The 57,671-nt window shown below is 72.6% G+C and carries 40 protein-coding genes (1 of these 40 running past the window's edge); 24 read left to right on the top strand and 16 right to left on the bottom strand.

Going from position 1 to position 57,671, the window contains the following annotated elements; genetic code table 11:
• Positions 1-602 carry the 5' portion of a hypothetical protein gene (locus ACFYVL_RS42240; protein WP_389255034.1) on the bottom strand. 19 nt of this gene lie to the left of the window's left edge, so only the first 602 of its 621 coding nucleotides appear in the window; the start codon lies at positions 600-602; its stop codon lies off the left edge, out of view.
• Positions 603-716: 114 nt separating this feature from the next.
• A complete protein-coding gene (locus tag ACFYVL_RS42235) occupies positions 717-1,352 on the bottom strand; it encodes a DsbA family protein (RefSeq protein WP_389255032.1) in 636 nt (211 codons plus the stop codon).
• A 163-nt stretch (positions 1,353-1,515) separates the two neighbouring features.
• Between ACFYVL_RS42235 and pepN (ACFYVL_RS42230) the strand changes: the two genes are divergently transcribed.
• Both pepN (ACFYVL_RS42230) and ACFYVL_RS42225 read left to right on the top strand, forming a co-directional pair.
• Positions 1,516-4,089, top strand: a complete 2,574-nt coding sequence (gene pepN, locus ACFYVL_RS42230) for an aminopeptidase N (protein WP_389255030.1) — start codon at positions 1,516-1,518, stop codon at positions 4,087-4,089.
• A 158-nt stretch (positions 4,090-4,247) separates the two neighbouring features.
• Entirely contained in the window at positions 4,248-5,414 is a 1,167-nt protein-coding gene (locus ACFYVL_RS42225; RefSeq protein ID WP_389255053.1) for a hypothetical protein, read from the top strand.
• Between the two features lie 46 nt (positions 5,415-5,460).
• Here ACFYVL_RS42225 and ACFYVL_RS42220 read toward each other — a convergent pair whose 3' ends face one another.
• Positions 5,461-5,943, bottom strand: coding sequence for an NUDIX hydrolase (locus ACFYVL_RS42220; protein ID WP_389255028.1), 483 nt, complete (start codon positions 5,941-5,943; stop codon positions 5,461-5,463).
• A gap of 218 nt (positions 5,944-6,161) precedes the next feature.
• Here ACFYVL_RS42220 and ACFYVL_RS42215 point away from each other — a divergent pair, with 218 nt between their 5' ends.
• Positions 6,162-9,464: a S8 family serine peptidase gene (locus ACFYVL_RS42215; RefSeq protein WP_389255026.1), complete on the top strand. Its 3,303-nt coding sequence runs from the start codon at positions 6,162-6,164 to the stop codon at positions 9,462-9,464.
• Positions 9,465-9,587: 123 nt separating this feature from the next.
• On the opposite strand, the gene ACFYVL_RS42210 is transcribed toward ACFYVL_RS42215, so the two are convergent.
• Positions 9,588-10,289 carry a nitroreductase family protein gene (locus ACFYVL_RS42210; protein ID WP_389255024.1) on the bottom strand — a complete coding sequence of 234 codons (702 nt, stop codon included), beginning with the start codon at positions 10,287-10,289 and terminating at the stop codon, positions 9,588-9,590.
• 168 nt (positions 10,290-10,457) lie between these two features.
• Here ACFYVL_RS42210 and ACFYVL_RS42205 point away from each other — a divergent pair, with 168 nt between their 5' ends.
• Complete coding sequence (locus ACFYVL_RS42205) at positions 10,458-11,486, top strand: aspartate-semialdehyde dehydrogenase (RefSeq protein ID WP_389255022.1); 1,029 nt, start codon at positions 10,458-10,460, stop codon at positions 11,484-11,486.
• 165 nt (positions 11,487-11,651) lie between these two features.
• On the top strand, positions 11,652-14,225 hold the full coding sequence (gene pepN, locus ACFYVL_RS42200; protein ID WP_389255020.1) for an aminopeptidase N: 2,574 nt from the start codon (positions 11,652-11,654) through the stop codon (positions 14,223-14,225).
• A 166-nt stretch (positions 14,226-14,391) separates the two neighbouring features.
• Here the strand turns inward: pepN (ACFYVL_RS42200) and alc are convergent, their stop codons facing one another.
• The 6 genes from alc to ACFYVL_RS42170 form a co-directional block, all read right to left on the bottom strand.
• Positions 14,392-15,534 (bottom strand): allantoicase, encoded by a 1,143-nt coding sequence (gene alc / locus ACFYVL_RS42195; protein ID WP_389255018.1) that lies wholly within the window; start codon positions 15,532-15,534, stop codon positions 14,392-14,394.
• 99 nt (positions 15,535-15,633) lie between these two features.
• Positions 15,634-16,539 (bottom strand): LysR family transcriptional regulator, encoded by a 906-nt coding sequence (locus ACFYVL_RS42190; RefSeq protein ID WP_389255016.1) that lies wholly within the window; start codon positions 16,537-16,539, stop codon positions 15,634-15,636.
• A 61-nt stretch (positions 16,540-16,600) separates the two neighbouring features.
• Positions 16,601-17,581: a DMT family transporter gene (locus tag ACFYVL_RS42185; protein WP_389255014.1), complete on the bottom strand. Its 981-nt coding sequence runs from the start codon at positions 17,579-17,581 to the stop codon at positions 16,601-16,603.
• Between the two features lie 214 nt (positions 17,582-17,795).
• On the bottom strand, positions 17,796-18,026 hold the full coding sequence (locus ACFYVL_RS42180) for a hypothetical protein (RefSeq protein ID WP_389255012.1): 231 nt from the start codon (positions 18,024-18,026) through the stop codon (positions 17,796-17,798).
• A gap of 20 nt (positions 18,027-18,046) precedes the next feature.
• A complete protein-coding gene (gene malQ / locus ACFYVL_RS42175) occupies positions 18,047-20,245 on the bottom strand; it encodes a 4-alpha-glucanotransferase (protein ID WP_389255010.1) in 2,199 nt (732 codons plus the stop codon).
• Positions 20,245-20,481: a hypothetical protein gene (locus ACFYVL_RS42170; RefSeq protein WP_389255008.1), complete on the bottom strand. Its 237-nt coding sequence runs from the start codon at positions 20,479-20,481 to the stop codon at positions 20,245-20,247. Before ACFYVL_RS42170 ends, malQ begins: the two co-directional genes overlap by 1 nt.
• 293 nt (positions 20,482-20,774) lie before the next feature.
• Here ACFYVL_RS42170 and ACFYVL_RS42165 point away from each other — a divergent pair, with 293 nt between their 5' ends.
• Positions 20,775-23,783 (top strand): beta-N-acetylglucosaminidase domain-containing protein, encoded by a 3,009-nt coding sequence (locus ACFYVL_RS42165; RefSeq protein ID WP_389255006.1) that lies wholly within the window; start codon positions 20,775-20,777, stop codon positions 23,781-23,783.
• A gap of 119 nt (positions 23,784-23,902) precedes the next feature.
• Here the strand turns inward: ACFYVL_RS42165 and ACFYVL_RS42160 are convergent, their stop codons facing one another.
• Entirely contained in the window at positions 23,903-24,439 is a 537-nt protein-coding gene (locus ACFYVL_RS42160) for an HNH endonuclease (protein ID WP_389255004.1), read from the bottom strand.
• Between the two features lie 229 nt (positions 24,440-24,668).
• On the opposite strand from ACFYVL_RS42160, the gene ACFYVL_RS42155 reads away from it, so the two are divergent.
• From ACFYVL_RS42155 to ACFYVL_RS42090, 14 genes are all read left to right on the top strand, one after another.
• The gene (locus ACFYVL_RS42155) at positions 24,669-25,751 is read left to right on the top strand and encodes a mechanosensitive ion channel family protein (RefSeq protein ID WP_389255002.1); all 1,083 of its coding nucleotides are present in this window, start codon (positions 24,669-24,671) and stop codon (positions 25,749-25,751) included.
• Positions 25,752-26,004: 253 nt separating this feature from the next.
• Positions 26,005-27,210, top strand: a complete 1,206-nt coding sequence (locus ACFYVL_RS42150; protein ID WP_389255000.1) for an ROK family transcriptional regulator — start codon at positions 26,005-26,007, stop codon at positions 27,208-27,210.
• A gap of 66 nt (positions 27,211-27,276) precedes the next feature.
• Positions 27,277-28,611 carry an ABC transporter substrate-binding protein gene (locus ACFYVL_RS42145; RefSeq protein WP_389254998.1) on the top strand — a complete coding sequence of 445 codons (1,335 nt, stop codon included), beginning with the start codon at positions 27,277-27,279 and terminating at the stop codon, positions 28,609-28,611.
• Positions 28,612-28,618: 7 nt separating this feature from the next.
• Positions 28,619-29,560 carry a carbohydrate ABC transporter permease gene (locus ACFYVL_RS42140; protein WP_389254996.1) on the top strand — a complete coding sequence of 314 codons (942 nt, stop codon included), beginning with the start codon at positions 28,619-28,621 and terminating at the stop codon, positions 29,558-29,560.
• A 5-nt stretch (positions 29,561-29,565) separates the two neighbouring features.
• Complete coding sequence (locus ACFYVL_RS42135) at positions 29,566-30,465, top strand: carbohydrate ABC transporter permease (RefSeq protein ID WP_389254994.1); 900 nt, start codon at positions 29,566-29,568, stop codon at positions 30,463-30,465.
• A 10-nt stretch (positions 30,466-30,475) separates the two neighbouring features.
• On the top strand, positions 30,476-31,741 hold the full coding sequence (locus tag ACFYVL_RS42130) for a 6-phospho-beta-glucosidase (protein ID WP_389254992.1): 1,266 nt from the start codon (positions 30,476-30,478) through the stop codon (positions 31,739-31,741).
• Complete coding sequence (locus ACFYVL_RS42125) at positions 31,738-32,724, top strand: N-acetylglucosamine kinase (protein ID WP_389254990.1); 987 nt, start codon at positions 31,738-31,740, stop codon at positions 32,722-32,724. The genes ACFYVL_RS42130 and ACFYVL_RS42125 overlap by 4 nt, the downstream gene beginning before the upstream one ends.
• Positions 32,725-33,082: 358 nt before the next feature.
• Positions 33,083-34,507 (top strand): hypothetical protein, encoded by a 1,425-nt coding sequence (locus ACFYVL_RS42120; RefSeq protein WP_389254988.1) that lies wholly within the window; start codon positions 33,083-33,085, stop codon positions 34,505-34,507.
• A gap of 80 nt (positions 34,508-34,587) precedes the next feature.
• Positions 34,588-35,619 (top strand): glutamate ABC transporter substrate-binding protein, encoded by a 1,032-nt coding sequence (locus ACFYVL_RS42115; RefSeq protein ID WP_389254986.1) that lies wholly within the window; start codon positions 34,588-34,590, stop codon positions 35,617-35,619.
• A gap of 110 nt (positions 35,620-35,729) precedes the next feature.
• Positions 35,730-37,073 (top strand): hypothetical protein, encoded by a 1,344-nt coding sequence (locus ACFYVL_RS42110; RefSeq protein WP_389254984.1) that lies wholly within the window; start codon positions 35,730-35,732, stop codon positions 37,071-37,073.
• Positions 37,070-39,823: a tetratricopeptide repeat protein gene (locus ACFYVL_RS42105; RefSeq protein ID WP_389254982.1), complete on the top strand. Its 2,754-nt coding sequence runs from the start codon at positions 37,070-37,072 to the stop codon at positions 39,821-39,823. Before ACFYVL_RS42110 ends, ACFYVL_RS42105 begins: the two co-directional genes overlap by 4 nt.
• The gene (locus ACFYVL_RS42100; RefSeq protein ID WP_389254980.1) at positions 39,823-41,151 is read left to right on the top strand and encodes a PP2C family protein-serine/threonine phosphatase; all 1,329 of its coding nucleotides are present in this window, start codon (positions 39,823-39,825) and stop codon (positions 41,149-41,151) included. Before ACFYVL_RS42105 ends, ACFYVL_RS42100 begins: the two co-directional genes overlap by 1 nt.
• Before the next feature lie 81 nt (positions 41,152-41,232).
• The gene (locus ACFYVL_RS42095) at positions 41,233-42,588 is read left to right on the top strand and encodes a VWA domain-containing protein (RefSeq protein ID WP_389254978.1); all 1,356 of its coding nucleotides are present in this window, start codon (positions 41,233-41,235) and stop codon (positions 42,586-42,588) included.
• 81 nt (positions 42,589-42,669) lie between these two features.
• On the top strand, positions 42,670-43,680 hold the full coding sequence (locus tag ACFYVL_RS42090) for an FHA domain-containing protein (protein WP_389254976.1): 1,011 nt from the start codon (positions 42,670-42,672) through the stop codon (positions 43,678-43,680).
• 96 nt (positions 43,681-43,776) lie between these two features.
• On the opposite strand, the gene ACFYVL_RS42085 is transcribed toward ACFYVL_RS42090, so the two are convergent.
• Entirely contained in the window at positions 43,777-44,745 is a 969-nt protein-coding gene (locus ACFYVL_RS42085) for a methyltransferase domain-containing protein (protein WP_389254974.1), read from the bottom strand.
• Positions 44,746-44,842: 97 nt separating this feature from the next.
• Between ACFYVL_RS42085 and ACFYVL_RS42080 the strand changes: the two genes are divergently transcribed.
• The 4 genes from ACFYVL_RS42080 (at position 44,843) to ACFYVL_RS42065 (ending at position 52,687) form a co-directional block, all read left to right on the top strand.
• Entirely contained in the window at positions 44,843-45,247 is a 405-nt protein-coding gene (locus tag ACFYVL_RS42080; RefSeq protein ID WP_389254972.1) for a globin, read from the top strand.
• Between the two features lie 308 nt (positions 45,248-45,555).
• A complete protein-coding gene (locus ACFYVL_RS42075; RefSeq protein ID WP_389254970.1) occupies positions 45,556-48,873 on the top strand; it encodes an FtsX-like permease family protein in 3,318 nt (1,105 codons plus the stop codon).
• Positions 48,873-51,695, top strand: a complete 2,823-nt coding sequence (locus ACFYVL_RS42070) for an FtsX-like permease family protein (RefSeq protein WP_389254968.1) — start codon at positions 48,873-48,875, stop codon at positions 51,693-51,695. Before ACFYVL_RS42075 ends, ACFYVL_RS42070 begins: the two co-directional genes overlap by 1 nt.
• A complete protein-coding gene (locus tag ACFYVL_RS42065; RefSeq protein ID WP_389254966.1) occupies positions 51,692-52,687 on the top strand; it encodes an ABC transporter ATP-binding protein in 996 nt (331 codons plus the stop codon). The genes ACFYVL_RS42070 and ACFYVL_RS42065 overlap by 4 nt, the downstream gene beginning before the upstream one ends.
• Positions 52,688-52,852: 165 nt before the next feature.
• Here ACFYVL_RS42065 and ACFYVL_RS42060 read toward each other — a convergent pair whose 3' ends face one another.
• From ACFYVL_RS42060 to ACFYVL_RS42045, 4 genes are all read right to left on the bottom strand, one after another.
• On the bottom strand, positions 52,853-53,533 hold the full coding sequence (locus tag ACFYVL_RS42060) for a hypothetical protein (RefSeq protein ID WP_389254964.1): 681 nt from the start codon (positions 53,531-53,533) through the stop codon (positions 52,853-52,855).
• A gap of 13 nt (positions 53,534-53,546) precedes the next feature.
• On the bottom strand, positions 53,547-54,053 hold the full coding sequence (locus tag ACFYVL_RS42055) for an acyl-CoA thioesterase (protein WP_389254962.1): 507 nt from the start codon (positions 54,051-54,053) through the stop codon (positions 53,547-53,549).
• A 6-nt stretch (positions 54,054-54,059) separates the two neighbouring features.
• Positions 54,060-55,724, bottom strand: coding sequence for an energy-dependent translational throttle protein EttA (gene ettA / locus ACFYVL_RS42050; RefSeq protein ID WP_389254960.1), 1,665 nt, complete (start codon positions 55,722-55,724; stop codon positions 54,060-54,062).
• 298 nt (positions 55,725-56,022) lie between these two features.
• Complete coding sequence (locus tag ACFYVL_RS42045; RefSeq protein WP_389254958.1) at positions 56,023-57,363, bottom strand: restriction endonuclease; 1,341 nt, start codon at positions 57,361-57,363, stop codon at positions 56,023-56,025.
• Positions 57,364-57,671: the final 308 nt, after the last annotated feature.

Here is a 57,671-nt window from a genome sequence, read left to right as displayed (position 1 = left end):
GTGCGGCCGGCCGCCACGTACGCGTGGGCGAGTCCCGTGGCGTGGAGACGGGCGAAGGGGGTGAAGGGGATGCCGCACCCGGAGCCGGCCGGGTCGAAGTTCCAGCTCTTGCGGAACTCCACCCGGTAGTAGCGCGGGTTGGGGCGCACCACCCGGTACTGGACGCCGCGGACCGCCAGCCACCAGTCCACCGAGGTGGACGGGGTGATCCGGACGCCGCGCCAGTCGTCGGTGCCCGTCCAGCGGCCGGCCTCGGCCTCCATCAGGCGGGCGTTGACCGCCGCCCTGACCGGTGGCAGGGCCGCCAGGGTGGCGGCGTCGAGCGGGAAGGGGGCGCCGGTTCCCGCGAGGTAGTGGCGCAGCGCGGCGGAGGCGCGGCGCAGGCCGGTCAGCCGCCAGAGGCCGGCCAGCAGTTGGCACCCTGCCCGCACCACCCGGTCGGTCGGGCGTACGGGCAGGGCGGTCCGGGGGGTGGTGCCGTGCGGCGCGGGCGGGTCCTCGCGTGCTCCCGGGGCGCCCGGCAGTTCTGCTTCCTGCGCGGGGCCGGGGACGCGGGGGAACCCGCCCCCGGCTATGTCACCGCGTGTCTCACCTGTCTCCATACGGGGACGCTAAACGGGTTTGCCCGCACCTGCCCGCCGGGAGCGGCCGGACGGTGACGGCGCGCGGCACCCGGGTGCCCCTGTCGAGGACCGGCACCCGGATGCGGGAGCGCCTCAGTCGAAGACCGGCTCCTGGGTACGGGTGCGCTTCAGCTCGAAGAAGCCCGGGGTGGAGGCCACCAGCAGGGTGCCGTCCCACAGCCGGGCCGCCGCCTCGCCCTTGGGGGCGGGGGTGACGACCGGACCGAAGAAGGCGACCTGTCCGCCGTCCGCGCCCGGCACCGCGATGACCGGGGTGCCGACCTCCTGGCCGACCAGCGAGATGCCTGACTCGTGCGAGGCGCGCAGTTCCTTGTCGTACGTGCCCTGGGTGGCGAAGTCCGCGAGGGAGGCGGGCAGGCCGACCTCGGCGAGCGCCTCCGGGATCACCTCGGGGTCGGTGACGCCGCGGCCCGCCACGTGGATGCGGTTGCCGAGCGCGGTGTAGAGCTTGCCGACGACCTCGTCGCCGTGCTGCTGCTGGGCGGCGATGACGACCCGGACCGGGCCCCAGGCCGCCTTCATCGCCTCCGCGTACTCCTCGGGCACGTCGCGGCCCTCGTTGAGCACGGCCAGGCTCATCACGTGCCAGCGGACCTCCACGTCACGGACCTTCTCGACCTCCAGCATCCAGCGGGAGGTCATCCAGGCCCACGGGCAGAGCGGGTCGAACCAGAAATCTGCGGGAGTCTTGGCAGCCGTGTCGGACATGTCGGTATCTCCTCGGTGCGCATCGCCATAAGGGTGTGCCGGGACAACCCACCGCGTCCCGCACCCATTCCCGTGTTCGATTCGACAGGTGCACATGCGAGGATCGGTCCTGTTTCGAGTGTGTCGATCCGAGTGTGTCGATACGTGTCACGAAGGAGTGCCCGTGCCCGGTGAGAACCTGTCCCGCGACGAAGCCCAGTCGCGGGCGGAGCTGCTGTCCGTCGACGGTTACGAGGTCGCGCTCGACCTGCGTTCGGCGGTCGGCGACCACGAGGGGGACGGGCCGCGCACGTTCCGCTCGGTGACGACGATCCGCTTCCGGTCCGCCACGCCCGGCGCCTCCGCCTTCGCCGACCTGGTGGCCCCCTCGGTGAACGCGGTGACCCTCAACGGCACTTCGCTCGACCCGTCGGCCGTCTTCGACGGGGCACGCGTCGCCCTGGACGGCCTGGCCGCCGAGAACGTCCTGGTCGTGGACGCCCAGTGCGCCTACAGCCGCACCGGCGAGGGCATGCACCGCTTCGTCGACCCGGAGGACGGCGAGGTCTACCTCTACACCCAGTACGAGCCGGCCGACGCCCGCAGGGTGTACGCCAACTTCGAGCAGCCCGACCTCAAGGCGCCGTACCGCTTCTCCGTCACAGCGCCCGAGGGCTGGACGGCGTGGAGCAACGGCGCGGGCGAGCTCGACGCCGACGGGGTCTGGCAGTTCGCCGAGACGAAGCCGATCTCCACGTACATCACGGCCGTGCTGGCGGGCCCGTACCACTACGTGAGCGACACCTACACGCGCGCGCTGCCCGACGGCTCCACGCTGGAGATCCCGCTGGGCGCGATGTGCCGCAAGGGGCTGGCCAAGCACTTCGACGCGGACGACGTCTTCCTGATCACCAAGCAGGGCCTGGACTTCTTCCACGACAACTTCGACTACCCCTACCCCTTCGGGAAGTACGACCAGGCGTTCGTGCCGGAGTACAACCTGGGCGCGATGGAGAACCCGGGCCTGGTCACCTTCCGCGAGGAGTACATCTTCCGCGGGCGGACCACGAACGCGGCGTACGAGGGCCGGGCCAACGTCATCCTGCACGAGATGGCGCACATGTGGTTCGGCGACCTGGTCACCATGCAGTGGTGGGACGACCTGTGGCTGAAGGAGTCCTTCGCGGACTTCATGGGCTCCTTCTCGATGGTGGAGGCGACCCGCTTCACCGACGGCTGGATCACCTTCACCAACCGCCGCAAGGCGTGGGCCTACCGCGCCGACCAGCTGCCCTCCACGCACCCGATCACGGCCGACATCCGTGACCTGGAGGACGCCAAGCTGAACTTCGACGGCATCACCTACGCCAAGGGCGCCTCGGTCCTCAAGCAGCTCGTCGCCTACGTCGGCCGGGACGCCTTCCTGGAGGGCGCCCGCCGCTACTTCAAGGCGCACGCCTACGGCAACACACAGCTGGGCGACCTGCTGTCCGCGCTGGAGGAGACCAGCGGCCGGGACCTCACCGGCTGGTCGCGCTCCTGGCTGCAGACGGCCGGCGTCAACTCCCTCACCCCGGAGGTCACCTGCGACACCGAGGGCCGCGTCACCGAGCTGGCCGTGGTGCAGGAGGCCGCCGCGTCCCACCCGGAGCTGCGCCCGCACCGCGTCGCAGTGGGCCTGTACCGCCTGGAGGGCGGCGAGCTGGTCCGCTACGCGCGGGCGGAGACCGACGTGGCGGGTCCGCGCACGGTCGTCGGCGAGCTGGCCGGCGCCGAGCGTCCCGCGCTGGTCCTGGTCAACGACGACGACCTGACGTACTGCAAGATCCGCTTCGACGCGGGTTCGCTGGACACGCTCCGCAACCACCTGGGCGACCTCGTCGACCCGCTGGCCCGCGCGCTGTGCTGGTCGGCACTGTGGAACCTGACCCGTGACGCACTGATGCCCGCCCGCGACTTCGTCGACCTGGTGCTGCGGTTCGCGGGCCGGGAGAGCGACATCGGCGTGCTGCAGATGCTGCACGCCTGGACGCAGTCGGCGCTCGGCCACTACGCGGCACCCGAGTGGCGCGAGGAGGGCGGGCGGCTGCTCGCCGAGGGGGCGCTGCGCGAGCTGCGCAACGCCGAGCCGGGCAGCCAGCACCAGCTGACCTGGGCCCGCTTCCTCGCCGCCGTGGCCTCCTCGGACGCCGACTTCCAGCTGCTGGAGGGCCTGCTGGCCGGTACGGCGAAGATCGACGGCCTGGACGTGGACCAGGAGCTGCGCTGGGCGCTGCTGTCGCCGCTGGCCGCGCACGGCCGGGCGGACGAGGGCGTGATCGGCGCCGAACTGGCCCGTGACGACACGGCGTCGGGCAAGCGGCACCAGGTGCGCTGCCTGGCGGCACGGCCCTCCGAGGCGGTCAAGGCGCAGGCCTGGGCCGCGGTGGTGGAGTCGGACGCGCTGTCCAACGCGCTGGTCGAGGCGACGATCGCGGGCTTCGAGCAGGGGAGCCAGCGGGAACTGCTGGCGCCGTACGCGGCGAAGTACTTCGAGGCGATCGAGCGGGTGTGGAGCGAGCGCTCGATCCAGATCGGGGTGCTGATCGTGAAGGGCCTGTACCCGGCCCTCCAGGACCCGGCCGGCACCCTCGCCGCGACCGACGCGTGGCTGGCCGCGCACGCGGACGCGGCGCCGGCGCTGCGCAGGCTGGTGCTGGAGGCGCGGGACGACCTGGCGCGGGCGGGCCGCGCACAGGAGTGCGACGGCCGGGCGTAGTTCCGCCCCCCCTACGGGGCCGGTCGGCCGGCCGCGCGGTGCCCCGCACCCCTTCCCGGGGGTGCGGGGCACCGCGCGTGTGCGGTCTGTGCAGGAAGGTTTCCGGCCGGCCGCGCCAGGGCACCTCGGCAGTCGAACAGCCGTACTTTAGGGCGGTGTTGTCCCGAATTGTCGACGGGACTGTAACAGCGGTTAGAGGCCCGTCCCGGGGTGGGCAAGTCCTCGGCATGAACAACAACACGCACCCCGAGACCCCCTTCGCGCACACCACGAACGCCGCGCCCACCTCCCCCACCGCGCCCACCGCGACCCCGGAGCACACCGCTCCCGCCATCCCCTCCCCCACCCGCGCGGTCCCGCTCGGCCACCTCTCCTCCGTCCAGCGCCGCGTCCTGACCACCGCTCAGCTGCGCGAGCACGGGGTGTCCGCCGCGAAGGCGGCCTCGCAGTGCCGGGCCGGGGGGCCGTGGCAGCAGCTGCTGCCGGGGGTGTTCGTACTGCACCAGGGGCCGCCGACCAGCGAGGAGCGGCTGCACGCGGCGCTGCTGTACGCGGGCCGGGTGGGGCGGCAGGACAAGGAGAGCGAGGCGGTGGTCACCGGGCTCGCCGCCCTGGCCCTGCACCGGTTCTCCTCCGCGCCGCCACTGCTGGCGCTGGAGCACATCGACGTGATGGTGCCGCGGACCAGGCGGCTGCGGTCGACGGGCTGCGTACGGATCGTCCGGGCGCACGCCCTGCCCGGCACCCGGACGATCACCGGGCTGCCGGTGGCCCCGGTCGCGCGGGCGGTGGCCGACGCGGTGGCGCACCTGACGGACGCCGACACGGTGCGGCGGATCCTCGCGGAGGCGGTGCGCGGCGGGCACTGCGAGCCCTCGGCGCTGGTGCGGGAGCTGGGCTTCGCACGGCTGCTGGCCCGGCCGCACGTGGCGGACGCCGTGGAGGCGGTCACCGCGGAGGGGCGGGCCGCCGGGGAGGAGCGGCTGTACGAGATGGTGCGGTGCTTCGGGCTGCCCGACCCGGTGTGGAACGTGGACCTGCGGCTGCCGGGCGGCCCGCACCTGGGCGGGGTGGACGCGTTCTGGCCGGACCAGTCGGTGGCGGTCGAGCTGGACACCCGGGCGCCCCGGCAGGACGAGGACGAGCTCTGGTCGCAGTACGCGCGCAAGCGGGAGCACCTGGAGCGGCTCGGCATCACGGTCGTCCACCTGACCCCGAAGAAGCTGCGGGAGGCGATGGACCAGCAGGCGGCCGTGGTGCGGACGGCGCTGATGGCCTCCGCCGACCGCGACCCGGCCGCCTACGTGGTGGTGCTGCCGCGATGAGGACGTTCCGCACGCCCCGGCGCACCGGTCCCCGCCTCCCGGGGCGTCAGTCCTCGCTCTGGCCGCGCCGACCGGATCCCGGCTGCGCGACGCGGCCGGTCGCGGGGCGGGTGCGCCACAGCTCCAGCCCGGTGTCGACCAGCTCGACCCGGTCCAGGCCGCTCACGCTCTCCAGCGGGTGCCAGGCGGCGAGGTCGGTGGAGCCGCCCGTCTCGTGGCGCAGTTCGCCGCCGGTGACCTTCGCCTCGTAGACGATGCGCAGGCCCTGGAAGTCCGCGAAGGTCCCCAGGCGGCGGGGGTAGCGGCGCCGGATGGAGTCGAGGCCGAGGAGCTGCACCGGCTCGACGGTGTAGCCGGTCTCCTCGTCGACCTCGCGCACGACGGTTTCGAGGGGGTCCTCACCGTGTTCGAGCCCGCCGCCGGGAAGGGTCCACCGCTTGGCCCCGTCCCGCGCCACCCAGCGGGCCAGCAGCACCTTCTCTTCCCGTACGCACACCGCGTAGGCGGCCACTCTCAGCTCAGCGTTCATCTGCAGAGGCTAGTCAGGTCCGCTGTGGATTGCTCTTCGGACGGGGGAAGTGGCGGGGGTGGCGGGGGGCGGCCAGTGGCGGATGTGTGCCACGGGCGCATTTCGGCTCAGCCAACTCTCCCCAAACAACTGTCACTTAGGACATGCTGACCGGTCATTGGGCACCGAAATCCGGACTCTTTCTGTCCGGAGTTCTTCCAGATCCTTCACATTCAAGGATGCACATGACCGCCACCCTCCCGCCCTCCGCGCCTCGCGCGGGCGGTGTCAGACGTACCGCGCGAATAACCTTCGCCGCCTCGCTCGTCGCCGCGCTGTGTGCGACAGCGCCGCTGCCCGCGTTCGCCGCCGCCGGCCCCGAGCCCACTCCCCCGGCTCCCAAGTCCACCGAGGCCAAGCTCGGCAGCACCGACGAGGCGCTGCTCACCAAGGCGCAGAGCGACGGCGCCAAGGACGTCACCGTGATGGTGGCGACCGCGCCGGGCGCGACCGAGCAGGTCAAGGCCCAGTTCGACGGCGTACCGGGTGCGGTCGTCGGCAAGCTGGACGACCAGCTCGGCTACGTACGGGCGACGCTGCCCACGGCGAAGGCCGAGGCCGCGCTGAAGTCGGCCGCCAAGCTCTCCAGCGTCCACGCCATCGACCTCAAGCAGGAGATCAAGCTCGACGACCCGACGCCGTCGGGCGACCGGGCCGAGGGCGCGGCGAAGGCGGCCAAGGGCACGTACCCCGCGCCCGGCAAGGACACCCCCGCCGAGAACCCGTACAACCCGTCCTTCGAGACGGGCGCCGTCGACTTCGTGAAGAAGAACCCGAAGGCGGACGGCCGCGGGGTGACCATCGGCATCCTGGACTCGGGCGTCGACCTCGGCCACCCGGCCCTCCAGAAGACCACCACCGGCGAGCGCAAGATCGTCGACTGGGTGACGGCGACCGACCCGGTGGCGGACGGCGACCTGACCTGGCGCCCGATGATCACCGAGGTCAAGGGCCCGACCTTCACGGCCGGCGGCCGGACCTGGACGGCGCCCGCGGGCACGTACAAGTTCAACCTCTTCCGCGAGAACGTCACCGCGGGCGGCGACGCCAAGGGCGACCTCAACCGGGACGGCGACACCACCGACGTCTGGGGCGTGCTCTACGACCAGGCCGCCGGCACCGTCCGCGTGGACCTCGACAACGACGGCGACTTCGCCGACGAGGTCGCGATGAGCCCGTACAAGGACAAGTTCCAGGTCGGCTACTTCGGCAAGGACAACCCGGCGACGGACGTCGTCGAGCAGGTTCCGTTCGTCGTCGAGTACCGCAAGGACGTCGTCTACAACGGCGCCGGCGCCAAGGCCGACTTCGTCAACATCGGCGTCATCGAGAGCGAGCACGGCACCCACGTCGCCGGCATCACCGCCGCGAACAAGCTGTTCGGCGGCAGGATGAACGGTGCGGCCCCGGGCGCGAAGCTCGTCTCCTCCCGTGCCTGCAACTGGGACGGCGGCTGCACCAACATCGCCCTGACCGAGGGCATGACCGACCTGGTCAAGAACCGCGGCGTCGACATCGTCAACATGTCGATCGGCGGTCTGCCCGCGCTCAACGACGGCAACAACGCCCGCGCCGAGCTGTACACCCGCCTGATCGACACCTACGGCGTGCAGCTGGTCATCTCGGCCGGCAACAGCGGCCCGGGTACGAACACCATCGGCGACCCCGGACTCGCCGACAAGGTGATCTCGGTCGGCGCGTCCATCTCCAAGGAGACCTGGGCGGCCAACTACGGCTCGGTCGTGAAGACCAAGTACGCGATGATGCCGTTCTCCTCCCGCGGCCCGCGCGAGGACGGCGGCTTCGCGCCGACGATCACCGCACCCGGCGCCGCGATCAACACCACGCAGACCTGGCTGCCCGGCGGCCCGGTCGCCGAGGCGGGCTACCCGCTGCCGGCCGGCTACCAGATGCTCCAGGGCACCTCGATGGCCTCCCCGCAGGCGGCGGGCGCCTCCGCGCTGCTGATCTCGGCGGCCAAGCAGGCCAAGCTGGAGCTCACCCCGGCGAAGCTGCGCACCGCGCTGGTCAGCGAGGCCGACCACATCAAGGGTGCCCAGGCGCACGAGCAGGGTGCCGGTCTCCTCAACGTCGTCGACGCGTGGAAGTCCCTCAAGAAGGGCGCCACCGCGCACGAGTACACGGTGAAGGCCCCGGTCGACACCGCGATCGACGAGGCCCTGAAGACCCCCGGCTTCGGCACCGGTCTCTACGACCGCGAGGGCGGCCTGAAGGCCGGTCAGAAGAAGACGTACGACATCACGATCACCCGTACCTCGGGTCCGGCCGGTGACGTCCGCCACGAGCTGCACTTCGAGAACAACGACGGCACCTTCAAGGTCGTCGGCAACGACGTCGTGAAGCTGCCGCTGAACAAGCCGGTCACCGTGAAGGTCTCCGCGCAGCCCCGCTCCGGCGGCATCCACAGCGCCGTCCTGGAGGTGTCCGACAAGGCCACCGAGGGCATCGACAAGCAGATCCTCACCACCGTCGTCGCCGCCGACGAGGTGGCGAAGCCGTCGTACACGCTGAAGAAGTCGGGCGTCGCCCGGCGCAACGCCTCCACCTCGTACTTCGTCAACGTCCCGGCGGGCGCGAAGAACCTGGAGGTCGCCCTCGGCGGTCTCGCCGCGGGCAGCCAGACCCGGTTCATCGCGATCCACCCGTACGGTGTGCCGTCCGACCCGACGGCGACGACGAACTGCTACCCGAACTACAACAACCCGGCCAACACCTGCCGCCCCGACGTCCGCTCCTACAAGGAGCCGGCCGCGGGCGTCTGGGAGATCGAGGTCGAGTCGCGCCGTACGTCGCCGCTGCTGGACAACCCGTACACGCTGGACGTGACCCTGCTGGGCGCGGACTTCGACCCGGCCGTCAAGGTCGTCCCCGAGGCGAAGGTCGGCACCCCGGCCCCCGTCGAGTGGAAGGTCACCAACAACTTCGGCGCGCTCACGGGCAAGCTGAAGGGCGGCTCGCTGGGCTCCGCGAAGGTCGCCAAGCCGACCATCAAGCAGGGTGAGACGCAGGAGACCACCCTCGTCCTGGGCGAGGGCGTCGAGCGCCTCGACGTCGCCATCGGCAAGGTCTCCGACGCGAAGGCCGACCTGGACCTGGTGGTCCTGAAGGACGGCAAGGAGGTCGGCAAGGCCGCGGACGGCGACTCCGAGGAGGCCGTGAGCCTGCTCAAGCCCGCCGCCGGCACGTACACGATCGTCGTGGACGGCTACTCGGTGCCCGCCGGAACGACCACCTACGACTACCGCGACGTGTTCTTCGCGGCGTCGCTCGGCACGGTCACCACCGACGAGTCGAAGCCGGTCCAGCTCGCCAACGGCGCGTCGGCCCAGGTCACGGCCTCGGTGAACGTCGGGGGCGCGGCGCCGGAAGGCCGCCAGTTCTTCGGCGAGGTGCAGCTGCTGAACGCCCGCGGCACAGTCGCGGGCACGGGCAGCGTGCAGATCGAGAAGGTCACGCCGTAACGGTGTGAACGCGTGAGCGGGGCGGGCCGGATCTCTCCGGCCCGCCCCCCTTTTTTTGCCTTTTTCACCGCCGCGCGCCCGGGGCGTGCCGCGTCAGCTCCTCGGCGCCCGGGACAGCCGCGCTCAGATCTCCGTCAGCACCTGGTCCAGCGACTTGCGCACCAGGTCGGGGACCATGCAGTCGTCGGCCGGGTAGCCGACCGGGATCACCGCGAACGCCTTCTCGTTGACCGGGCGGTGCAGCACCTCGCCGAGGAAGCGCATGGGGCTCGGAGTGTGGACGAGGGCGGCGAGGCCGGAGAGGTGGAGGGCGGAGAGCAGCATGCCGACCGCGATGCCCACCGACTCGTCCACGTAGTAGTGCTTGCGCTTGGTGCCGTCCTCGGCGAGCCAGTAGCGCTGCTGGAAGACCACGATCAGGGCGGGGGCGTCGGTGAGGTGGGGCTTCACCTCGTCGGTGCCCAGCGGGCGCAGGGCGTCGAGCCACTCCTCGCCGAGGCGGCCCTCGTAGGAGATCTGCTCCTCCTCCTCGGCCGCCTCGCGTATCCGGCGGCGGACGTCCGGGTCCTTGACGAGGACGAAGGTCCAGGGCTGCTGGTGGGCGCCGGAGGGCGCGGTGGCGCCGCACGCGATGGCGTCGCGGACGACCTGGTCGGGGACGGGGTCGGTGGAGAACTGGCGCACCGTGCGGCGCTCGTCCATCCGGGCGCGCAGCTCGGCGGCGCGGGCCAGGGATGCGGCGGCGTCCATCCGGGCGGGGGTGTAGGGCACCGGCCGGTAGGGGTCGCCGTGGGTCGGTGTCCACTTGTTCTTCGTCACAGTCATGACCAGAGCATCCCGGGGGCAGGGGCCCTGTGTCCCGCCGTTCACGGAAGTCGGCGGGGCCGTCCCGTCCATCGGACAATGGATTGGACAAGCCGGACTGCACCTCCCGCATCATGGGTGCCAACGCCGCAGGTCGCCATGCCTGCGTACACGGACTGAGGAGTCACTGTGAGGGTCGGAATCGTCGGAGCCACCGGTCAGGTCGGCGGAGTCATGCTGCGGATCCTCCAAGAGCGCGAGTTCCCGGTGACGGAGCTGCGGCTGTTCGCCTCCGCCCGGTCCGCCGGTTCCACCCTGGACTGGGACGGAAAGCCGGTCACCATCGAGGACGCCTCGGCGGCCGACTACTCCGGTCTCGACATCGTGCTGTTCTCCGCCGGTGGCGCCACCTCCAGGGCCCTCGCCGAGAAGGTCGCCTCGCAGGGCGCCGTGGTCATCGACAACTCCTCCGCCTGGCGCCGCGACCCCGAGGTCCCCCTCGTCGTCTCCGAGGTCAACCCGCACGCCGTGGCGGACCGTCCCAAGGGCATCATCGCCAACCCGAACTGCACCACGATGGCCGCGATGCCGGTGCTCAAGCCGCTCCACGAGGAGTCCGGGCTCACCGCGCTGGTCGCCACCACCTACCAGGCCGTCTCCGGCTCCGGTCTGGCCGGTGTCGCCGAGCTGGACGGCCAGGTGAAGAAGGTCGTCGACCAGGCGGCCGAGCTGACCCACGGCGGCGACAAGGTCGAGCTGCCCGAGCCGAACGTCTACAAGAAGCCCATCGCCTTCAACGTGCTGCCGCTGGCCGGCGCGATCGTCGACGACGGCTCGTTCGAGACCGACGAGGAGCAGAAGCTCCGCAACGAGTCCCGCAAGATCCTGGAGATCCCGGAGCTGAAGGTCTCGGGCACCTGCGTTCGCGTGCCGGTCTTCTCCGGCCACTCGCTCCAGGTCAACCTGCGCTTCGCGCGTCCGCTGGGCGTGGAGCGCGCCTACGAGCTGCTCGGCGGCGCCCCGGGCGTGGCCCTGTCCGAGATCCCGACGCCGCTGGAGGCAGCGGGCCAGGACGTGAGCTACGTCGGCCGCATCCGGGTGGACGAGACCGTCGACAACGGCCTCGCGCTGTTCCTCTCCGGCGACAACCTCCGCAAGGGCGCCGCGCTGAACGCGGTGCAGATCGCCGAACTGGTGGCGGCCGAGCTCAAGGGCTGACACCGGCGCCGGTGACGGGGCGGGGCGGAACCTTTGCGGGCTCCGCCCCGCCCTCGCGCGTGATCGGCCGATACGGAAGCCCCGGCACCGCAAAATCTCACTCCCGGTAGGTGCCCACCCCGTGGAAGGATGGGCCAGAACGTCACGATCCGAGGAGATGACAGGGTGCCTGGTACGAATCTGACCCGCGAAGAGGCGCAGGAGCGCGCGCGGCTGCTCACGGTTGATGCGTACGAGGTCGAGCTCGACCTCAGTGGTGCGCAGGAGGGCGGTACGTACCGCTCGGTGACCACGGTGCGGTTCGAGGCGGCCGAGAGCGGGGCGAGCTTCATCGACCTCGTGGCGCCGGCGGTGCACGAGGTCGTACTGAACGGCGAGGCGCTGGACGCGAAGGCGGTGTTCGCGGACTCGCGGATCGCCCTGGCGGGGCTACGCGCCGGAGCCAACGAGCTGAAGGTGGTCGCGGACTGCGCGTACACCAATACCGGTGAGGGCCTGCACCGTTTCGTCGACCCGGTCGACGAACAGGCCTATCTGTACACCCAGTTCGAGGTGCCGGACGCGCGGCGGGTGTTCGCCAGCTTCGAGCAGCCCGACCTGAAGGCGACCTTCCAGTTCACCGTGAAGGCGCCCACCGGCTGGACCGTCATCTCGAACTCCGCGACGCCGGAGCCGAAGGACGACGTGTGGACCTTCGAGCCCACGCCGCGCATCTCCACGTACATCACGGCCCTGATCGTCGGCCCGTACCACGCGGTGCACTCGGAGTACGTGGGCAAGGACGGGCAGCGGGTGCCGCTGGGCATCTACTGCCGTCCCTCGCTGGCGGAGTTCCTGGACGCGGAGGACATCTTCGCGGTGACCCGGCAGGGCTTCGACTGGTTCCAGGAGAAGTTCGACTACGCCTACCCGTTCGCCAAGTACGACCAGCTCTTCGTGCCGGAGTTCAACGCGGGCGCGATGGAGAACGCGGGCGCGGTGACCATCCGCGACCAGTACGTCTTCCGCTCGAAGGTGACGGACGCCGCGTACGAGACGCGCGCCGAGACCATCCTGCACGAGCTGGCCCACATGTGGTTCGGCGACCTGGTCACCATGGAGTGGTGGAACGACCTGTGGCTGAACGAGTCGTTCGCCACCTACACCTCCATCGCCTGCCAGGCGTACGCGGAGGGCTCGAAGTGGCCCCACTCGTGGACCACGTTCGCCAACTCGATGAAGACCTGGGCGTACCGGCAGGACCAGCTGCCGTCGACGCACCCGATCATGGCGGACATCCGTGACCTGGACGACGTCCTGGTCAACTTCGACGGCATCACGTACGCCAAGGGCGCCTCCGTCCTCAAGCAGCTCGTCGCCTACGTCGGCAGGGACGAGTTCTTCCGCGGGGTGCAGGCCTACTTCAAGGCGCACGCCTTCGGGAACACGCAGCTCAGCGATCTGCTGGGGGCGCTGGAGCAGACCAGTGGCCGTGATCTGAAGACCTGGTCGCAGAAGTGGCTGCAGACGGCCGGCATCAATGTGCTGCGCCCGGTCGTCGAGACCGGCGCGGACGGCACCATCACCTCCTTCGCCGTCAAGCAGGAGGCCCCGGCGCTGCCCGCCGGCGCCAAGGGCACCTCGACGCTGCGTCCGCACCGCATCGCGATCGGCCTGTACGACCTGGACGGCGCGGGCAAGCTGGTGCGCACCGAGCGCATCGAGCTGGACGTCGACGGCGAGCTGACGCCGGTGGCGCAGCTGGTGGGCCGCGCGCGTCCGGCCGTCGTCCTGCTCAACGACGACGACCTGTCGTACGCCAAGGTCCGGCTCGACGAGGAGTCGCTGGCCGCGGTCACCGAGCACCTGGGCGACTTCACCGAGTCGCTGCCGCGTGCGCTGTGCTGGGCCTCGGCCTGGGACATGACCCGCGACGGCGAGCTGGCGACCCGCGACTACCTGGCGCTGGTGCTGTCCGGGATCTCCAAGGAGTCGGACATCGGCCTGGTGCAGTCGCTGCACCGTCAGGTGAAGCTGGCGCTCGACCTGTACTCGGCGCCGTCCTGGCGCGAGGCCGGGCTGAACCGGTGGACCGAGGCGACGCTGGCCCACCTGCGCTCGGCGGAGCCGGGCAGCGACCACCAGCTGGCGTGGGCACGGGCGTTCGCCGCCACCGCCCGTACGCCGCAGCAGCTGGACCTGCTGCGGGGGCTGCTGGAGGGCTCGGAGTCGATCGAGGGTCTGGCCGTGGACACCGATCTGCGCTGGGCGTTCGTGAACCGGCTGGCGGCCGTCGGCGTCGTCGACGAGGACGAGATCGCGGCGGAGCTGACGCGCGACAACACCTCGGCGGGCAAGCAGCAGGCGGCCTCGGCCCGTGCGGCGCGTCCGACGGCCGAGTCGAAGGCGGAGGCGTGGGCGTCGGTCGTGGAGTCCGACCAGCTGACCAACTCCCTCCAGGAGGCCGTGATCGGCGGCTTCGTCCAGACCGACCAGCGTGAGCTGCTCGCTCCGTACACGGAGAAGTACTTCGCCGCGGTCAAGGGTGTCTGGGACTCGCGCTCGCACGAGATCGCGCAGCAGATCGCCGTCGGTCTCTACCCGGCGCTGCAGGTCTCGCAGGCGACCCTGGACGCCACGGACGCCTGGCTGGCCTCGGCGGAGCCGAGTGCGGCCCTGCGGCGTCTGGTGTCGGAGGCGCGTTCGGGTGTCGAGCGGGCGCTGAAGGCGCAGGCGGCGGACGAGGCCGCGGCCTCGTAGCGGCGCGGAGCGAACACGACGGGGCCCCGGCGCGGGTGGGTGTGCGCCGGGGCCCCTCGTTGTTTTCCGTGCGTGCGGGATCGCTGTCCACCGCACGCACGGAGGTCCGTGCCGCTCGCTCGGCAGCCGCAGCCCGGCCGCCCGCGTCGCTCGCGCTGTCCGCGCGCTACTTGCTCAGGTCCTCGTAACGGGCCTTGAGCTCGGTGTGGCCCTGCTCGGTGACGGTGCCGTGCAGGCGCATCCTGGCGACGCCGCCGTCGGGGAAGGCGTCGAGGCGCACATGGGTGACGACGGCCTGCGCGGCGAGCTTGAAGCGGTGCAGGGTGTCGGGCTGGAGCTTGGTGCGGGGAAGGATCTCGAACCAGTCGCCGCTGTCGCCGTTGCGGCCGCTGAGCGCGATCCAGCCGGCCGAGTTGCCCTTGAGGTAGGCGGTGTCGATCTCGACGGCGCGGACGGCGCCCTGGGCGAGCAGCTTGAAGCGCACCCAGTCGTTGGTGTCGCGGACCCGGCGGCGGCGGTTCTCCCAGCCGTCGTCCATCTTGCGGGAGGTGCCGGGCAGGATGATCTGGGTCGGCGAGGAGTAGAACTTGTCGGACGCGTCCTCGTAGGTGCCGCCGTTCTGTACGGCGATCAGGTCGACGGTGCCCAGCAGCTGGAGCCACTCGGGGTCCGGTACGACCTCGCCGTGCACGCGCAGGCGGGCTATGCCGCCGTCGGGGTGCTGGCAGAGGCGGACGTGGGTGAAGCGGCGCTCGACGTCGATCGCGAACGCGTTGGCGGCGTGCCCCTTCACCGGCGTGACGGGGACGAGCTCCTCCCACTTCACGTCGTCGGCGAGCAGCTGCTCGGGGCTCGGGGAGCCCTCGACGGCGGTGGCCTGGATGCTGACGCGCTGCGGGTAGTTGCCGCGGAAGTGCGCGGTGTCGACGACGATGCCGCGGATGACGCCGGGGGCGCCGAGGCGGACGATCGCCCAGTCGTGGTCCTCGGGCTCGGGGAAGGGGTTCGCGGCGTCGGTGCCGCGGCGGCGGCGGGTCTCCCAGCCGTCCATGATCTTGCCCTTGTGCCCGAAGTGCTCCGGGTCGAAGACGGCGCGCTCGCGGATGAGGAGGTTCTCGCGCTCGGCGAAGAACTCGTCGTTGGCGGCGATGACACCCGCGCCGAGGCGGCGGTCGGCGAGGTCGACCAGCTCCACGAAGGCGGAGGCGTCGTCGCCCGCGGTGCGGTAGTCGGCGTACGGGTCGCCGCCCGCGTACGGGGAGGCGTCGTTGGCGTGCGGGTCTTCCTGGGGCGCGGGCTTCGTCGTCATGCTCCGACTGTGCCGCTCCCGCACCCCTCAGGTCCATCGAATGTTTCCGCACATGCTTTGAAGCGGAACTGAAGAATGGCGGGGCGGAAGGCCTCCGGGTCACGCCCGCTCGGCCGCAATGGCCCGCAGCGCCGCCAGGGTGCGGCCCACCGCGGGGCCGTCCTGGGCACCGCGCCGTACCGCGGCGACCACGTGCCGCCGGGGCTGGTCCGCTTCGAGCGTGCGCATGGCGACCCCGGCCCGGCGCTCGGCCGCCGCCATCCGCGGCACCAGGGCGACCCCCATCCCCGCCTCGACCATGGCCAGGATCGCGGTCCACCCGGCCGCGCTGTGCGCCTGCACGGGGACGAAGCCCGCCGCCTCGCAGGCCGCGGTGGTGATCTCCGACCAGGGGCCGCTGCCGCCGAAGATCCACGCCTCGCCCGACAGGTCGGCCAGCCGCAGGCCCGGGGCGGCGGCGAGGGGGTGGCCGGCCGGGAGCGCCACGTCGAGGGGGTCGGCGAGCAGCGGAATGCGCGCGAACTGCGGGTCGCGGGCGGTCGGCGCGTGGGCGGCCAGCGACAGGGCGAGGTCCACGGCCCCGTCGGAGAGCAGTTCGTACGCCTCGGCCGCCTCCGCCTCCCGCACCCGTACCTCCAGGCCGGGGTGGCTCTCGCGCAGCCGCCGTACGGCGGGAACGACGAGGGCGGGCACCGCGGTCGAGAACGCCCCGATCCGCACCTGTCCCGTGTCGCCCCGCAGATACCCCTGCAACTCGGCGTCGGCCCGCTCCAGTTGGGCGAAGACCGCCTCCGCGTGCCGCAGCACCAGATGTGCGGCGTCCGTGAGCCTGACCCGCCGCCCGTGGGCCTCCAGCAGGGTGACGTCGAGCTGTTTCGCCAGGTTGGAGAGCTGCTGCGAGACGGCCGAGGGCGTCATCAGCAGCGCCTCGGCCGTCGCGGTCACGGTGCCCCGGTCGCGCAGTGTGCGCAGGATCCGCAGCTTCTTGATGTCCCACTCAGCCATGCCCGCAACCTATCCGGAATCCCACCGGACCCTTCGCCCCCGCCCGAGCCGTCGGCCCGGCCTACCGACGGGACGCGGCGCCGGGCGCACGGGCCGCCGCCCGCTCCCCCGTCCCCGACGCGGCTCCCAGGACCACTCCGCCGAGGATCAGCACCATGCACAGGACCTGGAGGACGCCCGTCCGCTCGCCCAGGACGGTGTACGAGAGCAGGGCGACGCAGACCGGCTGGAGGTAGTAGACGACGCCGGCGCGGGCGGCGCCGACCAGCGCGACGGCCTTGTTCCAGGCGAAGAAGGCGACGGCGGAGGAGAACACGCCGACGTACAGCAGCGGGCCGACCGTACCCGGGCGGAACTCGAAACCGCCCTGGAGGGCCAGGCTGACGCCGTACACGGGGGCCAGCAGCAGCGCACCGAGCACGAAGGTGGCGAACAGGAACACGAGGCCGCCGAGTTCGGCCGGCCTGCGGCGCAGCAGGGCACTGTACGAACCGAAGCACAGGGCGGCGGCGATCATCCACAGGGCGCCGGCGGACAGCCCGAGGGCGAGCGAGCCCTCGCCGACCAGCAGCAGCACTCCGGCGCAGGCGATCAGCATGCCGGTGGTCCGGCGGGCGCCGAGGCGCTGTCCGCCGAGCCGCTCGTACCCGGCCATGACGACCGGCGACGCGGCCATGATCATGCCCATGGTGCCGGCCGGGGTGTCGAGTCCGGCCTGGTTCACCAGGGTGTTGTAGACGGTGACGCCGAGCAGCGCGGCCAGGGTGAGGAAGCCGAGGTGGCGGCGGACCAGGGCGCGCCGACGCCAGGTCTCGCGCAGGGCGAAGGGGGCGACGGCGAGCAGGGCCACGATCCAGCGCCAGAAGGCGGCCTGGACGGGCGGTACCGCGTCGTGCAGTCCGCGCGAGGTGACGAAGCTGCCGGACCAGACGACGGTGGCGAGGAGCGCGAGCAGCAGGCCGAGCCCGACGCCCTGGCCGAGCCGGGGGACGGCGCGCGGCTTCGCGGTGCTCGGTGTGCGGATGCGGTCGAGTAGTGCCATGGCTGCCCCCGGGTGATCGGTGTTCCTGGTGAGGGCTCCACCGTCACACCGGGCACATATTCAGGTCCATCGAAACTTTTCGACGTATCTGTTCAGCAGGACTGAACATTGAGGGGTGCCGTACACGCACCGAGGGCGCTGTCGGCCCGTACACGGCGGTACGGGCCGACAGCGCCCTCGGAGAAGTTCCGTCGGGTCCGGCTGCCGGAGCGGCTCAGACCTGCTTGCGGGACTTGTCCAGCACCATCACGAGACCGGCGATGATCACGAAGAGTGCGATCGGGGCCACGACGAAGAGACCGAGCGTCTCGGCCACACTCAGGCCGGGACCCGGGTCGTCACCGTCGTCCCGTACGGCCGCGAGCGCGGGAGACGACAGGAGCAGCATCATCAGCGTCGTACCGGTCGCGACAGCGCCGGCGCGCAGAGCGTTCTTCTTGTCCACGGTGCAAAAGTAGCGAACGACTAAGCGGGCCGCGCGCCCGGGGGTGCCGTAAGAGGTCCCGGCCCTGCTCCGGGCCCCGGGCCGCTCTCCTCGCGGATCACCTCCAGCAGGGCGTGCAGCCGCGGGGAGGCGGTCACTTCCTCCAGGGTGAGGGGGCGGCCGTGCGGGTCGGCGACGGGCAGCCGCCAGTTGGGGTACTGGTCCCAGGTGCCGGGGAGGTTCTGCGGGCGGCGGTCGCCCACCGCGTCCGGCAGCCACACCCCGACCATCCGGGCCGGGGTGCGCAGCAGGAACCGGTGGACCGCGCGCACCGCCGCCTCCTCCGCGTCCGGCCCGCCGCCCCCGGCTCCCTCGGGCAGCAGGCCGAGCCCGCTCAGACTGGTCAGCCATTCGGTGACCTCCGCCGCGTCCTCGGCGCGCTCGTGCTCCAGCGGGCGGGTCAGCAGCCCCAGCCGGTGGCGCAGCGCGATGTGCTCGCCGGTGAGGCGTGCGGCGGTGGAGGGCAGGTCGTGGGTGGTGGCGGTGGCGACACAGCCCTCGCGCCAGCTGCCCGGGGGCAGCGGGCGGCCGGTGCCGGTCCAGTCGCGCTCGAACCAGAGCACCGAGGTGCCCAGCACCCCGCGCGCGGCGAGCGCGTCGCGGACGCCGGGCTCGACGGTGCCGAGGTCCTCGCCGACGACGACCGCGCCGGCCCGCTCCGCCTCCAGGACGAGGACGGCGAGCATGGCCTGGGCGTCGTAGTAGACGTACGTGCCGTCGGCGGGCGCGTGCCCCTCGGGGACCCACCAGAGCCTGAAGAGCCCCATGACGTGGTCGATGCGCAGCGCGCCGCCGTGCCGCAGGATGCCGCGGAGCAGGCTGCGGTACGGGGCGTGGCCCGAGGCGGCGAGCGCGTCGGGGCGCCAGGGCGGCAGGCCCCAGTCCTGGCCGCGGGCGTTGAACGCGTCGGGCGGCGCGCCGACGGACATCCCGCGGGCGAAGGCGTGCGGCTGCGCCCAGGTGTCGGCGCCGCCGGGGTGCACGCCGACCGCGAGGTCGTGCACGAGGCCGACGGTCATTCCGGCGTCGCGGGCCTCCCGCTGGGCGGCGGCGAGCTGTTCGTCGGTGAGCCAGGCGAGACGGCAGTGGAAGTCGATGCGGTCCCGCAGCGCGGTGCGGGCGCGGGCGGTGTCGGCGGAGTCGCGGTCGGCGAGCGCGCCGGGCCAGCGGGTGCGGTCGGGGCCGTGCAGTTCGGCGAGGGCGCACCAGGTGGCGTGGTCCTCCAGGGCGCTGCCCTGTTCGGCGAGGAAGTCGCAGTAGGCGGCCCGGCGGCCGGGGCCCAGCGGTACGTCCGCCAGGATCTCCAGGGCCTGCTTCTTGAGGTCCCAGACGGCGTCCCGGTCGATCAGCGCGCCCCTGTGCAGGACGTCCGCGCGCAGGGCCGCGGCGCGGGCGCCCAGTTCGGCGAGGCGGGCGCGGTCGGCGGGCCGGGCGACGTACCCGTACTCGGGCACGTCCTCGATCCGCAGGTGCACCGGGTCGGGGAAGCGGCGGGAGGAGGGCCGGTAGGGAGAGGGGTCGGTGGGGTTGCCGGGGACGGCCGCGTGCAGCGGATTGACCTGGACGAACCCGGCGCCGAGCGCCCGTCCCGCCCAGCCGGCCAGCTCCCGCAGGTCACCGAGGTCCCCCATGCCCCAGGAGCGGGTGGAGAGCAGCGAGTAGAGCTGCAGGAGGAAGCCGTGCCGGGGCCCGTCCGGCGCCCGCACCCGGTCGGGGGCGACCACCAGGTGCGCCTCGCCCTCGGGGCCGGCGGGCGGGCGGACGGCCAGCCGGTGCACGCCCAGGGGCAGCGCCGCCCAGTCGGCCCCGTCGTCCCGGGCCCGCCATTCCCGTACCGGCCCCTGCTCGGTGCGGACCGTGACCGCCGTTCCCGGCACCAGCGCGGCCAGGGCGTCGGGAAGGCCGGCCGGTCCGCGCCAGAGCACGACGGTCGCGGGGAGCGGGGCGGTGCGCCCGGCGGCCTCCCGGGCGGTCAGCGCGGCGTCGACCGCCTTTGGCGAGGCGGCGTCGACGCCGAGTGCGGCGAGCACCGCGACCACGGTGGCGTCCGGGACCCGGACGGTGCGTTCCTCGGAGGGCATGTAGGACGTGGCCACTCCGTGCAGTGCGGCGAGCCGTTCGAGCGCCCCCGGTTCGGGTGGCCCGTCGGGTCGCCCCGGTGTCGTGCCCCCTGCGGCCATCAGACCCCCGGATACTCCATGCCGGACGCGGTTCCGTACGACGACGGTTCGCTGGTGAGGGGCGTCGCGTCGGTGAGCGGCGGCTCACTGGTCAGCGGCGCGGCATCCGCGAGCGGCGGCTCGCTGGTGAGGGGCGGCTCGGCGCAGCCGCAGGAGCAGGATCCGTCGAGACCCGAGTCGGGGCCCGAGACCTGTTTGGACAGGGCCGAGAGGAGGAGCTGGGCGGACGCGGCCACGGAGGGCCTCCCTTGGTGGGGGACGCGGACTACAGCAGCCATACCCAGAGGGCGGAGCCGCAGACATTTCCGGCCGTGGAACGTGAGCCGGGTCACATTCGACTCCCCGGGGCGGGAGTTGGCGGAAGAAGTTGAAGGAAACGGAAGGACGGCCGCAGACTGTCCGCCGCACCTCCTGCGGCAAATGCGACACAACAGATACCCGCATTGACACCCTTGGCGGACGGGTGATGGGCTCGGCGCGCGCGGGCGACACGCGCGCACGGACAGCGACGGACAGCGAGGAGTACGGCGTGCAGCTGGGGCGCAGGAGGGGTGCGACCGCCGTGGCGTTCGCCGTGATGGGCGGACTGCTCGGCGGTGCGCCGGCGGCGGTCGCCGCCCCGCCCGCCCCCGACGCCCCCGTGCCGGCGGCCCGCGACAGCGAGAGCGACGCCGGGCTGCCGCCGGTGTGGCCGCGCCCCCAGTCGATGCGCGCCGCGGGCCGGGCCGTGCCGGTCGGCGACCAGGCGGTGCTGGTGGTGGCGCCGGGCACCGACCCGTACGCGGTGGACGCCCTGCGCAGCGTGCTCAGGAGCGCGGGCGCCAACACCCTCTACGAGGTGACCCCCGGCGAGCCGCTGCCGCCGCGCGGTCTGGTGGTGCGGGCGGGCGGCGCCGACGACGCCCTGGGGGCGCTGCGCGCACCCGCTCGCGGGGACCTCCCCCGGGGCGGCTACCGCATCGCGGTGGGGCGGTTCGCGGGCCGGGACACGGTGGCCCTGGACGGTGTCGGGGACGACGGGATGTTCCACGCGGCGCAGACCCTGCGGCAGTTGGTGCGCGGGGCGGCGGGCGGTGCGCAGGTGGCCGCGGTCACCGTGCGGGACTGGCCGGGAACCGCGGTGCGGGGCATGACGGAAGGGTTCTACGGCCGCCCCTGGACCACCGAACAGCGGCTCGACCAGATCGAGTTCATGGGCCGCACCAAGCAGAACCGGTACCTCTACGCGCCGGGCGACGACCCGTACCGGCAGGCCCTGTGGCGCGAGCCGTACCCGGCGGCCGAGCGGTCCGGCTTCCGGGTGCTGGCGGAGCACGCGCGGCGCAACCACGTGGCGCTGGGCTGGGCGGTCGCGCCCGGACAGGCGATGTGCATGTCGGACGAGCGCGACGTACGGGCGCTGCTGCGCAAGGTGGACGCCATGTGGGCGCTGGGGGTGCGGGTCTTCCAGCTCCAGTTCCAGGACGTCAGTTACAGCGAGTGGCACTGCGGGCAGGACGCCGACGTCTTCGGCTCCGGTCCGGAGGCCGCGGCCAAGGCGCACGCGCGCGTGGCGAGCGCGGTGGCCCGGCACCTGGCCGCACGGCACCCGGGCGCCGAGCCGGTGTCGATGATGCCGACCGAGTACTACCAGTCGGGGGCGACCGCCTACCGGCGTGCGCTGGCCGCCGAGCTGGATCCGCGGGTGCAGGTCGCCTGGACCGGGGTCGGCGCGGTGCCGCGCACCATCAGCGGGCGCGAACTGGTCACCACCCGGGCCGCGTTCGGGCATCCGCTGATCACCATGGACAACTACCCGGTCAACGACTACGCGCAGGACCGCATCTTCCTCGGCCCCTACACGGGCCGCGAGCCCGCGGTGGCCAACCGCAGCGCGGCGTTGCTCTCCAACGCCATGGAGCAGCCGTCCGCGTCCCGCATCCCGCTGTTCACGGCCGCCGACTTCGCCTGGAACCCGCGGGGCTACCGGCCGCAGGAGTCCTGGCAGGCGGCGATCGACGACCTGGCGGGCGACGACGGCAGGGCCAGGGAGGCGATGCGCGCGTTCGCCGGGAACCACGCCTCCTCGATCCTCGACCCGTCGCGCGAGTCGGCCTACCTGCGCCCGCTGCTGGACGCGTTCTGGAAGGCGCGCGCGGCCGGGGACGCGAAGAAGCGCGATGCGGCGGCCGGGCGGCTGCGGGCCGCGTTCACAGTGATGAAGGAGGCCCCCGGGCGGCTCGACCGGGCGGCCGGGGGCTCCTTCGACGACGAGGTGCGGCCCTGGCTGGAGCGGTTCGCGCAGTACGGCAGGGCGGGCGAGCAGGCGGTCGACATGCTCCAGGCGCAGTCGGCCGGGGACGGCGCCGCCGCGTGGCGGGCCTCGCTCGCCCTGGACGCCTCGCGCACCGCGCTCAAGGGGCCGCGGGTCACCGTCGGCAAGGGGGTGCTGGACCCGTTCCTGTCGCAGGCGGTGCGCCAGGGTGCCGCCTGGACCGGCGCGGACCGCTCGCCGGACCCGGTGTCGCACGGCGCGGGCACGTACACGGTGCGGCTGGGGCATCCGCGCCCGGTGACGGCGGTGACGACGATGGCCGACCCCGGCGAGACCGACGCCACGGTCGAGGTGCACGTGCCGGGCGAGGGCTGGCGGCGGGCCGGAGCGCTCACCGCGGACGGCTGGACGCAGACGTCGGTCGGCGGCACGCGGGTGGACGCGGTGCGGCTGGCCTGGGCGACGTCGGCGCCGCGGGTGCGCCGGGTGGTGCCGTGGTTCGAGGACGAGCCGGAGGCGCGGCTCGTGCTGTCGCGCACCGAGGCGGACGTGGAGACCGGGGGCGCCCCGGTGCGCGTGTGGGCGGCGCTGACCGGGCAGCGCCCCGGCGAGGTGCGGGGCGAGGTGCGGGCCAAGGCCCCCAAGGGCATCGAGGTGGCGGCGCCGAGGGCGACGGTCGTGCCGCGCGGCACGGACGCCTCCGTACCGCTGGAGATCAAGGTCGCGAAGGGCACCCCGGCGGGCGAGTACCGGATCCCGGTGTCGTTCGCGGGCGGTGACGAGCAGGTGCTGACCGTGCGGGCGGCGCCGCCCACCGGCGGGGCGGACCTGCTGCGCGGGGCGACGCCGTCGTCCTCGGGCGACGAGACGGACGACTTCCCGGCGTCCGCCGCCTCGGACGGCGACCCGGGCACCCGCTGGTCGTCGCCCGCCGGGCCCTCGGCGTGGTGGCAGGCGGAGCTGCCGCGGCCCACCCGGGTCGGCCGGGTCGAACTGCACTGGCAGGACGCGTACGCCAAGGCCTACCGGGTGCAGGTGTCGGCGGACGGCCGCACCTGGCGCACGGCGGCCACCGTGCGGGACGGCAGGGGCGGCCGGGAGACGGTCCGCTTCGACGCGCCGGACGCGCGTTTCGTACGGGTGCAGGGCGACGAACGGGCGACCCGGTTCGGGTACTCGCTGTGGTCGGTGGAGGCGTACGCGGTGTCCGGGGACGGGGCGGGGCGCGAAGCCGCGCCGGGCGCGCGCGAAGCCGCTCCGGGCGGACATTCGCCCGCGCCTTGAGCATGCGCTCAAAGTCGCTTTGAGCGGGTGCTCAAGGCAGGGCCGCCGGACACGGAAGTGGGGTTGAGCGAGTGCTCAACCCCAGTTCCGGCTGTACGCGGAGACAAAAAATCCCGGTCTCAGGCCGATATGCCGTCGATCCGGGCCAGGGCGTCGTCCGCGCCGAACGGTTGCAGGTAAGGGAGCCATCGCGGATCCCTGTGCCCGGTCCCGATGATGCGCCAGGCCAGACCGGACGGCGGGGCGGGCTGGTGGCGCAGCCGCCAGCCGAGCTCCGGCAGATGTCGGTCCGCCTTGACGTGATTGCAGCGGCGACAGGCCGCCACCACGTTCTCCCAGGCGTGCTGTCCGCCGCGACTGCGCGGAATGACGTGGTCGACGCTGGTTGCGACGCCACCGCAGTACATGCAGCGCCCTCCGTCCCTGGCGAAGAGCGCACGGCGGGTGAGCGGTACGGGACCCCGGTAGGGGACCCTCACGAACCGTTTGAGCCGGACCACGCTGGGAGCGGGGACGACACGGGTCGCACTGTGCAGAAAAGCGCCGGACTCCTCCAGGCAGAGAGCCTTGTTCTCCAGGACGAGGACGAGCGCGCGGCGGAGCGGTACGACGCCGAGGGGCTCGTACGACGCGTTGAGGACCAGGACATGCGGCACGGATGCCTCCTTGTACGCCGGCGGCGCGTGGCTCGCGCCGGGACGATGCAGGAACAGTCTCCCCTCATGCCTGGTCGCGGCGCCACCACGTCCGGGTAACGGGCCGGAAGTGTTTTGCACCACAGCCCGGAACCGGGCCCGGGGGGTGTCACGGACCACAAGGGTCTTCACCTCATGTCAACCGGGCCCCTCCCGTTGCCCCGTTAGTGTGGTGGGTCTGCCACATCGCATGGAGGTGCCCGAGGTGTCCTGGTCCGGCCTACTGGTCGCAGAACCGCCCGCCGATCCCGTCACGTTCGACGAAGCGGCCGAGAAGGCGAGCAACGCCGCGAGCTGGGTGGAGCAGAACTGGTCCACCTGGCTGAGCGTCGGCCTGCGCATCCTGCTGATCATCGTGATCGCCACCGTGCTGCGGTCGGTGATCCGCCGCACGATCACCAAGCTCATAGCGCACATGAACAACAGCGCCCAGGCGGTGGAGGGCACCGCGCTGGGCGGTCTGCTGGTCAACGCGGAGCGGCGGCGGCAGCGCTCCGAGGCGATCGGCTCGGTCCTGCGCTCGGTGGCGTCCTTCCTGATCCTCGGCACGGCCGCGCTGATGGTGCTCGGGGCCCTGAACATCAATCTGGCGCCGCTGCTCGCGAGCGCCGGTGTGGCCGGTGTGGCGCTCGGTTTCGGCGCGCGGAACCTGGTCACCGACTTCCTGTCCGGCGTCTTCATGATCCTGGAGGACCAGTACGGGGTCGGCGACACCATCGACGCGGGCGTCGCCTCCGGCGAGGTCATCGAGGTCGGCCTGCGGGTCACCAAGCTGCGCGGCGACAACGGCGAGATCTGGTACGTCCGCAACGGCGAGGTCAAGCGGATCGGCAACCTCAGCCAGGGCTGGGCGACGGCCGGTGTCGACGTGCAGGTCCGGCCGACGGAGGACCTCGACCGGATCCGCACGGTGCTGTCCGAGGTGGCCGAGGACATGGCGAAGGCGGAGCCGTGGAACGAGCGGCTGTGGGGCCCCGTCGAGGTGCTCGGCCTGGACTCCGTACTGCTCGACTCGATGATCGTGCGGCTGTCGGCGAAGACGATGCCGGGCAAGGCGCTCGGGGTGGAGCGGGAGCTGCGGTGGCGGGTGAAGAAGGCGTTCGACGAGGCGGGCATCCGTATCGTCGGCGGCCCGGTCCCGGTCGCCGAGGAGGAGCCGGTGGACCCCTCGGCGGCGGTCGCCGCACCGTCCGCCCTCGCCAATCCGACCTCCCCCCAGGCCCTGGCCAGCAACCCCATCCCGCCGGCCGGACCCACCCTCTCCAAGCCCTGACCCCGCACCCGGCGGCGCTCCGCCGCCACTCCCCGGCCCCCGCCCCCGCAGGGCGGGCCGCCGACTTCGGTGCCGTCGCCCCTCCCGGGCGGCGGCACCGTCCCGCACCCGGGCCCAGGTAACGCTTTGGTTGCCTCCCCGCCTCCCCCCATTGACGCCCCCTTCACCGGCCCTTACGTTCCTCTCACCGAATAGGAAACTTTCCTAACAGCGTGGTTGGGGAGCGGACAGCCGAGGGGCAGGGGTCGTCGTCATGGTCGCAACGCCGGGTACACCGGGCACGCCGAGCGTGCTGCGGGCGATGAACGACCGGGCCGCGCTCGACCTCCTGCTGGCGCACGGTCCGCTCTCCCGCACCCGGATCGGGAAGCTGACCGGGCTGTCCAAGCCGACCGCCTCCCAGCTCCTGGCCCGCCTCGAAGCGGCCGGGCTCGTCGTCGCGACCGGCACCACCGAGGGCCGCCCGGGACCCAACGCGCAGCTGTACGCGGTCAACGCGGGCGCCGCCCACGTCGCCGCCCTCGACGTGACCCCGGCCCGGATCCGCGCCGCCGTCGCCGACCTGACGGGCGAGACCGTCGGCGGCTTCGAGCTGGCCACGCCGGGCAGGCACCACCCCGACGTCGTGGGCCAGGTGACCAAGGCACTGGACGGGGCCGTCAAGGACGCCTCACTGGTGCGCGGCGATCTGCACCGCGTGGTGATCGGCACGCCCGGCGCCTTCGACCCGAACACCGGTCGGCTGCGGTACGCCTCGCACCTGCCGGGCTGGCACTCCCCCACGCTGCTCGACGAACTGGCCGCGGTGCTGCCGATGCCGGTGGAGTACGAGAACGACGTGAACCTGGTCGCGGTCGCCGAGCAGCGGCTCGGTGCGGCCCGCGGCCACGAGAACTTCGTCCTGCTGTGGGCCGAGACCGGTCTGGGTGCCGCCCTGGTGCTCGGCGGGCGGCTGCACCGGGGCTGGACCGGCGGCGCGGGCGAGGTGGGCTTCCTGCCGGTGCCGGGCACCCCGCTGATCCGCAACGTGGCGCAGGCGAACTCGGGCGGTTTCCAGGAGCTGGCGGGCGCCCTCGCGGTGCCCCGGATCGCGAAACGGCTCGGCGTGGACACCCCGGAGAAACCGGCCGTCGAGGTGGCCTCGGGGCTGCTGGCGCGGGCGGCGGCGGGCGAACCCGAACTGGAGGGCCTGCTGCCGGAGTACGCGCAGCGGCTGGCGACCGGACTGGCGTCGGTGGTGGCCGTGCTCGACCCCGAACTGATCGTGCTGTCCGGGGCGCTGTTCCCGGCCGGCGGGGAAGTGCTGCGGGCGCGCCTCCAGGCGGAGCTGGCCGAACTGGCCGCACCCCGCCCCCGTCTCGTCATCGGCGAGGTCCAGCAGTCCCCCGTGCTGACCGGTGCGCTGCACAGCGCCCTCGGAGCCACCCGCGACGAGGTCTTCGACACCTCGTCCCGCTAGACCCCTTCGTCCTCGCCCCTCGTCACCCCCCGTCACAGCCCCCGTCCTGCCCCAGGGAGTTCCGTCATGCGCAGAAACCTTCGTCTGTCCGCAGCCGTCGTCGCGGTCGCCGCGATCTCGGTCGTCGCCACCGCCTGTACCGGCTCCGCCGGGAACACCGCGAAGGACGACCCGAACGCCAACACCACGATCAACTTCTGGCACGGCTGGAACACCCCCAACGAGGTCAAGGCGATCCAGGAGAACGTCGCCCGCTTCGAGAAGGCCCACCCGAACATCAAGGTGAACGTCGTCGGCAACATCAACGACGACAAGCTCAACCAGTCGCTGCGCACGAAGAGTTCCAAGGGCCCGGACGTGGTGTCGTCGTTCACCACGTCGAACATCGGCAAGTTCTGTTCCTCGGGCGCCTTCGCGGATCTGAAGCCGTTCATCGACAAGTCGAAGCTGGATCTGGAGAAGACCTTCCCGAAGGTCATGCTCGACTACACCCAGTTCGAGGGGAAGCGCTGCGCACTGCCGCTCCTGGCGGACGCCTACGGCCTCTACTACAACAAGGACGCCTTCGCGAAGGCCGGCATCAAGAAGGCCCCCGAGACGTACTCGGAGCTGCTGGAGACCGCGAAGAAGCTGACGAAGAGCAAGGGCGACGGCTACGAGCAGCTGGGCTTCATGCCGGCCTTCCACGGCTACGAGACGACCACGGAGCACTACCTGGGCAGCTGGGGCCCGGAGTACTTCGACAAGGACGGCAAGTCCAACGTCGCCAAGGACCCGGCGTTCGCGGACATGTTCACCACGCAGAAGAAGCTGGTCGACGAACTCGGCGGGCTGCAGAAGCTGGAGAAGTACCGCAACACCTTCGGTGACGAGTTCAGCTCCAAGCACCCCTTCCACACCGGCCAGGTCGCCATGCAGATGGACGGCGAGTGGCGGCTGGGGATGGCGAAGGACGCCAAGGTGCCGTTCGAGATCGGTGTCGCGCCGATGCCCGTCCCGGACAACCAGAAGGACACGTACGGCAAGGGCTACCTGTCCGGCACGGTGATGGGCATCGCCCCGCAGAGCGAGAAGCAGAACGCCGCGTGGGAGCTCATCAAGTTCATGACGACCGACACCAAGGCGGTCGTGGAGTTCTCCAACGCGATCCACAACGTGCCCTCGACGTTCGAGGCGCTGAAGTCGCCGGAGCTGAAGAACGACCCGGCGTTCAAGACGTTCATCGACATCGCCCAGCACCCGAAGTCCAACACCGCCGCGGGCGCGGTCAACGGCGCCACCTACCTCAACACCATCCAGGACTTCGGCTACCTGTACGAGAAGGGCACCGAGAAGGACCTGAAGGCGGGCCTCGACAAGCTGGCGAAGCAGATCGACACCGACATCGCGAAGGCGAAGTAGCCCTCCCATGACCACGCACACGCTCCGTACGAAGCGCCGCGCGTCGGCGCTTCGTACGGCGGCCTTCATGTCGCCCTGGCTGATCGGGTTCGCGGTCTTCTTCGCCTACCCGCTCGTGTCGACCGTGTACTTCTCCTTCATGAAGTACGACGGCTTCGGCGCGCCGACGTTCAACGGCTTCGACAACTGGGCCTATGTCTTCGAGGCCTATCCGAACTTCTGGCCCGCGATGCGCAACACGCTGTGGCTGGTCGTCGTCATGGTGATCTGCCGGGTCGTCTTCGGTCTGGGGATCGGCCTGCTGATCACCAAGATCAAGACGGGTACGGGGATCTTCCGCACCCTGTTCTACCTGCCCTATCTGGCCCCGCCGGTCGCGGCGACGCTCAGTTTCGTCTTCCTGCTGAACCCGGGCACGGGTCCGGTCAACGAGATCCTGGACTCCCTCGGGCTGCCCACCCCCGACTGGTTCACCGACCCGGCCTTCTCCAAGCCGGCGCTCACCATCCTCGCGGTGTGGGGCATCGGGGACCTGATGGTCATCTTCATGGCCGCACTGCTCGACGTGCCCAAGGAGCAGTACGAGGCCGCGGAGCTGGACGGCGCTTCGTCCTGGCAGCGGTTCCGGTTCGTGACGCTGCCGAACATCTCGCCCATCGTGATGTTCGCGGTGGTCACCGGTGTCATCCAGGCGATGCAGTACTACACCCAGCCCTTCGTGGCGGGGAAGGTCGCCTCCGGCATCATCGGCAACTCGGGCCAGCAGTTCGAGCCCGGCTTCCCCGAGAAGTCGACCCTGACCCTCCCGCAGCTCGTCTACAACCTCGGCTTCCAGCGCTTCGACTACGGCGCCGCCGCGGTCACCGCGCTCGTCCTGTTCGTCCTGGCGATGGCCTTCACGGCCCTGCTGATGCGACGTCGCGGCGGTCTTCTCCAGGCAGGTGACTGACTCCCATGTCCACCCAGACACTTGAGCGTCCGCTCGACACGGACTCCCCCGCCCCCACGGCGGCCCGTCGCACGGCCCGCCGCAAGGCGCTGCTGCACTGGATCGCGGTGCACTCGCTGGGGGTCGCGGCGGCCCTGTTCTTCGTGCTGCCGTTCCTCTTCCTGTTCTTCACCTCGGTGATGAGCGACCAGCAGGCGCTGACCAGCGACCTGGTGCCGCACACCTGGGAGTGGGGCAACTACGTCAAGGTCTTCGAGACGCCCGGCTTCCTCACCTGGTGGAAGAACAGCCTGCTGTACGCGGGCCTGGGCACCGCCCTCACGGTGGTCTCGTCGGTCCCCGTCGCCTACGCGCTCGCCAAGTTCCGCTTCCGCGGCCGCAACCTCTCGCTGCTGCTGGTGATCTCGATGATGATGCTGCCGCAGCAGGTCATCATCATCCCGATGTACCTGTTCTGGTCGAAGCAGCTGGACCTCACCGGCACCCTGTGGCCGATGATCATTCCGCTGGCGTTCGGCGACGCGTTCTCCATCTTCCTGCTGCGGCAGTTCCTGCTGACCATCCCCAACGAGTACCTGGACGCGGCGAAGGTGGACGGCTGCGGCGAGTTCCGCACGCTGATCAGGGTCGTGCTGCCGATGGCCAAGCCCGGCATCGCGGCAATCGCCCTCTTCCAGTTCTTCGCCCTGTGGAACGACTACTTCGGCCCGCAGATCTACGCCTCGGAGAACCCGGCCGCGTGGACGCTGAGTTACGGCCTGGAGTCCTTCAAGGGCGCCCACCAGACCAATTGGAATCTGACCATGGCCGCGACCGTACTGGTCATGGCCCCTGTGATCCTCGTCTTCTTCTTCGCCCAGAAGGCGTTCGTCGAGGGTGTCACGCTGACCGGAGTGAAGGGCTAGGTCTCAACACATGAAACTCGCCGTAGTCGGTGGAGGATCCACCTACACCCCCGAGCTGATCGACGGCTTCGCCCGGCTGCGGGACACGCTCCCGATCAGCGAACTGGTGCTGATCGACCCGGCGGCCGACCGTCTCGACCTGGTCGGCGGGCTCGCCCGGCGGATCTTCGCCAAGCAGGGCCACCCGGGCACGATCACCACCACCGCCGACCTCGACGCGGGTGTGGCCGGCGCCGACGCGGTGCTGCTCCAGCTCCGGGTGGGCGGCCAGGCGGCCCGCAACGAGGACGAGACGTGGCCGCTGGAGTGCGGCTGCGTCGGCCAGGAGACGACGGGCGCGGGCGGTCTCGCCAAGGCGCTGCGCACCGTCCCGGTCGTCCTGGACATCGCCGAACGGGTCCGCCGCACCAACCCGGACGCGTGGATCATCGACTTCACCAACCCGGTGGGCATCGTCACCCGGGCCCTGCTGAAGGCCGGCCACAAGGCGGTCGGCCTGTGCAACGTGGCGATCGGCTTCCAGCGGAAGTTCGCCGCGCTGCTCGACGTCGCCCCCTCCGAGGTCCACCTGGACCACGTGGGCCTCAACCACCTCACCTGGGAGCTGGGGGTGCGGCTCGGCGGCCCGAAGGGCGAGAACCTGCTGCCCGCGCTGCTGGCCGAGCACGGCGACGCCGTCGCCGCCGACCTGCGGATGCCGCGCGCCGTCGTGGACCGGCTCGGCGTCGTCCCCTCGTACTACCTGCGCTACTTCTACCTGCACGACGAGGTCGTGCGGGAGCTCGGCAGCAAGCCGTCGCGGGCCGCGGAGGTCGCCGCGATGGAGAAGGAACTGCTGGCGATGTACGGCGACCCGGCGCTGGACGAGAAGCCGGCGCTGCTGGCCAAGCGCGGCGGCGCCTTCTACTCGGAGGCGGCCGTGGACCTGGCCTCCGGGCTGCTCGGCGGCGGTGGTTCGCCGGTGCAGGTCGTCAACACGTTCAACAACGGAACGCTGCCCTTCCTCCCCGACGACGCGGTGATCGAGACGCAGGCGCGGATCGACGCGAGCGGCGCCACGCCGCTCGAAGTACCGGCGCTGGACCCGATGTACACGGGTCTGATCTCCCACGTCACGGCGTACGAGAACCTCGCGCTGGAGGCCGCCCTGCACGGCGGTCGCGAGCGGGTCTTCAAGGCGCTGCTCGCCCACCCCCTGGTCGGCCAGTTCGAGTACGCGGAAGCCCTCACGGACAAGCTGATCGCGCACAACCGGGAGCACCTGGCGTGGGCGTGAGCACTTCCCCGGGCGGTTTCGAGGCGGGCAGCGTCCTCGCGATCGACGCGGGCAACAGCAAGACGGACGTCGCGGTGATCGGTGCGGACGGCACCGTCCTGGGCGCCGGCCGGGGCGGCGGTTTCCAGCCGCCCCTGGTGGGTGTGCAGGTGGCCGTGGACATCCTGGCGGACGCGGTGGCGCGGGCGACGACGGCGGCCGGCGTCACCGGTGTCGACCACGTCTCGGCGTGCCTGGCCAACGCGGACCTGCCCGTGGAGGAGGAGGAACTGGCGCGCGCGGTGCAGGCCCGCGGCTGGGGCCAAACCACCGAGGTCCGCAACGACACCTTCGCGATCCTGCGGGCGGGGGTGGACGAGCCGCGCGGCGTCGCGGTGGTGTGCGGGGCGGGCATCAACTGCGTCGGCATGCTCCCCGACGGGCGCACCGCACGGTTCCCGGCCATCGGCAAGATCTCCGGCGACTGGGGCGGTGGCGGGGGCCTGGCGGAGGAGGCGCTGTGGTTCGCCGCCCGCGCCGAGGACGGCCGGGGTGCCGACACCGACCTCGCGCGCGTGCTTCCGGCGCACTTCGGGGTGGCTTCGATGTACGCGCTGATCGAGGCGCTGCACCTGGGCCGCATCCCGGTGGTGCGTCAGCACGAGGTGGCGCCGCTGGTGTTCGAGGTGAGTGCGGGCGGCGACGCCGTGGCGCGCTCGCTGGTGCACCGGCTGGCGGACGAGGTCGTCGTCATGTCCTCGGTGGCGCTGGGGCGGCTGGGCCTGCTGGAGGAGGAGGCACCGGTGCTGCTCGGCGGCAGTGTGCTGGCCGCCCGGCACCCGGAGCTGAACGACCGGATCGCGGCGCTGCTCGCCGAGCGGGCACCGAAGGCGGCGGCGCGGGTCGTCACGGCGGCGCCGGTGCTGGGTTCGGCGCTGCTGGGCCTCGACCGGGTCGGGGCGCCCGCCGCGGCGCACCGCAGGCTGCGCGCGCACTACGCCTGAGCCCCGCGCGGCGCCGCCCCCCGTTCGGCCGGGGGCCGCGCCGCGCGCACGCGTGCCGTGGCCGGTCCGTTCCCGGGCGGGGGCGGACCGGCCCGCGATCTCCCGACTCTCCGCACGCCCGGACCCCATGGCCCCGGGCCCCTCGCCCGCATAGGATCGGCCACGAAGTGGCATGTCCCTGGCGCGATTTGGTCAACGACCGGTCCCCGGTCGGTCACCGTTCCGGTCGTGAGCCGACCGGTGCGCTGATCGTCCCCGGGGTTCCGTACGGGAACCAAACGGATCTCTCCGACGTATTCATGGGAAGGGGAGCCCGCCCAGGGACGGGCCAGCAGTCCACGACCGAGGGGGAGGTCACGTGGCACACCCGCCGATGAGCGGCCCAGGGGGGACCGCGGTGGCACCCGCGCCCGCGGCACCGCCCGCACCGGCGCCCACGGGTGCCGGGCCCACGGGTGCGGGGCCCCGGCCGCCCGCGCGCCGCAGCGCCTGGTCCGAGGGCGTGGACCGGGTACGGGCGGCCGCGACGACCGAGCCGGGGCGGCTGCGGATCATCGGGGCCGTACTGGCTCTGCTGGTCGTCGCGTTCGGCGCGGCGACCGCCTGGCAGGTCTCCGGCCGGGCGGCGGCAGCCGACGACGTGGTGACGCGCAGCCAGCCGCTGTCCGCCGACGCCGCGAGCATCTACCGCTCCCTCGCCGACGCCGACACCTCCGCCGCCAGCGGCTTCCTCGCCGGCGCGCAGGAGCCGCGTTCGGTGACGGAGAAGTACGAGAAGGACATCTCCGAGGCGTCCCGGCTGCTGGTCAAGGCCGCTGCCAACACGGACGGTTCGAGCACCTCGGGCCAGGAGATAACCAAGCTCAACCAGCAGCTCCCCCGGTACACGGGCCTCATCGAGCGGGCCCGCGCCAACAACCGGCAGGGCCTCCCGCTCGGCGGCGCCTACCTGCGCTACGCCAACGAGCAGATGACCACCCAGCTGCTGCCCGCCGCGAAGAACCTGTACGACGAGGAGACCCGGCGGCTCTACCGCGACTACGACGAGGCACGCACCTGGCCGTACGTGGCGCTGGGGCTGGGCGTGGTGGCGCTCGGCGCGCTCGGCTGGGCGCAGCACCGCAACTACCGCCGCACGAACCGGGTGTTCAACCAGGGCCTGCTGGCCGCGACCGTCGCGTCCGCCGCGGTGGTGCTGTGGCTGACGGTCGGGCACGCGGTCGCCGCCTCCGGGCTCGCCGACTCCAGGGCGCACGGACAGGAGTCGCTGAAGGTCCTCAACGACGCCCGGATCAGCTCGTTGCAGGCCCGCGCCAACGAGAACCTGACGCTGGTGTCCCGGGGCGCGGTCACCACCGCCGACAACAAGGACAAGTACGACACCGACTACACCGCCAACATGGCCGATCTGGTGGGCCGGCTCGGTGACGCGGGGCGGCTCGCGGACGACAGCGGGGGCAGCGACCCGGTGAAGCAGGCCACCGCGAGCGTCACGCAGTGGAAGGAGCGGCACGCCGCCGCGCGCGCCGCCGACGACCTCGGCGACTACGACGAGGCACGCGACAAGGTGATCGGGGAGAAGACCTCCACCGGTGAGTCGTTCACCGAGGTGGACAACGCCCTGGAGAAGGCGCTCGGCTGGGAGCAGCGGGAGTTCACCGAGGCGGCCGAGGGCGGGCGCAGCGCGCTGGCCGGGCTGGCCGTCGGGGCTGCCGTGCTGGCCGTGCTCGGCGCCGCTGCCGCCGTGCTCGGCATGGGCCGCCGGCTCGCGGAGTACCGGTGAGTGCGGCGCGGGACGTGCGGGGCGCTCCGGAGGGCCGGGGCGCGCAGGACACTGGGGAGCGGGCTGCCGGAGGGAGTGCGATGAACAGGCGCGGGGCGAGGAGGAGCGGTTCGGCCCGGACCCTGCGGGGCGGCTGGCGGTCCGGTCTGCTCGCGCTGGGCGCCGCCTGCGCGCTGACGGCGGGCGTCGCGGTGCTGCCGCTGCCGGACGGTGCGGGCGGCGGCGCGGACGCGGTGTCCCCGGCGGGCGGCGGCATCACCGCGGCGCGGCCGGCCAAGGCGGAGGACTGCAAGGACCCCGAGGCCAGCCTGCGTCCGGGGCTGCCGGAAGGGGCCGCGATCAAGAAGATCAAGGAGCGCGGCAAGCTCGTCGCGGGCGTCGACCAGAACAGTTTCCGCTGGGGCTACCGCAATCCGGCCACCGGTGACCTCGAAGGCTTCGACATCGACATCGTCAAGGCGATCGCCACCGAGCTGTTCGGCACCGACAAGGACCGGGTGATCTACCGGGCGATCCCGACCAGTCAGCGGGTGCCGCTGCTGAAGGCCGGGAAGATCGACGTCGTGGCGCGCACGATGACGGTCAACTGCTCCCGGATCAAGGACGTCTCGTTCTCCCGCGCCTACTTCCAGGCGGGGCAGCAGGTGCTGGCCCCGGAGGACTCCGGCATCACCGGGTACGACGGCTCGCTCCGCGGCAAGCGGGTGTGCACCGCCAAGGGCTCCACCGCGTACGACGCGATGAAGAAGGAGGCGCACGGCGCGGTCTTCGACCGGCCGGAGTACATCGTGCCCAACCAGCTGGACTGCCTGGTGCGGCTCCAGCTCGGCAGGGTCGACGCGGTCGTCACGGACAACGCGCTGGCCGCCAGCCAGGCGGCGCAGGACCCGGCGATCAAGCTGATGGGCGACCCGTTCACCCAGGAGTACTACGGCGTGGCGACGAACAAGGAGAGCACCGACCTGGTCAGCCTGATCAACAAGGTGCTGAACACGTACAGCACGGCGAAGGCCGCCAACGGGAAGACCGCCTGGGTGAACTCCTACGAGCGCTGGCTGAAGGCGGACCTGCCGGGCCTCACCGGCCCGCCGGACCCGAAGTTCCTCGACTGACGCGGCCGGCGGCGGCCCGAGGGCCGCTCCGGCCGGCGGCGCGGCGGGCCGCCGGGCCACCACCACCCATGTACCGACAGCAGTGCACGACAGAAGCGGAGAGGTGATCGATGGGCGTCGCGGGATCCTCCTCCGGCCCGGCGGGGAGCCCTCCCGGACCGGTCCTGGACCGGGACCGGGCGGACCGCGCGCTGGCGCGGCTCGGCGCGGAGCACGAGGCGATAGAGACCTCGCTGCTCGCCCTCCAGGACCACGCCGGACGGCGGCTCCTGGAGGGCGCCGAGCTGACCGGCGTCACCAAGGACAGATGGGCCTCGGCGGAGCAGTCGATCGCCCTGCTGTGGACGTACTTCGACGCGTACACGGCGGCCGTCGAGGGGGCCCGGGAGGTGCGCGCCCGGCGGCGCTGGCCCAGCCGGGAGGACCTGGCGGAGCTCACCGAGGTGCTCCAGGGCGACGGCATCACGGTGTCCGGCGGCGCCCACGCGCACGGGATGCCCGCGTCGCTGACCGGGCCGGCCAAGCTGTCCGAGCACTTCTCGCTGGCCGAGCTGGTCACCCGGATGAACGAGCTGTACGCGGCCTCCCTGGACACGGTGGTCACCGCCGACGCGGTGTGGTCGGCGCTGCCCGCCCGGATAGACCTGCTCGCCGCCGAGCTGCACCGCACCCGCTCGCTCGCCCACTCGGTGGGGGTGCGGCCGGGCGACCATCCGGCGGGCGACGACCTGGAGTCGATCACCCAGGAGCTGGCGACGCTGCGCGCCCAGGTGGTGTCGGACCCGCTGGCCTTCTGGCGGTCCGCGCCCGGGAGTTCGGCGCCCGGCGGCGGCCGGCCGGACACCGGGCGCTACGACCGGGCGGCGCGCGCCCTGGAGGACGTGCGCCGCGAGATCGACGCCGTGCTGACCGTGCGGCAGGACGCCGAGCAGCGGCTGGTGAAGCTGCGCGACGTGCTGTCCCGGGCGGACCGCACCCTGACCGAGGCGAGATCGGCGCGCACCGAGGTGCTCGCGAAGATCGCCGGTTCGTCGGTGCCCGCGGTGAGCGGGCCGCCGACCGCGCTCCAGGAGCTGCTGGCCGCGGCGGCCGACCACCGCAGGCACGCCCGCTGGCACCGGCTGTCGCCGCTGCTGGAGTCGCTGGAGCGGGACGCGGAGGACGAACTGCTGCGCGCCCGCGACTCGTTGAGCGCGGTCACCGCCCCGCTGGCGGTGCGGGCGGAGCTGCGCGGCAGGCTGGACGCGTACAAGGCGAAGGTGGCCCGGCACGGCATGGCGGAGGACCCGCAGCTCGTCGAGCGGTACGACGTCGCGCGCCGGATGCTGTGGAGCGCGCCGTGCGACCTGCGCGCCGCCGAACAGGCGGTGCTGCGCTACCAGGAGACCGCCCGGGACGTCCTGACGCCACGCCCCGAGGGGCCCAACGACCGCATCAACGGGGGTAATCCATGAGCACCACCTGTCAGCGCCCCGGTTGCGGGGGCTCCTACGAGGACATGGGCGGCGGGGAGATGTACTGCGACACCTGCGGGCTCGCCCCCGTGGTGTCGCGGAACGGCGTGATCGCCGCGACCGCGACCGGGGTCACCGGAGGCGGCAGGGCGTCCTCCCGCGGGTCCGGCAGCAGTTCCCTGCGCAGCAGTTCGCGGGCCTCCTCGCAGGCGTCCCGGTCCTCGCGCTCCTCCACCTCCCGCCGCTCGGTGTCGGGCCGGCTCTCGCGGGCGCTGTCGGGGGCGACGACCTCGCGCTCGGTGTCGGTGCGCTCCTCGGGGAAGTCGACGGCCGCCTCCGGGCGCAACCGGCTCGGCGCGGGTCTGGTCACGGTGCCCGAGGTGCCGCGCCCCGACCCGCGTACGGCGATCATGGAGAATCCCGAGGTTCCCGAGCGGAAGCGATTCTGCTCGCGTTCGGAGTGCGGGGCCCCGGTGGGCCGTACGCGCGGTGAGCGGATCGGGCGCACCGAGGGCTTCTGCACCAAGTGCGGCAATCCGTACTCCTTCGTGCCGAAGCTGGGCGCGGGCGACGTGGTGCACGGCCAGTACGAGGTGGTCGGCTGTCTGGCGCACGGCGGTCTGGGCTGGGTCTACCTCGCCGTCGACAAGGCGGTCTCGGACCGCTGGGTGGTCCTCAAGGGCCTGCTGGACACCGGTGACCAGGACGCGATGGCCGCCGCGATCTCCGAGCGCCGCTTCCTGGCCGAGATCGAGCACTCCAACATCGTGCGGATCTACAACTTCGTCGAGCACCTGGACACCCGTACCGGCTCCATGGACGGCTACATCGTCATGGAGTACGTGGGCGGCAAGTCGCTCAAGGAGATCGCCAACGAGCGCCGCGACACCGGCGGCAAGCGCGACCCGCTGCCGGTCGAGCAGGCCTGCGCGTACGGCATCGAGGCGCTGGAGGCGCTGGGGCACCTGCACAGCCGCAACCTGCTGTACTGCGACTTCAAGGTCGACAACGCGATCCAGCAGCAGGACCAGCTGAAGCTGATCGACATGGGCGCGGTCCGGCGGATGGACGACGACGAGTCGGCCATCTACGGCACGGTCGGCTACCAGGCCCCCGAGGTCGCGGAGGTCGGCCCCTCGGTGGCCTCCGACCTGTACACGGTGGCGCGCACCCTGGCCGTGCTCACCTTCGACTTCCAGGGCTACACGAACGTCTTCGTGGACTCCCTCCCGGATCCGGACAACATTCCGGTCTTCCAGAAGTACGAGTCCTTCTACCGCCTTCTGGTGCGGGCGACGGACCCGGACCCGGCCCGCCGGTTCGCGTCCGCCTCCGAGATGGCGGACCAGCTGACGGGGGTGCTGCGGGAGGTCGTGGCGCTGCAGACGGGGCGGCCCAGGCCGTCGCTGTCGACGCTGTTCGGCCCGGAGCTGCGGGTCACGGACACCGGCCTGTTCGCCGAACTGACGGGTTCGGTGTCCCAGTTGGGGTTCCGGGCGCTGCCCGAGCCGCGCCGTGAGCGGCGGCGGAACGGGGCGACGGCTCCGCGCATCCCCGCGCAGGCCGCGGCCCCCGGACAGGCCCCGGCTCCGGGCGGGGCCGTGGCCGGGCCTCCCGCGCACGCGCCGCAGGGCGCCCCGCATCCCGCACCCGGTCAGCCCGCGCCCGGTCAGCCAGGTCTGCCCGCCCCGCCCGGTGTCTCCCCCGCCGCCTCCGCCCTCGCGTACGCCCCCACCCAGGGCGGGCTCCAGGTCCCGGCGGCCCCGGGCGGTGCGCCGGTCGCCGGACCCGTGCCGCCCTCGGTGGCGCCGGAGAACGCGGCGTACCTGCGCGCCCTGGAGGCCCGGACCACCGCGCTCGCCCTGCCGGTCCCCCGGGTCGACCCGAACGACCCGAACGCGGGCTTCCTCGCCGGTCTGATGGCCTCCGCGCCCGCCGAGCTGATCGGCGCCCTGCGCGCGGCGCCCGCCGACTCGGTGGAGCGGCGGCTGCGCGAGCTGCGGGCCCTGCTGGAGATGAGCGAGGCGGCCGGGGCCGCGCAGACCCTGGCCGAGCTGGAGGCCGCGTACCCGGACGACTGGCGGGTGGTCTGGTACCGGGGCATCGCCTCGCTGGCCGCGGGCGACAACGAGACCGCGGCGCTGTCCTTCGACGCGATCTACGACGCGTTCCCCGGCGAGGCCGCCCCCAAGCTGGCCCTCGCGGTGTGCGCGGAGGTGCTCGGCCAGCTGGACAACGCGGCCGAGTACTACCGCCTGGTGTGGACGACCGACCCGTCCTACGTCAGCGCCGCCTTCGGGCTCTCCCGCGTCCAGCTCGCGGCGGGCGACCGGCCGGGCGCGGTGCGGACGCTGGAGTCGGTGCCGGAGGCGTCGATCCACTACACGGCGGCACGCGTCGCCGCCGTACGGGCGAGGCTGCGGCGGCGCGCCGCGGCGGACCCGCTGATCGACGATCTACTGGCGTCCGCGGCGCAGGTGGAGGCCCTCCAGGGCTTCGGTCTGGACGCCGTCCGCCGTGAGCAGCTGGCCACCGAGGTGCTGGGTACCGCACTGGACTGGGTACTCTCCGGTGGGCACGGGGCCCGCCCCGTGCAGACCGCGCTGCTCGGCAGCCCGCTGGACGAGCGGGGCCTGCGCTTCGGGCTGGAACGCTCGTACCGGGTGCTCGCACGGCTCGCGCAGCGCGGCGACGAGAGGATCGAACTGGTGGAGCGGGCCAACCGCCTCCGCCCCCGGACTTGGGTGTGATGATGTCGCAGACGCACCAGCTGTCGGCCTGCCCCGGCTGCGAGGAGCCGCTGGAATCGGGCGACTCGTTCTGTGAGGTGTGCGGGTACGACCTGACGGCCGTGCCCGAGCCCCCAAACGACCGCCCCACGGTCGCGATCGGGACGAACCCGCCCGGAGAGGCTCCGGTCAACGGGCAGTCCACCGGCAGACCGACCCCGGAGTCCTCGGCGCCCGGCTTCGGCGACGACGCGGAGCGGGCGGCCGATCCGCGCACCCCGGCCGGGCACGGCGCGGACGGCACGGACGACTACGACGGCGGCGAGGACACCGCGGACCTGCCGGTCGTGCAGCGGCCCACCGTCGACGACTACCCGCTGGCCGCCCCGGCGGCCGAGCAGCCGCAGCAGGTGTGCGTGGCCTGCCGGGCCGGCCGGATCGACACCGACGGCTACTGCGAGAACTGCGGCCACGCCCAGCCCCGCGAGCGCGACCACCAGGAGCGCGAGCTGGGCACGGTGGCCGCGGTGAGCGACCGCGGGCTGCGCCACCACCGCAACGAGGACGCGTTCGCGATCTCCGAGGCGACGCTGCCCGGCGGTGCGACGGCGACGATCGCCGTGGTGTGCGACGGGGTGTCGTCCGCGACCCGCCCCGACGAGGCCTCGGCCGCCGCCGCGGCAGCCGCCAACGCCCTGCTCCAGGAGTCCCTGCCGCAGGGCACCCACCCGCAGCAGGCCCTGCACGAGGCGATCCTGGCCGCCGCGGAGGCGGTCAACGTACTGGCCGCCGACCAGTCGGCGGCCGTGGAGCACGACCCGCACCGCCACCAGAACGCCCCGGCCTGCACGCTGGTGTCCTCGATCGTCGCGGACGGCCTGCTGGTCGTCGGCTGGATCGGCGACAGCCGCGTCTACTGGGTGCCGGACGACCGCTCCGCCCCGCCGGCCCGGCTCACCGAGGACGACTCGTGGGCGGCGCAGATGGTCGCCGCAGGCCTGATGGGCGAGGCCGAGGCGTACGCCGACGACCGGGCGCACGCGATCACCGGGTGGCTGGGCGCGGACGCGTACGAGATCGACCCGCACACCGCGTCCTTCAAGCCGGACCGCCCGGGTGTGGTCGTCGTCTGCACGGACGGTCTGTGGAACTACGCCGAGGCGGCGCAGGAAATGGCGCAGGCCATTCCGGCCGACGCGGCGGCGCGCCCGCTGCACAGTGCGCAGGTACTGGTGGGGCACGCCCTCGACGGGGGCGGCCACGACAACGTAACAGTGGCGGTGCTGCCGTTCCCGATGCTGCCGCAAGGGGCAGGATCCGCCTACGCAAACGGCACCGCGCAGCGCTAGTCCGGGCTCGTCAGCAGTACACCAGAAGCAGGTCGAAACCACGTCTCGCACTGTCCGCAGGTCTCGCTAGGAGCCGATTCGATGGCCAATTTCTCCAAGTCCAACGTGCCGCAGTTCTCCGTCGACGTGTACCAGAACGAGTTCCTGCCGGAAGGCGGCCGTGAGGTCAACGCGATCGTGACGGTCACCTCGACCGGCGGGGGCACCAGCGGGGGCGCCCCGGCGGGGGCCACCGCGTCGCCCGCCCAGATACCCGGTGAGGGTCCGGCGGCGGCCGTGGTGATCATGGTCGACTGTTCGGGCTCGATGGACTATCCGCCGACCAAGATGCGCGGTGCCCGCGACGCCACGGCCGCGGCGATCGACGCGCTGCGCGACGGGGTGGAGTTCGCCGTGGTGGGCGGCACCCACCTGGCCAAGCAGGTCTACCCCGGGCAGGACCGGCTGGCGACCGCGAGCGCCGAGACCCGGGCGCAGGCCAGGAACGCGCTGCGTTCACTGAGCGCGGGCGGCGGCACCGCGATCGGAACCTGGCTGAAAATGACCGACCGGCTGCTGGCCACCTCCGACGCCCCGATCCGGCACGGCATCCTGCTCACCGACGGCCGCAACGAGCACGAGTCCCCGAAGGACCTGGCCGCCGCCCTGGAGGCGTCGGCGGGCCGCTTCACCTGCGACGCGCGCGGTGTCGGCACGGACTGGGAGGTGAAGGAAGTCACGGGCATCGCCTCCGCGCTGCTGGGCACCGCCGACATCGTCGCGGACCCGGCCGGCCTCGCGGCCGACTTCACCCAGATGATGGAGAACGCGATGGGCAAGGAGGTCGCGGATGTGAATCTGCGGCTGTGGACGCCCGTCGGGGTCGAGATCAAATTCGTCAAGCAGGTCGCCCCGACCGTCGAGGAGCTCACCTCGCGGCGCACCGGGGCCGGACCCCGCGCGGGCGACTACCCGACGGGTTCCTGGGGCGACGAGTCCCGCGACTACCACGTGTGCGTGACCGTGCCCGAGGCGGGCGTGGGGCAGGAAATGCTGGCGGCCCGGGTCTCGCTGATCCTCCCCGACGCCTCCGGGGGCACCCCGCAGACGCTGTCCCAGGGTCTGGTGCGCGCGGTCTGGACCGACGACATGACTGCTTCGACGTCCATCAATCCGCAGGTCGCCCACTACACGGGACAGGCGGAACTTGCACAAGCAATCCAACAGGGCCTGGATGCGCGGAAGTCGGGCGATTTCGATGGTGCCACGTCCAAACTGGGACGGGCCGTCCAGCTCGCGGCGGCGTCCGGGAACGCGGATACTGCGAAACTGCTTGCGAAGGTGGTGGACGTCGTCGACGAGGCGACGGGTACTGTGCGGCTGAAGGCGAAGGTCGAGGAAGCGGACGAGATGACTCTCGAAACGCGCTCGACCAAGACCGTTCGCGTAAAGAAGTAACCAGGATTTCGACCAGAACAGTCGATCACGAAGAACTGTGTACGGCCTGCGGGCCGGACGAGGAGAGGGGGAAGCGCCGACATGCCGACCTGCCCGAACGGACACCAGTCGGGTTCCGACGACTGGTGCGAGGTCTGCGGCCATCGCATGGCCGGCGCCGTGCCGCCGCCCCCGCCACCGCCGCCGCCCGCCTACGGCTACCCGCAGTCCGACCAGGGCCAGGGCGGGTACGGCGGTGGCCCCGACGCCACCGCCCACGCCGAGCTCTGCCCGCAGTGCCGCACCCCGCGCGAGGCGCTGGCGCCGTTCTGCGAGGAGTGCCGGTGGAACTTCCTCACCAACCAGGCGACGTACGCGCCGCCCGCCCCGCAGCCCGGGTACGGCCAGCAGCAGCGTGACCCGTACGAGTACCAGGGTTCGCGGCCCTCGCAGATGAACCGGCCCGCCGAGCCGTTCCAGCAGCAGGCCCCGTACCAGCAGGAGTACCAGCAGCAGCCGCAGCACGGCGGCGGCAACGGGGGCGACGACGACTGGATGCTGCCGCCGCCCTCGCAGCAGCAGGGCCCGCCCGGCGGGTACCAGCAGCAGGGCCACCAGCAGCAGGGCGGGTTCCCGCAGGGCGGTCCGGGCGGCGGGTACCAGCCCGACTACCCGCAGGGCCCGCAGCCCGGCCACCAGCAGGGCGGCGGCCAGTGGTCCGCGACGGTCGGCCCCGACCGCGACTACTTCATGGCGATGATGCAGCGCAGCGGTCCGGAGGCGGGCGGGCTGAACCTGCCGGCGTACTCCCCCGAGCAGCAGCTCCAGCTCACCGGGAACCAGATCACCATCGGCCGGCGCCGGCACTCCACCGGCGAGTCCCCGGACGTGGACCTCGCGGTGCCGCCGGAGGACCCGGGCGTCTCGCACCAGCACGCGGTGCTGGTGCAGCAGCCGGACGGGACCTGGGCGGTCGTCGACCAGAACTCGACGAACGGCACGACGATCAACGGCGGCGAGGACCCGATCCAGCCGTACGTGCCGGTGCCGCTGCAGGACGGCGACCGGGTGCACGTGGGCGCCTGGACGACGATCACGATCCACCGGAACTGACGGGGCGCGGCTCCCGGCGGAGGCGGGCAGGACCACCCGGTCCCGCCCGCCTCCGCCGTTTCCGGAAGCGCCGTGCCGGGCCCGTGGCCGGGCGGTTCACTCCGCCATGGGCCAGGCGTAGGGGCCCGCCGGGTCGTCCAGCCAGGCCCACTGGCCTGCGCCGCCCACCGTCACCCCGAACCGCTCCCGGCGCGGCCTGCCCTCCAGGTGCCACAGGGCGAGGGCCTCGTGCGGGTCGAGGCTGCTCGCGCTCAGCGTCAGCAGGAAGCGGAACAGGTCGTTCTCCAGCGCGGTCCTGGGCAGCCCGCCGGTGTAGCGGGGAGTGGCCGCCGCCCGGCCGCCCCGCAGCGGCACGAAGTAGGCGGGCGTGGGCAGGAAGCGCCCCTCCGCGTACCCCGCGTCGCGCACCCTGAGCGCGATCAGACCGGTGGACAGCGGTGCCAGGATCCGGGCGCCGGGCCTGCACTGCCGCAGCCACTCCCGGGGCACCGAGGGCACCGTGCAGGTGGCGACGATCCGGTCGAAGGGGCCGCGCCCCGGGCAGCCCCGCGCCCCGTCGCCGACCACAGCGGCGGGCCGGTAGCCGGCCTCCTCCAGGTGCGCCCGCGCCGACTCCACGATCTCCGGGTCCAGGTCGACCGTCGTGACGTTGCGCCCGCCGAGCCGGTGGCTGAGCAGGGCCGCGTTGTAGCCGGTGCCCGCGCCGATCTCCAGGACCCGCTGCCCGTCCCGCACCTCCAGTTCGTCCAGCATCCTGGCCATCAGCGAGGGCTGGCTGCTGGAGGAGAGCAGCGTGCCGTCCTGGACCCGGGTGGCGAGCGCGGTGTCCGCGTACACCCCCCGCAGCCAGCGCCGCCGCCGCTCGGGGTCCGGGTCCTGGGCCCAGAAGCACTCGTAGCCCGCGGGCCCGTGCTGGAACCAGTGCGGTACGAACAGGTGGCGCGGCACCTGTTCGAAGGCCGCCCGCCAGGCCGGGTCCTTGAGAGCTCCGGACGCCGCGACGGTGCGGACCAGTGCGGCCCGCTCACCGGCGTACAGGTCGACGTGCTCCGCGTGTGCGCCCATAGCCCCACTGTGGCGCGCCCACCGGCCCCTTGGCGAGTACGCGTGGAGGAGTCCTAGGCCCTGGGTCCTGGTCCGCCCCGTCTGAGACGATGGAACGGTGAACGAGATTCCGCGGGGAGCGCTTCAGGAGCAGACCTTCTACGAGCAGGTGGGCGGGGAGGCGACCTTCCGGCGCCTGGTGCACCGCTTCTACCAGGGCGTCGCGGAGGACCCGCTGCTGCGGCCGATGTACCCCGAGGAGGACCTCGGTCCGGCCGAGGAGCGCTTCACGCTGTTCCTGATGCAGTACTGGGGCGGACCGCGCACCTACAGCGACGAGCGCGGCCACCCCCGGCTGCGGATGCGGCACGCCCCGTTCCGGGTGGACCGGGCGGCGCACGACGCGTGGCTGAGGCACATGCGGGTGGCGGTCGACGAACTGGGCCTGGACGCGGAGCACGAGCGGCAGTTGTGGAACTACATGACGTATGCCGCCGCCTCGATGGTGAACACCGAGGGCTGAACGCCCGGCCGCGCACCCCTCGGCGCTCCCCTGGTCCGCACGGGGGACGACCGGCGGCCGGGGCCGGAAAGATCTGCTCCGGAGGCAACCCGCGGCGCCGAACTGCCCTCTTGCCGTACGGGGTTGTGCCGTCCCGTCCCGGCAGAACCGGAATCCGGTGATCCAATCCCGGAATTCGGTCACGATCGGATCAAGCCGCGCCCGCAAGCGGTTTCTTTGCGCCCGTACCTCTGAAAGCATCCGAAAGGGCTTTCGGGGTCAATCGGACGCGGAAGGCCCGGGGGCCGGGATCAGGGGGCGGGGACCGCGTGACGGGGTTTGTCTTTCTGCGCGTACGGGCGCACCGGCTGCTGCTGGCCGCGGCCCTCCTCGCGGTCCTGCTCACCACGTCCGTACTGGCGGCGCTGGCCGCCTTCTCCGGTTCCGTCGGGGACGCGGGGCTGCGCCGCTCGCTGGGTTCGCGCGACGCGTCGGCCGCCGCCCTCACCCTCTCCCTCAGCAGTGTGCGCGAGGCGCAGCGGGCCGACGCGGACAAGGTCGTACGGGAGGGCGCGCGGCGCGCCTTCGACGGGCTGCCCACCCGTGTCGTCACCGTCGACCAGTCCGGCCCGTACTCGCTGCCGCGCTCCCTCCAGCCCCCCTCGGCCCGCAAGGGCGAGCCCGACCTGACCCGGTTCGCCGACCTCGACCCGGCCCGGGTGCGGCTGACGGCGGGCGCTCTGCCCAAGCCGGGCGCGAAGGCCCCCGGACCCGGCGACGTCATCGAGGTCGCGCTCCCCGCCAACGCGGCCAAGCGGCTGGGCATCACCCCCGGCCCCACCGTCCTCAAGCTCACCGACCGCCTCTCCGGGCCCGAGCGCAAGGTCCGGGTGACCGGCCTGTACGAGCCCCGGCGGCCGGCCGACCCGTACTGGAAGCTGGAGGAATTGGGCGGGCGCGGCATCCGCACCGCCACCTTCACCAGCTACGGGCCGCTGCTCGTCGACCGCGCGCTGCTGCGGTCCGGGGCGCTCTCGGCGGGCAATGTCTCCTGGCTGGTCACCGCCGACTTCTCGACGGTGACCGCGGCCGGCATCGGCCGGCTGCGCGAGGCCGCGGTGGGCGGCGCCGCGTACCTGAACGGGACGGCCCCCCTCGCGGGCTCGGTGTCGGTCGCCCACGGGCTGCCCCAGGTGCTGGACCAGGCGGAGCGGGCGCTGCTGGTGTCCCGCTCCACCCTCATGATCGTCTCGCTCCAGCTGGTGCTGCTCGCCGCGTACGCGCTGCTGCTGGTCGCCCGGCTGCTGTCCGCCGAGCGGGAGGGCGAGAGCGCGCTGCTGCGGGCCCGCGGCGGCTCGCGGCAACGGGTGATCGCGCTGGCCGCCGTCGAGGCGGGTCTGCTGGCGCTGCCCGCCGCACTGGCCGCGCCGCTGCTCGCGGGGCCGCTGGCCGGGCTGCTGGCGGAGCGGGGTTCGCTCGGGCGGATCGGTCTCTCGCTGGACACCGGGGGGCCGCTGGGGTCGCCGGGGCTCTGGCTGGTCGGGGTGGGCGTCGGGCTCGGCTGCGCGGCGGCCGTGGTCGCCCCGGCGATCACCGCGGGGCGGACCTCGAAGGGGCGTTCCGTACCCCGGCCGCTGAAGGCGGGGGCCGACCTGGCGCTGCTGCTGGTCGCGGGCGTGGCGTACTGGCAGCTGGACCGGCAGACCTCCGGCAGCGGGCCGCTGTCCGGCGGCCGGGGCGGCACGCTGGGCGTGGATCCGCTGCTCGTCGCGGCCCCGGCGCTCGCGCTGCTGGCGGGCACCGTGCTGACGCTGCGGCTGCTGCCGCCGCTCGCCAGGCTCGCGGAGAAACGTGCCGCCAGGGGGCGCGGGCTGCCCGCCGCCCTCGCGGGCTGGCAGCTGAGCCGCCGCCCGATGCGCGGGGCGGGGCCCGTGCTGCTGCTGGTGCTCGCGGTGGCGATGGGCATGCTGGCGATCGGCCAGGGCGCCTCCTGGGACCGTTCGCAGGAGGACCAGGCGGACTTCCGCAGCGGCACCGGGATCCGTGTCCTGGGCGGCTCGGACTCCGACACCGACGCCTCCTTCGCCGCGGTCCCCGGAGTGACGGCCGCCGCCCCCGCGGTGCGCCGCCAGATGACCCTCTCCGACGACCGGTCGGCGACGGTCCTGGCACTGGACACCGCCGCCGCGGCCGACGGACTGCTGCTGCGCGACGACCTCTCCGAGGGCGGCGCCGCCGGCGTCCCCCGGCGGACCGCCGTCCTGCGGGCGCCCGAGGGCGACCGCAACGGCATCCCCCTCCCCCGCGGCGCCGCCACCCTGGACATCTCGCTGGGCCGGGCCGACGGCGCCCGGTCCGCGGTCGGGGCGGCGCTGGTGGTCACCGTGGAGGACAAGTACGGCACGACCCACCGGCTGCCCGTCGGCTCCCTGTCCGCCGACGGCCGCCCGGCCGCGCTCCGCCTGGACCCCGCGGCGGCCCGGGGCGCCGCGCCGCCGCTGCGTCTGACCGCCCTGGAGGCGACGTTCGACCAGCCGCGCGGCAGGAGCGAGGACCACGTCCTGACGCTCCGTTCGGTCCGGGGCGCCGACGGCCGTCCCGTCCCCGCGCCCGAGCGCCTCGTCTGGTCCGGCCACGCGGTCGACGTGCTGCGGGAGAGCATCGGCGAGAGCGACGCCCGGACCCCCCTGCGTCCCGGCGCGGCCCCGGAGGCGCTGATGAGGGTCGCGTACCGGACCGGGGCGAACACCACGCCACCCGAGGAGGAGTGGCTGGGCGTGGCGCACACCTCCGTGCGGATCGCCGCGGGCGGCGCGAAGCGGACTCCGCTGACCGCCCTGGCCACCGACTCGTTCCTGGCCGCCGCCTCGGCGAAGGTCGGCTCGAAGATCGACTTCGATGTGAACGGCACCACCCTCTCCCTGCGCATCGCCGGCTCCCTCCGGCAGCTCCCCACCACCGGCCCCTCCGTGAAGTCCCCCGCCGACCCCGCCGCGGGCGCGGACGGCGGCGCCCTGCTGGTGGATCTGCGCGCGGTCAACCGGGAACTGGCCCGGCAGTCCCTGGTGACCCTGCCGCCCGACGAGTGGTGGCTGGCCACCGCCCCCGGGAGGGCCGCCGAGACGGCCTCGGCGCTGCGCGACCGCCCGGACCTCGACCCCGCGCAGGTGCTCGTCCGGGACGAGACGCTGCGCGAGCTGTACGACGACCCGCTCGGCGCGGGCCCGCAGGCGGCGCTGCTCGCGGTCGCCGTCGTCGCCGTGCTGCTGGCCTCGGTCGGTTTCGCGGTCGGCGCCGCGGGCTCGCTGCGCGAGCGCACCGCGGAGTTCGCGGTGCTCAGGGCGCTGGGCGCGCCGCCGCGGCAGCTGACCCGGCTGATCGCGGCCGAGCAGTCGCTGCTGATCTCTCTCGCGCTGCTCGTGGGGCTCGCCCTGGGCGCCGTGCTGACCAGGGCGGTCGTACCGCTGATCGTGCTGACCGGGCAGGCCACCCAGCCGCTGCCGGGTGTCCTCGTGCAGCTGCCCGCCGGGCAGATCGCCGTGCTGCTGGCCTCGGTCGTCGCCGTACCCCTGCTGGTCGTCCTGGCGCTCGCCCTGCGCCGGGGCGATCCGGCCACCACCCTGCGCGTCCACGGAGGCGGCAACTGATGAGCACCCGCGCTGTCGCCCCCTGGGTCCGCACCCGGCTGCGGACCGCCCCCGGTGCCGCCGGAGCGCTGTTCGCGCTGGTCCTGGTCACCTCGTTCCTGGCCGCCGCGTTCCCGCGCGCCCTGGAGCGGTACGAGGACCAGGGCCTGCGGCACCAGGTCTCCGCGTCCTCCACCTCCCAGCGCATCGTGCAGGTCGGCGCACAGCCCGACCCGGAGGGCGACGTGGTCCGGGAGGTGTCGCCGAGGAGGATGCGGGCCGCCATGGACGCGGTCCTGGGGGCGCCCGCGAAGCCGCTCGTGCCGAAGCCGGGCGACTTCGCGTACGGGGTCCGGGTGCCGAGGCCGCTGGCCGCGACGGACCGGTGGCTGACCTGGCTGGAGAAGGCCACACCGCCCCGGTTCGCGCTGACCGCCCGCTCGGACCTGGCCGCGCACTCCCGGTTCGTGGCGGGCCGGGCGCCCGCGGACGGCGCGGCCAGGCCCGTCCGGGGCGCGGGCCCGGCGGAGACCGTGGCCGTGGAGGCGGCGGTGTCCGCCGTCACCGCACGCACCCTGGGCATCAAGGTCGGTTCGGTGCTGCACCTGGGGGCGGAGAACGTCGGCCGCACCGCGGGCAACTCCGCCGAGGTAGAGGTCGTGGGCATCTTCGAGCCGCACGGCACCGGGGACGGCTACTGGTCCGTCGACCCCGTCCTGCACACGCCCGTCAGGCTGGCCATGGACCGGGAGGAACTGGAGCCGTACTGGTCCTCCACCCTGCTGCTCGCGCCCGGCGAGGCCGCCGCGCTCTTCACCGTCACCCCGGCGCCCGAGATGTACTGGGAGTTCTCCCCGCGCACCGACCACCTGCGGGCCTCGGACGCCGAACCGCTGGCCGCCGCCGTCGCCTCGCTGGAGGGCGGGCCCGCGCTCAGCGCGCTGCGCTCCGGAGTGTCGCCGGGGGCGGCGGTCGTCACCGACCTGGAGAAGGTGGTCGGCGCCCATCTGGCCGCCCGCTCCGCGATCGTCCCGGTCGTCGCGGTGGCCGCGTTCGGCGTGGGTACGGTCGCGGCCGTCGTCCTGCTGATGGCCGGCGGCCTCACCGGGGCCCGCAGACACGCCGAACTGGCTCTCGTACGGGCCAGGGGCGGGTCGGTACGGGGCCTGGCGGGGCGGCTGTGCGCGGAACTCGCGGTGGTGGCGGTGCCCGCCGCGGCACTCGGCGCTCTCGCCGCGTTCCTGCTGCTGCCGGACGCCGCGGCGACGGCCCCGGTGCTGGCGGCGGGCGCCGTGGCGCTCCTCGCGTGCGCGGGGCTGCCGGTGCGCGCCGCGTTCGCCCATCTGCGGCCCCGGGTGCACGGGGAGCGGGCCGACCTCGTCCGGGCGAAGCCCTCCCGGCGCCGCACGGTCCTCGAACTCACCCTGCTCGCCCTGACGGTGGCCGCCGTCACAGCGCTGCGCGGGCGCGGCACGGAAGGACCGGTGGACCAGCTGGTCAGCGCGGCGCCGGTACTGGTCGGGATCATCGCCTCGCTCGTCCTGATACGGCTCTACCCGCTGCCGCTGCGGCTGGCGGCGCGCCCGATGGCGCTGCGCCGGGGCGCGATCGGCTTCCTGTCGGCGGCGCGGGCGGGCCGCTCCCCCGCGACGGCGACGCTGCCGCTGCTCGCGCTGCTGCTGGCCCTGACGACGGCCGCGTTCGGCGGGTCGGTACTGGCAGGGGTGGCCGATACGCGGGACCGTGCGGCGACGGCCGAGGTGGGCGGCGACGCCCGGCTGGACCAGATGCAGAAGAGCAAGTACGGCTTCGAAGCCCGGACCGTGGAGGCGGTGCGGAAGCTTCCCGGGGTGCGGGAGGTCAGCGCGGTCGGCATCGACTACCTGCTGTCGCTGCCGGACGGCAAGCGCGACGTCGCCCTGGTCACGGTCGACCCCCAGGCGTACGCGCGGCTGTCGCGCGCGACGGGCACGGGCGGGTTCGAGGCGGGGGCGCTGGCGCGGCAGGGGGCGGGCTCCGGGTCCGGCTCCTCCTCCGGGTCCGGGTCCGGGTCCGGCTCCGGCGGCAAGGGCGGGGTGTTCCCCGTGCTCGCCTCCCCCGAGGTCGCGCAGCGGCTGGGCGACGCACCCGGCATCGCGCTGCGCAGCACCCGCTACGGCGCCTTCACCACCCGGGTCGCGGGGGTCCTCGCGAGCACCCCCGCCCTGCGCGAGGGCGACTTCCTGGTGGTCAGCGCGGCGGCGTTCCCCGCGCACAAACCCGCTTCGCTGCTGGTCACCGGCACGGACGACGGCAGGGGCCTGCAGCGTGCGGCGCTCCAGAAGGCGGCGGGCAGCACGGCCTCGGTGCATCTGCGGGCCGAGGCGCGCGCCGAGTTCGTGAGCCCGCCGTTCCAGCGGGGCGCCGAGCGGATCTACACGGCGGCGGTCGCGGCCGGGGCCGGTTTCGCCGTCCTCGCGGTCCTGCTCTCCCTGCTCCAGGCGGCACCGGAGCGCGTCGCCCTGCTGGCGCGGCTGCGCACGATGGGCATCACCCGGGGGCAGGGCAGGAAGCTGCTGGTTCTCGAATCGCTGCCGCAGGCGCTGATGGCCGCCTTCGGCGGGGTGCTGGCGGGCTGGGCCACGGTCCGGCTGCTCGCCCCCGACATCGACCTGGGCACCCTCGCGCTGGCCGCGAACGCTCCCACCGCCCGTGCCGCGGCGCTCGGGCTGGTGACCGACTGGTGGTCGCTGCTGGTGCCGGCCCTGGCGGTGGTGTGCCTCGCGGCCGGTGTGGCGGCGATCCAGGCGTGGTGGTCCACCCGCGTGACGACGACCGAACTCAGAGCAGGAGACGCTCGATGACCCACACGGGAACTTCCGGTACGGAGACGGCCGGTGCGGCCGGTGCGGGCGGGGGCACCTCCCTCGCGGAACTGGAGCGGCGCGCGGCGTCGCGGCGCGACCGGCCCGAGTTCGGGCACGACGCGCTGATCTCCTGCGACCGGCTGGTGCGGGTCTTCACCACGGACGGGGTGGAGGTGCAGGCCCTCCAGGGGCTGGATCTGCTGGTCCAGGAGGGCGACCTGATGGCTCTGGTGGGGGCGTCGGGCAGCGGCAAGTCCACGCTGATGAACATCCTCGCCGGGCTGGACGAGCCGACCGCGGGGGCGGCGAAGGTGGCGGGCTGCGATCTGCTGACCATGGGCGCCAAGGAGCGGCTGCACTACCGGCGCAACGTGGTGGGCTTCGTCTGGCAGCAGACCGCCCGCAACCTCATGCCGTATCTGACGTCCGCTCAGAACATCGCGCTGCCGATGCAGTTGAAGGGGCGCGGCAGGAAGGAGGCGCGCACCAAACGGGTGGAGGAGCTGCTCGCGATGATGGAGGTCGCCGACTGCCGCGACCGGCGTCCGGCCCAGATGTCGGGCGGCCAGCAGCAGCGGGTGGCCATCGCGGTCGCCCTCGCCAACGCGCCGTCCGTACTGCTCGCCGACGAGCCCACCGGCGAGCTGGACTCCGCCACCGCCGACGACATCTTCGCCGCCTTCCGCCGCGCCAACGAGGAGCTGGGCACCACCATCGTCATCGTCACCCACGACCAGACGGTCGCCTCCGAGGTCCGCCGCACGGTCGCCATCCGCGACGGCCGTACGTCGACGGAGGTGCTGCGGCGCACGGAGGTCGACGCGGAGACCGGACAGGAGTCGGTGGTCGCACGCGAGTACGCGATGCTGGACCGCGCGGGCCGCCTCCAGCTCCCCGCCGACTACACGGAATCCCTGAACATGCGCCACCGGGTGATGCTGGAACTGGAACAGGACCACATAGGAATCTGGCCCGACGACCAATCCTGAAGCCCCCGCCCCCTTGGGCGGCGGGGCCGCCCGCCTCCGCTTTCTTGGGCGGCGGGGCCGCCCCGCCCGAGCCCCCTTGGGCGGCGGGGCCGCCCCCCGGGGGCGGAACGGGCGGGCAAGGGGGCGGCCCCCGGCGGAGCCGCACGAACCCGCCCCGGCCGCGCCCTACTTCGGCGCCACCGCCAGGGCCCCGAGCCCCCCACCGACCCCCCGCACGGAAACCGACCCGTACGGCGTCCGCAGCCTCATCCATCCCCCCGCCACCAGCACCCCCACCGGCACCCCCACCCGCAGGAACCCCAGCGACTGCGCCGCATGCACGGCCCGCAGCGGCAGTTCCGTACCCGCGAGGGTCCGCGACCAGATGTCCCGGCCGATCCGGTCCCGGGCCGCCCTGGTCCGCTCCTGCGGAGCCAACTCCTCGTCGCGCGCCCGGAATTCGGCGACCGCGGCCGCCACCACCCCGCGCATCGCCGCCGCGTCCGGCACCCCGTCGACCGGCTGCCAGCCGCCCCGGGGCGGCAGCACGCCCGCCCACGGCGGCCCGGTCACGGCGTCCGGGACCCGCAGCCGGCCCGCCGACTCGTCGATCCCTTCGAGGAGTTCACCGGCGGAGACCGTCACGTCCCGTTCGGCGGGGTGCGCGAGACGGGCGGTCCGCACCGCGAGCACCTCGAAGGACGGCGGCCGGCCGAAGACGGCCAGCGCCCCGCCCCGCGCCTGGAGCCGGACGGCCGCGGCCCGGTCGTAGTGGACCAGCCGGCCGAGGAAGGCGGCAAGGTCCGCCGCCTCCCCGGGACCGTCCAGCTCCAGCATCCGAGCCTGTTCCTGCGCCCGCACCGTCATGCCCGCCCCGTCGTCATGCCGCGACAGCCCCGGACGTACCGGCAGCCGTCGTACCGGAAGCGGCGGCACCGGAAGCGGCCGCGGGGGCCCTGCCGGTCCTGCCGCCGTCCGCCGAGTCGTCGAAGTACTCCTGGAGGAAGGACTTCTCCTCGGCGGTGATCCGCCGCGGCCGTCCCTCCGCCAGGTTGAACGGGACGACGACCGTCGAGGCCCGCACGTACACCTGCTCGGGGTCCTTGATCTCGTACGCGATCGTCAGGGACGCCGCGCCTATCTTCGTCACCCACGACTCGATCCTGACCGGCTCGTGCCGGTGGACGAGGGGCCGCACGTAGTCGATCTCGTGCCGGGCCACGACGGACCCGCCCGTGAACGACGCGCTGCCCTCCCCCGGCGCCAGCCGGAACATGAAGTCGATCCGCGCCTCTTCCAGGTACCGCAGGAAGACGACGTTGTTGACGTGCCCGAAGGCGTCCATGTCCGACCAGCGCAGGGGGCAGGAGTAGATGTGCCGAGCCACCAGCTATCAGCCTCGCGTGAGCTTCTTGTACGTGGCGCGGTGCGGACGTGCCGCGTCGGCGCCCAGACGCTCGATCTTGTTCTTCTCGTACGACTCGAAGTTGCCCTCGAACCAGTACCACTTGGACTCGCCCTCGTACGCGAGGATGTGCGTCGCCACCCGGTCCAGGAACCAGCGGTCGTGGGAGATGACCACGGCCGCACCCGGGAACTCCAGGAGCGCGTTCTCCAGCGAGGAGAGGGTCTCGACGTCGAGGTCGTTGGTCGGCTCGTCGAGGAGGAGCAGGTTGCCGCCCTCCTTGAGGGTCAGCGCCAGGTTGAGGCGGTTGCGCTCACCACCGGAGAGGACCCCGGCCGGCTTCTGCTGGTCCGGACCCTTGAAGCCGAAGGCGCTGACGTACGCGCGCGAGGGCATCTCGACCTGGCCGACGTTGATGTAGTCCAGCTCGTCGGAGACGACGGCCCACAGCGTCTTCTTGGGGTCGATGTTGGCGCGGGACTGGTCCACGTACGAGATCTTGACCGTGTCGCCGACCTTGATGGAGCCGCTGTCCGGCGTCTCCAGGCCCTGGATCATCTTGAACAGCGTGGTCTTGCCCGCGCCGTTCGGACCGATGACGCCGACGATGCCGTTGCGCGGCAGCGTGAAGGACAGGTCGTCGATGAGGACCTTGTCGCCGAAGGCCTTGGAGAGGTTCTCGACCTCGACGACGATCGAGCCCAGACGCGGGCCCGGCGGGATCTGGATCTCCTCGAAGTCCAGCTTCCGCATCTTGTCGGCCTCGGCCGCCATCTCCTCGTACCGGGCGAGACGGGCCTTGGACTTGGTCTGACGCCCCTTGGCGTTGGACCGCACCCACTCCAGCTCTTCCTTGAGGCGCTTGGCGCGCTTCTCGTCCTTCTTGCCCTCGACCTTGAGGCGGGTGGCCTTCTTGTCGAGGTACGTGGAGTAGTTGCCCTCGTAGGGGATCGCGCGCCCGCGGTCGAGCTCCAGGATCCACTCGGCGACGTTGTTCAGGAAGTAACGGTCGTGGGTGACGGCGACGACGGCACCCGGGTACTTCGCGAGGTGCTGCTCCAGCCAGTTCACCGACTCGGCGTCCAGGTGGTTGGTGGGCTCGTCGAGGAGGAGCAGGTCCGGGGCCTCGATGAGCAGCTTGCAGAGCGCCACACGGCGCTTCTCGCCACCGGAGAGGTTGGTGACCGGCCAGTCGCCGGGCGGGCAGCCCAGCGCGTCCATGGCCTGCTCCAGCTGGGCGTCGAGGTCCCAGGCGTTGGAGTGGTCAAGGTCCTCCTGGAGCTTGCCCATCTCCTCCATCAGCTCGTCGCTGTAGTCGGTCGCCATCAGCTCGGCGACCTCGTTGAAGCGCTTGAGCTTGCCCATTTGCTCGGCGGCGCCGTCCTGCACGTTCTCCAGGACGGTCTTCGACTCGTCGAGCTTCGGCTCCTGCATGAGGATGCCGACGCTGTAGCCGGGCGACAGGAACGCGTCACCGTTGGACGGCTGCTCAAGCCCGGCCATGATCTTCAGAACGGTGGACTTACCGGCACCGTTGGGGCCCACCACACCGATCTTCGCGCCGGGCAGGAAGTTCAGGAAGACATCGTCGAGAATCACCTTGTCGCCGTGCGCTTTACGCGCCTTGCGCATGGTGTAGATGAACTCAGCCAAGGGAAACCGTCCGGCAGATCGTGAGGTGGGCAGATACACCCCATCTTGCCTGACGGCCGCCCGCCCGGGGAAACGCGTATGGCCCAGAGCCCGTGACCTGGACGTTCCAACATCCCCACCGTCACCAACCCGTCACTGACCGTCGATATCCGTCATCGTCGGCCGCCCTCGCACGGCCCACAGACGGCCCGGGACGACCAAGGACGTCCGAGGTGGCTGCCCCATAGCGCCCGACCACGCTTCAGCGGTGTCTCCACCCAGGGCGGGACAGCGGATCATCCGCGGGCCGGTGAGTCAACTACTCCAATAGGATCTCTTCCGGTCGCCGGTTCGTGACCGCGGTTTCCCGGCCGGTCAGTATGTGATCGACGCAGGCTTCGAGGTCTCCCCCATGGTCGTCCCGAGCCATGCGACGCAGTTCTTTGACCAGGTCAAGGCCGTTGATCAGCACGATGGGGTACTGGTCTTCGACCATCTCGGTCTGTGCGGGCACCGAGTACGCCCCGGTCGTGACGTACACGCCGATCCAGCCACGTCGAAGCCGGGCTACGACACGAGCGATCTGCTCGGCAGTGACGAGGTTGTCGAGCTTGACGCACTTGGCCTGCCCGAGGACCACCAGACTGGTCCCAGCCAGTCCGCTGCCGATGTCGAGCCGACCGACGAAATCGGCTCCCCCGTCCCCGGACCGTCGGGTCAGCCACCCCTCGACGTAACTGTTCCCCGCGCCACGCAGTACCCGCGCAGCGACCGCGGACGCGACCGCCTCGAAATCGTGCTTGCGTCCATCGAAGTACTTGTAGACCAGCTCCAGGTCCTTGGCCTCGCTGCTGCCCGGCTTGGGTCGCTGGTCAGGGACCTTGGTCACCTTGGCGCGAGCAACGCGCCGGCGCAGCCTCGGAAGAGCAGAGTTTCCGTGCTTTACCCACTCGCGCCACGCCCGCGGGGCGCGTTCGAGCGTCACCGCATTGGTGTTGGCCTTGTCCCGCCGGGAGTCGATCCAGTCCCAGGTGACCTTGTCGTCCTCGTGGGTGAGATCGATCAGTGCGATGTCGTAGACGTAGTTCGTGAACGTCGTGTGCTCGCTGCCGCCCCACTGCACAAGCCGCTCAGCCCGCTCGATGATGCCCAATCCACAGAACTCGACGTGACCCTTGACCTTGCCGTTACGCGAAACCGCCCGGAACAACAGCAACGGCGTGGCTTCGGCTCGTTCTTCGGGCGTATGCCCCTGGTGCCCGGTGAAGGCATCGAGCAGGGCCGCGTTGCCGTTGGTCTTACCCGGCTCGACGACGGTGGTTGCTTTGTGATCCCCGAAGTAGCGCACGTGCCCGTTGTCCATGTCGAACACGTCGTGCCATGGCGTCTGTTCGGTGCCGGCCTTCCACGGACTCGACCTGATGAGGATTACCGGCCGCCGCAACCCCTCGGGAGCACGGACCTTCGCCATGCCGTTGATCCCAGCCTCCAACAAGGCTCGCGCAAGCCCGGGCGAGTGCGTCGCGTGATGAAAGTTCGGATGCCCTTCCAGCATCGCCGGCACCGGGTCCTTGCCTGTCGCATAGCGAAAGACCTGACCAACACGCAACTGCCCACCCACGCCTACCCCTCCCCAGACCAGCACCGCACTGACGATCATCGGTGAGAGTAGCGGCTGGTACTGACAACAGCGCTGGCACCTCGAAGCAATGAGCTTGGGAATCACCTCTGATCTAGCACGAGGGGCCGTGTGAACTGCGGAAACCGTGGTCGAAGTGGGTCTGCCACGACCGCGCTGGCACCGAGACTGCCCGCGGGTGACCCCTCTATCGGGCACGCATCTGGCACGCGTCTCGTGAAAACGCTCGCTGTCAGAGGGCGTTTACGCAGTTCAGGCCCGGTAAGAGCCTTTCGTTCCTGCCGTATTTGGGGCGCATGGACGGGTACGCGGCTATCGCGCCTCCAGAG

The sequence above is a fragment of the Streptomyces sp. NPDC004111 genome, assembly GCF_042874215.1.
Taxonomy (GTDB): domain Bacteria; phylum Actinomycetota; class Actinomycetes; order Streptomycetales; family Streptomycetaceae; genus Streptomyces.
The sequence above is the reverse complement of the archived record's forward strand: the minus strand, read 5'-3'. Positions and strand labels throughout refer to the sequence as shown.

What these genes read in the sequence shown, in the direction of transcription:
- ACFYVL_RS42210 (WP_389255024.1), bottom strand. Translation starts at nt 10,289, where the DNA reads ATGACTGTGACGAAGAACAAGTGGACACCGACCCACGGCGACCCCTAC.
- ACFYVL_RS42085 (WP_389254974.1), bottom strand. Translation starts at nt 44,745, where the DNA reads ATGGGCGCACACGCGGAGCACGTCGACCTGTACGCCGGTGAGCGGGCC.
- ACFYVL_RS42150 (WP_389255000.1), top strand. Translation starts at nt 26,005, where the DNA reads ATGGTCGCAACGCCGGGTACACCGGGCACGCCGAGCGTGCTGCGGGCG.
- ACFYVL_RS42155 (WP_389255002.1), top strand. Translation starts at nt 24,669, where the DNA reads ATGGAGGTGCCCGAGGTGTCCTGGTCCGGCCTACTGGTCGCAGAACCG.
- ACFYVL_RS42215 (WP_389255026.1), top strand. Translation starts at nt 6,162, where the DNA reads ATGCACATGACCGCCACCCTCCCGCCCTCCGCGCCTCGCGCGGGCGGT.
- ACFYVL_RS42220 (WP_389255028.1), bottom strand. Translation starts at nt 5,943, where the DNA reads ATGAACGCTGAGCTGAGAGTGGCCGCCTACGCGGTGTGCGTACGGGAA.
- ACFYVL_RS42235 (WP_389255032.1), bottom strand. Translation starts at nt 1,352, where the DNA reads ATGTCCGACACGGCTGCCAAGACTCCCGCAGATTTCTGGTTCGACCCG.
- ACFYVL_RS42060 (WP_389254964.1), bottom strand. Translation starts at nt 53,533, where the DNA reads ATGACGGTGCGGGCGCAGGAACAGGCTCGGATGCTGGAGCTGGACGGT.
- ACFYVL_RS42135 (WP_389254994.1), top strand. Translation starts at nt 29,566, where the DNA reads ATGTCCACCCAGACACTTGAGCGTCCGCTCGACACGGACTCCCCCGCC.
- ACFYVL_RS42145 (WP_389254998.1), top strand. Translation starts at nt 27,277, where the DNA reads ATGCGCAGAAACCTTCGTCTGTCCGCAGCCGTCGTCGCGGTCGCCGCG.
- ACFYVL_RS42090 (WP_389254976.1), top strand. Translation starts at nt 42,670, where the DNA reads ATGCCGACCTGCCCGAACGGACACCAGTCGGGTTCCGACGACTGGTGC.
- malQ (WP_389255010.1), bottom strand. Translation starts at nt 20,245, where the DNA reads ATGGCCGCAGGGGGCACGACACCGGGGCGACCCGACGGGCCACCCGAA.
- ACFYVL_RS42070 (WP_389254968.1), top strand. Translation starts at nt 48,873, where the DNA reads ATGAGCACCCGCGCTGTCGCCCCCTGGGTCCGCACCCGGCTGCGGACC.
- ACFYVL_RS42130 (WP_389254992.1), top strand. Translation starts at nt 30,476, where the DNA reads ATGAAACTCGCCGTAGTCGGTGGAGGATCCACCTACACCCCCGAGCTG.
- alc (WP_389255018.1), bottom strand. Translation starts at nt 15,534, where the DNA reads ATGACGACGAAGCCCGCGCCCCAGGAAGACCCGCACGCCAACGACGCC.
- ACFYVL_RS42100 (WP_389254980.1), top strand. Translation starts at nt 39,823, where the DNA reads ATGATGTCGCAGACGCACCAGCTGTCGGCCTGCCCCGGCTGCGAGGAG.
- ACFYVL_RS42045 (WP_389254958.1), bottom strand. Translation starts at nt 57,363, where the DNA reads ATGATCGTCAGTGCGGTGCTGGTCTGGGGAGGGGTAGGCGTGGGTGGG.
- ACFYVL_RS42095 (WP_389254978.1), top strand. Translation starts at nt 41,233, where the DNA reads ATGGCCAATTTCTCCAAGTCCAACGTGCCGCAGTTCTCCGTCGACGTG.
- ACFYVL_RS42105 (WP_389254982.1), top strand. Translation starts at nt 37,070, where the DNA reads ATGAGCACCACCTGTCAGCGCCCCGGTTGCGGGGGCTCCTACGAGGAC.
- ACFYVL_RS42190 (WP_389255016.1), bottom strand. Translation starts at nt 16,539, where the DNA reads ATGGCTGAGTGGGACATCAAGAAGCTGCGGATCCTGCGCACACTGCGC.
- ACFYVL_RS42110 (WP_389254984.1), top strand. Translation starts at nt 35,730, where the DNA reads ATGGGCGTCGCGGGATCCTCCTCCGGCCCGGCGGGGAGCCCTCCCGGA.
- ACFYVL_RS42140 (WP_389254996.1), top strand. Translation starts at nt 28,619, where the DNA reads ATGACCACGCACACGCTCCGTACGAAGCGCCGCGCGTCGGCGCTTCGT.
- ACFYVL_RS42065 (WP_389254966.1), top strand. Translation starts at nt 51,692, where the DNA reads ATGACCCACACGGGAACTTCCGGTACGGAGACGGCCGGTGCGGCCGGT.
- ACFYVL_RS42115 (WP_389254986.1), top strand. Translation starts at nt 34,588, where the DNA reads ATGAACAGGCGCGGGGCGAGGAGGAGCGGTTCGGCCCGGACCCTGCGG.
- ACFYVL_RS42185 (WP_389255014.1), bottom strand. Translation starts at nt 17,581, where the DNA reads ATGGCACTACTCGACCGCATCCGCACACCGAGCACCGCGAAGCCGCGC.